The following is a 54,629-nucleotide window of genomic DNA, read 5'->3' as shown; positions in this document are numbered from 1 at the left end:
CATCAACGCCTTCGGCCTCTATACGGCCGCCTCGGCAATGGCGATCCCGCTGATCCTGCTGATTGGCCGACGCGCACGGAAATAGCCGAGCCGGCCGGGCTGGATTCGGTCTTCAAGCCGCTGAATACGCGGCGAACAAACGAAATAACCGAAATAAACGAATCAAATGAAGTGAATGCCGCACCCTCGTGAATCCTGTGTCGGGGCCCCGTTCACGAAATATTATTGCCCAGGGTCGCCTCTGAACGCGCCTTCTGATAGGTCGCCCGCGCGGTTCCGGCGGCCAGGAGCGCCGCTTCTCGCCGCGTCGCCGCGCGGTCATCGAGCACATAGAGCAGGCCCGCGAAAAAGATGAAGGCGCCGCCCAGGATGTAGTAGTGCCAGGCCTCCAGGTAGAGCCGGAAGGTCACGACGACCAGGGGTACGGGAATGAACACCAGGGCGAAGCGGATCCACGAGCCGCGGTTATAGATCCGCACCGCCGCCCTCGCCTGCCTCTGCCGCGTCCACATCTCCCGCCGCAGCCTATCGAGATCGGGTAGCACCTCACCGCCCACGGGATCGTCCTCCCGCGCGAGCCATCTCGCGCGCGACCAGACGGACCGCCGGTCCGCTGCGCGCAGCGGAATCGGGCTTCACGAGATTGCCGATCTCGAAGCGCAGGAGCTGCACCTCGGGATGCAACGCCGCCGCCCGCCGCATCGCCTCGGTACCCTGTACGATCTTGTCGAAGTTCGGCGGCCGGACACCTTTCGTGCGCGGATATTCGAGGTCGACCAGGGCCGCGAGGGACCAGGCCTGCCGGCTGACCTCTGCCGCCCGTGGCAGGTAGGCCGGCGCAACGCCGTCGAGCCTATGCTGGCAGTTTGCCAGCGCGTCGCGCAGCGCGACAGCATGGCCGACGGCGACCGACATGCCCTGCCCGAAGGTCGGATTGAAGCTCGAGATGCAGTCGCCGATCGGCAGCACGCGCGGCGGCAGTACTGCGCCGCGCTCGAAATGCCGCCAGCGTGCCTCGGCGATGCGATAGCCGCGTATGGGCGTCAGCGGCACGGCCTCGCGCAGACGATCGGCGATATCGGGCACCGGCAGCGCATCGGCATAGGCCCGGAACCCGTCGAGATCGTCCGGCACCCTGTCGTCGAAGCGGCTGCACAGCGTGATCAGCCACTCGTCGTTCTCGACCGGGCAGACGAGTCCGTAGCGGTCGTCCGGCGGCAGCGGAATGCAGGCGATGAACCGGCCTTCGCCGCGGAATCGCGTCGGCTTGGCGAAACGGGCAGAGCTGTAGCTCACCTCGATCCCGAGAACCGTCTCCGGTACGTCGATACCCGCCAGCAGCCTGTCCCCCCGTCCCGTCGCGATCACGGTCAGGTCGAAGTTGTCGGGCAGTGCATCGATCGGCGTGCGATCATGGATCACGACATTGCCCAGCTGCAGTACCTGCCGGCGCAGCACCTGCTCGAAAGCCGGCCGGCTCATCATCAATTGGCTGCGACCGAGATCGCGCGTCGCATGCCAGGCATCCCGCTCCCAGATCGAGACGTCTTCGGTCTGACGCACCTCCGTCGCGCCCGCCGCCCGCATGGCCGCACGCATACCAGGCAGCAAGCTCTCGAGGGCGAGTTCGCCGCCCTTCAACAGGGTGTGCACCTGCAAATCCTGCGGAGCACCTTTTCGCGGACGCGGTGTGTCTGGAAGCGCATCCTTGTCCAGGACTTCGATCGCCTCGAAGAACGATGCGAGTGCCGCGGCTGCCGCGAGGCCGGCAATGCCCGCTCCCACGATGACGGCGCGTGCGCCCAGCCTGCTCCCGGTTATCATGCGGCAACAATAGACGTGACGGGAGGTTTCACGAAATGAAGTCGTTCACGCGACGCATGGCGATCTCGGCCCTGCTGGCAGCCCTGCCGGCCGGCCACGTCCTCGCGCAGGCCGCCTATCCCGACAAGCCGATCCGGCTCGTGGTCCCATTCGCGCCTGGCGGCAATGCCGACCTCACGGGACGCCTCTTCTCCGAGGCGCTGGGCAAACAGCTCGGCCAGCAGGTGATCGTCGAGAATCGCGGCGGCGCCGGCGGCGCGATCGGCGCCGAGGCCGTCGCGAAGTCGCTGCCCGACGGCTATTCGCTGGTCCTGGGGTCGACGGGCACGTTCCTCGTGAGCCCCCGCATGACTGGCGGCAAGCCGCCCTACACGCTGGCAAGCTTCGCGCCGGTCGCCCTGCTGAGTACCTCGCCGATGGACATCGTGGTCAACGCCAATGGTCCGTTCCGCGACTGGCCTTCCATGCTCGCCTGGCTGCGCGCCAATCCCGGCAAGCTCTCGATCGGGCATCCGGGCAACGGCAGCACCAACCACCTCGCTCTGCTGCAGATGCAGAAGGCGCTCGACGTGCGCTTCAACATCATCCCCTACAAGAGCAACGGTCTGGCGCTGAACGATCTTCTCGCCGGCCAGATCGATGCGGTGATCGACCAAGTGCCGGCTTCGATCGGCCATGTCCGTGGCGGCCGTCTGCGCGCCATCGTCGTGACGACCGCGCGCCGCGCCGGCCAGCTTCCCGACGTTCCGACCCTGCAGGAAACGGGCCTCAAGGACTTCGCCAGCACCACGCCGATCGTCCTCATGGCGCCGGCCGGCACGCCCCCCGAAATCGTGAAGAAGCTGAACGACGCCGTGGCGAATTCCCTCGCCGAACCTGCCGTGAAGGGGAAGCTGAACGACCTCGGCGCGGAGACCGAATCGCTCACGCCGCAGCAACTGAGCGCCTTCCTGCAAAAGGAAGACGCGGTGATCCAGGAGTTGCAGAAGAGCGGCCTGCTGAAGATGGACTAGGCGCTACTCGCGCCGCAACCATGCTGCCCGCATCGGTCGCAGAACGGCAATACCGAGTAGAGCGGCGACGGCGTTCGCACCGACGGCCAGCGCGAAGACGATCTGCCAGTCGCCGGTCGCCCGGACCAGCGTATCCGACAGCGGCACCAGCATGGCGGCAAAGCCTTTCGCCGTGTGCAGCATGCCGGCATTGGTCGTGGCATAGCCCGATCCGAAATAATCGGTGCACGTCGCGGGAAACAGGCTCGCGACCTCGCCCCAGGCGAAGAAGACCAGGCTGACCAGCAGCACGAACATCACCGGCTCGTCACCCCACCGCGCAAAGGCCAGGATGCTCAGGGCACCCATGGTGAAGGCGAAGAACATCGTGTTCTCGCGGCCGATATAGTCCGAAAGCCAGCCACAGAGCGGCCGCGCGATGCCGTTGGTGACCCGATCGAAGGTCAGCGCGAAGGTCAGGGCCGGCAGGGTCAGGCCCAGCATGCTGACCGGCACGTCAGCCACTCCGAAGCTGCGGGCGATGCCGGCGAGATTGGCCGTAAAGGTCAGTCCCGCCGCCGTCACCAGCAGCGACATCACGAAGAGCACCCAGAAAAGCGGCGACCGCAGCACCTCGCCCGGCCTGTGATCGTGGAGGGCATGCGGCAAGCGCTCCGGAATCGCGAGGGTCGCGGCCTCCGGCTTGCGCAGTGCCAGCGCCGCGAGGCAAACCAGCGCGCCCTGGCCCAGGCCGAACCAGAGGAAGGCCGCCTCGTAGCCGTGATGGTCGATCGTACGATGGATCGGGACGATGGTGAGCGCCGAGCCGATCCCGTAGCCCGCGACCGTCAGGCCGGTCGCCAGCCCGCGGCGGTCGGGGAACCACTTGAGAGCGTTGCCGATGCAGGTCCCATAGACACAACCTGCGCCGATGCCGCCCAGCGCCGCGCCGAGATAGAGCAGCGGCAGCGAATCGGCGACCGAGTTCAGGCTCCAGGCGATGGCGACCAGTGCGCCGCCCGCGAGCGCGACCGGCAGGGGGCCAAACTTGTCGACGAACCAGCCCTCGAAAGGCACCAACCAGGTTTCACTCAGAATGAAGATCGTGAAGGCGATCTGGATGGCGGCGCGTCCCCATTCGTACTTCGCGTTGATCGGATGCACGAACAGCGTCCAGCCATGCTGAAGGCTGGAGATCATCACCATGCAGACGATGCCGGCCGCGAGCTGTGCCCAGCGATTGTGGAGAAAACCCGTCATGTTCGCCGCTGCGCCGATCGATTATCGCGGAATTGGCAGGAAGGGGACATTGGCGCGCTGGTTTTCACTGGAATGACGGAACGACTTGCGGTGCATTGGGAGCCGGCAACCTTCCGGACCGTAAATGAGCCCGCGCCTCGCGTCGATCCTCGGACATTCACTGGCAGCACTTTACGCCGCGACACAACAGGCAGTGGCTCAACCGCCCTCGGTGACCGGCACCTGGACGAACGATCATGGGGCGGCGCTGGTCATCAAAGCAGTCGAACCGAGATAGCACCCCGTCATGACGCAGCAAAAAGTCCCCCTGATCGGCTTGACCCTCCTCCTTGTCACCGCGGGCCACATGCCGGCCCGGGCGGAACCTCCGTCCGGATGGAACATGTACAGCGGCCCCAATGTCACCCAGGTGATCGGATTCGCCGACGACAAGGCCATGGACTCCCGGCAAGCCGCCAAGATCAACATCCAGATCGGAACGGCCCGAATGGGAGCGGCCATCATGGACACCGGCTCCAGCGGTATCGTCGTCGGCTCGAAGCACTTCGATCCAACCGGACTGACGCCGATCGGACCGGGCAGCCAGGCCTACGACAGCAGCGGCGTCGCCCATACCGGCACCTACTACAATGTCTCGGTCGACCTCTACGATGCCGCCGGCAAGACCAAGGTCGCCACGACGCAGGTTCCCGTCCTCTACGTTAGCGATGAGTCCGCGCAGGATGTCCTCTACATGGGCGTCGGCTTCGACCGCACCAATGGCGCTTCAGTCAATCCCGTACAGATGACGCCCAGCCACAATCCATTGCTCAACCTGACCTGGGTTAAGTCAGGCTCGGTCGACCTCGTGCGCAAGGGCTATGTCATCCGAAACGGCGAAGTCGTCCTCGGCATCCCCAACAGTGATTCGACGCCGAACAACCAGTTTGCCTTCGTAAAGCTTGGGAGGAACCCGACCGATACCGATTGGGGAATCACGAGCATGACCGTGAAGGTGACACCCCCGGAGGGCGGGGACGGCAGCAAGGCCACGCCCGGCACGATCCTGCAAGACACCGGTATCGACTACATGTACGTGACGCCCCTGCCCGGCTCGGGAATGAACACCCACAACTGGGCGAGGGCCGGCACCAAGGTCGACATCAGCTTTCCCGGCAACTTCGCATCGTACGGAATCTCCGCCGTGGAACATCCATCGGCGACCTGTCCGACCGATCTGGCTCCGTCGACCACGCCGTGCACCGTACGTCCGGACAATGTCGCCTCCGGCACCTACGTCAACACCGGCCGCGAGTTCTACGCCGGCTTCGACTATCTCTACGATGCCGCCAACGGCTATGTCGGCTACTACTGGACCGGCAACACGACGGGCGGCACCTCGAGCCCGGGCGTCGCACTCGCCGGCCTGGTGGAATTGCCCAACAGTTTTCTCTCCACCATGCGCACTTTCCTGATGGGGCCGACGGTGCTGCAGCAGAGCGGCACCGGCACGTTCTCGGGCGAGATATTCGGCACCGGTGGCCTCACGATCTCGGGCGGACAGGTCAACCTGACCGCGGCGAACAGCTACTATGGTGGGACGACCGTCACCGGCGGCGGTACCCTGGCCATCGATGCAGATAGCCGGCTGGGCAACCCCTCGGGCGGGCTCGCGTTGGCGGGCGGCACGCTGCTGGCGACCGGCTCCTTCACGACACCGCGCGCCGTCACGATGGGTGTGGGTGGCGGCATCGTGGATACTGATGCCTTCAATGTCACTTTCGACACGGCGGTTACCGGACTGGGCGGCCTGACCAAGACGGGCCTGGGGATCCTGACACTGTCGGGCGCCAACAGCTACCCCGGCGGTACCGTCGTCAACGAAGGGACCCTGCGTCTCGCGGCCGGCGCGTCCCTGTCGCCCTTCGGCGCGCTCGTCGTCAATGGCGGCACCTTCGATCTGAACGGCAACGATGTCAGCGTCGGCCTGCTCCAGGGAGCCGGCGGCACGATCTCGCTGGGCGCCGGGACGCTCACCGTCACTGAGTCCGCCGCCACGACGCTCGCGTCCGTCCTCACCGGCAGCGGCGGCCTCTCGATGCAAGGGACGGGCGTGCTGACCCTGACGGGCGTCAACACCTATACCGGCCCGACCACGGTCACGAAGGGCCGGCTCGCGGTCAACGGCAGCATCACCAGCGACGTCACGGTCGGTCTCGGCGGCAGCCTGGGCGGCGCCGGCACGATCTTCGGCAGCGTGACCAACCGCGGCATGCTGGCCCCCGGCAACTCGATCGGCACGCTGTCCGTCACGGGCAACCTCACCCAGGCGACAGGTGCCACCTATCAGGTCGAGCTCAACAACCAGGGCCAGGCCGACCGCGTGAACGTCACCGGCATGGCCGTGCTGGGCGGCACCGTGAACTTCATTGCCGACCCCGGCTCCTACGCCGCGCAGCGGACCTACACGATCCTCAACGCCGCCGGCGGCGTCACCGGTGCCTTTGCCGGCGCCACGGGCAACTACGCCTTCCTGTTCCCCTCGCTGAGCTACGATGCCAGCAACGCCTACCTCACCGTCGCGCGCAGCTTCACCCGCGGCGCCCAGACACCCAACCAGGCGGCCGTCGGTGCCACGCTCGACGCCACTGCAACCAGCGCGACCGGCTCGTTCGGCAGCGCCATCGCCGCCCTCACCACCCTGCCGCCAAGCGCCGGCAGCGCCGCCCTCAATGCGCTAAGCGGCCAGAACTACTCCGCCTTCTCTTCGGTAGGCGTGGCGGGCGCGCAGCTCTTCATGAGCAACTTCGCGGGCCAGGCCGGCGGCGCCACCGGCGGCGGCAACCGCGTGGCCCTGGCCGAGGCTTGCGACGTCGCCTGCGACAGCGTCACGCCCGCCCTGTGGGGCGCCTGGGGCGGGGCGGTCGGTGGCCTCGGCACCATCCTCGGCACGACGAATGCCGGCACCCTCACCTACAATCTCGGCGGCTTCGCCGCCGGCATCGACCGCAAGCTCTCGCCCGACTTCCTGCTCGGCGTCACCCTCGGCTACAGCGGCGGCACCCAGTGGGTCCAGGGCTTCCAGGGCCAGGGCACCACCGGCACCGTGCAGGCTGGACTCTACGGCAGCTACGCGCGCGGCCCCGTATACGTCGACGCGCTCGCCGCCTATGCCTACTCCGACAACCAGATGACCCGTCAGATCGCCCTTCCCGGCATCCCCGCCGCAACCGCCCAGGGCCGCACCGGCGTCAACCAGGTATTCGGCCAGCTGGAGACCGGCTATCGCTTCGATATTGGCGGCCTGGCCCAGGCCGTCGTCACGCCGTTCGCCCGCCTGCAGGCCGCCACGGCTACCCAGAACGCCTTCACCGAAACCGGCGCCGGCGCGCTCGGCCTCAGCGTCGCGGCACAGACCACCAGTTCGCTGCGCACTGTGTTCGGCGCCCAGCTTGGCGGCGCCATGGACCTCGGCTGGCGCGACAAGCTTGCGATGCAGTTCCGACTGGGCTGGGGCCACGAGTTCGCCGATACGGCGCGCCCGGTCACGGCCTCGTTCATCGGCGCCCCCGCCTCGCCCTTCACGACGTTCGGCGCCGCGCCACAACGCGACAGCGTCATACTCGGCATCGCCGCCAACACAGCAATCGCCGACGCGACGTCGGCCTATCTCCGCTACGAAGGCGACGTCTCCAGCCAGACGTCCAGCCACGCGCTCACCGCCGGCATCCGCATGCTGTGGTGACCCTGTTCGTCAGGATTTCCGCAATGTCACCGGGACATCCAAGGTCGTGCCGCGGATGTACCTGCCGCTCAGACCCTCGGCCGTACGGCGCAGGAGGTATCGTCCCCCCAGCGCCGCCTCGATGGTGAGCGTCCCGTCGACGACAGTGCCCTGGTTCGTGCGCTTCACCGAATCGGCTCTATCGGCGAACGTGGAAACGAAGCCCTGGAGGGCGAATTCCATCCGGCCCTCGACGCGACCATTGCCTCCAACGGCGCTGATAATGAGGGTCGCCTCGCCAATCCCGGGAACGTCGCCTTTCCATGTTCCAACGAAGGCCGATGCTGAAGGCTGAGCAAGACCGGCCGGACTGAGCAACGTGAGGAACGCGGCGACGACGACTCTGCGCGATTGCATGAAATGCCTCTCTCCCGGCGGTCAGCCCCAGCTCAAGGTAATCGCCACGTCGCCCGGCATGCCACCCGGATAGTCAACGATGTGATAGCGGATGTGGTAGCCGAGCGGGCGCAGCTGCCGCTTCCAGTACTCGTAGATCTCCTTGGGAATGCCGGTGAGAGTCTTCTCCCATCCATCCTCGACCTGATTGATCGCCCGGCCGCCGTCGGTGCAGATGTGGTTGGGAAAGCGAAGCACCTGGACCGAGGTCAGGCCGTTCGCCATCGCGCGCTCGATGATGATCGAGGCCTTCTCGCTGACCTGCGCATCGGTCAGGCCCGACGGCGCCAGGAGATGATCGATGAAGGCCTTCTTCTCCGCCTCGGCCGCCTCGTGCGCCTTCAGGGCCGCTGAAGCCTTGGCACCTTCCGCCTCGGCCATCTTCACATGTAGTTCCTTGACGCTCATCAGTTTGGACATTCTGCTCTCCTTGAAAGGGGACGAGGCGTTGCGCCTAGAATTTTTCCGCGACGTAGCGTCGACCGGCAATCGAAGACTGGTCGTCATACGCTCGTTTGCTGGAACGCGACGGCAGCTTGACCTTGGCGCGATCCACCTTCTTGTAGGGAATCTGCGACAGGATATGCGCGATCACGTTCAGGCGGGCGCGCTTCTTGTCGTCGGAATGGACGATGTGCCAGGGCGCGTGCTCGGTATCGGTATGCTGGAACATGAGGTCGCGCGCCTTTGAGTAATCGTACCAGCGCGAATAGGACTCGATATCCATCGGACTCAGCTTCCACTGTCGCACGGGATCTTCGATCCGTGCCTTGAAACGGCGGTCCTGCTCCTCCTGCCCGACCTCGAGCCAGATCTTGATGAGACGCAGGCCGCCATCGATCACGAATTTCTCGAAGACCGGACAGATGTCGAGGAAGCGCCGGTGCTGCTCGGGTGTACAGAAGCCCATCACGTACTCGACGCCGGCGCGGTTGTACCAGCTGCGATCGAAGATCACGATCTCGCCGCCCGCCGGGAACCTCTCGACGTAGCGCTGGATGTACATCTGGGTCTTGTCGCGGTCGGATGGTGCCGGCAACGCGACGACCCGGAACACGCGGGGGCTGACACGCTCGGTCAGGGCCTTGATCGCGCCGCCCTTGCCCGCCGCATCGCGGCCTTCCAGCACGATGACCACACGCTCGCCGGAGACCTTGATCCAGTCCTGCAGTCGGCAGAGTTCGACCTGCAGCTCGCGCAGTTCCTTCTCGTAGACCTTGCGCTTGAGCTTTTCGGGACCGGCGCCGTGACCGCTCTTCTTTGGCATGTGCACCTCGGTGAGCATGAACGGCACGCTACCCTCGATCCACCCCCGGGCCTTTGATTTTGGTCAAGCAAGGCCATGGCATGCGGGCACAAAAAAGCCGGACGCTGCATGATCGGCAACGTCCGGCATCACTGGTCCTGTCGCCGGAACCGGCGACTGCCGCCCTAGCGGATGATCTTCACGGCGATCGCCGTCTGGTGCGTCCAGACGGTATTGACGACGTCGCCGGGCTTCAGAGAGGCCAGCGACTGCTTGCCGGCCGCAGTCAGAACCTGCGGCATGGTGATGACCTCGCCGCTGTTGGGAGACGGCTCTTCCGGCTTACCGTTCGACGCATTGATCAGCCAAAGGCCGCCATTTTCCGGGGTCACCTTGGTGACCATGCCGGACATGCTCCACATGCGGATCGGCTCGCGCGCCCCGGGAATACCGGTCAACTGCGCCCCCTTGTCGATCAGGGCCTTGGCCTGGGCGTCCGTCTGCGGCGATTTCTTGGCGATCAACACGTCGATATGGTCGAAATAGTTGCAGTCGACGATCATGCCTTCCCGCAGCGACGGGTAGTTGGTGACCAGGTCGGCCGCCCGCATCTTGATGCGGCCCATGTCCTCCCAGGTGATGTTGAGGATGCGACGATCGGGATGGAGCCCGTCGATCTTGCCGCGCTTGAAGTTCTGGTAGTTGTTGGTGACCACGAATTCCTGCGCCGAGGCCGTCGTGGCAAGCGTTGCGATACCGCCAGCGGCGAGAGCGCCTCCGGCCAGCAGCTTCAAGGCATTGCGGCGGGATGAATACGTCATTGTCGGTCTCCCCCTCGGTTTGAATTACGGCCGCTCCCCAGCCTGCCTGGGCAAGGGATCCACGTACCATGGTAGCAAGCCTCGGCCGCCGAGCCATGCCTGTCATTGATCGATATCAAACCATCGGGGCAGGTCATGAAGCCCCTTCCACGGTACTACCCCGTCACCTTGCCGGCGTCGCGAAGGCGCTCGAAGTCCAGGATCACGACTTCGCCGCTCTCGACCAAGGCGATGATATTGCGGCTCTTCAGCTTGCCGATGGAGCGGCTCACCGTTTCGATCGTCAGGCCGAGATAGTCGGCGATCTCGTTCCGGCCCATATGCAGCGTCAGCGGCTGGGCGAAGGAGACATGCCGCTCGGCATAGAGCGCGCTGATCTCCGCCAGAAAGTGCGCCACCCGTTCCGTCGACCGGAGCTGCCCCAACACCAGAGACAGCATGCCGGATTGCTTCAGCGCGCTCGAGAGTGCCTCGACGAGCGCCGCGGCGAGGTCGGGGTGCTGAGCGACGTAGGCGTCGAATTTTCGGCGATCAAAGGCACACGCTTCCACGTCGGTCAGCGCTTGCCCCTCGAAGGCATAGCGGCCGTCCCTGTCGAGATAGCCGACGCAATCGCCGGGCGCGCGCAGGGCCGTGATCTGCCGGCGGCCGTCATCGAGCGTGTGCGCGACCGCGACGATGCCCTTGCGGATCTTGAAGAAGGCGCCAATGGGATCTCCGGCACGAAAGAGCGTTTCGTGTCTTTTCCAGTGCCGGATACCGCCAAGGGAAAGCAGATGCTGAAGCCGGACGTCGTCGAGCGGCCTGCAAAGATTGAGTGTTCTGCCGATACACGAATCGCAGGGCAGGCTCGATGGCATCTTGAGCGGTTGCAGCGCGCCGAACGCGAGCGGCCTGCCGGGAATTGCACCGTTACGCACCATGCAATCATAACATACCAGCCATGACGAAGCCACCTGCGGCGCCCCGAACATATGGCAATCCGCTTTCAGGAGCCCCTGAGACGACTTGTCAGCGGACGTGCCTGTCCGATGGAACCGCCGGAAGGGTCAGCAGTGTCCGGCGCAGAACGTCGAAGATCACCGCGGTCGACCAGCCGAACATCAGCACCCCGCACATCGCGGTCGTCGGTCCGATCAGGCGCCATTGCTGAACGGGGATCACGTCGCCGTAGCCCAGCGTCGTGTAGTTCACGAAGGCGAAGTAGAGAACATCCGATCCGGGAGGCGCGGCGCCCACCATCGCGTAGGTCACCGCCCAGACAAGGACCTCGAGGCCGTGCGCCATCATCAGGACCGACACCGTCGCGACCATGATCGTGACCAGCACCAATGACGGCCCCAGCCTGGAGGTAGCGGCCGCACCCTGGGCCACGCGCACCAGCACCAGCATGACCAGGGCATGGATGACGATATTGCAGATGGAGGCGACCGCTCCCACGACGAACTGTAGCAGCATGATCCGACTATGCCGGAATCGCGAACACGGTGATTGCCATGACCACATAGACGGCGATGAGCTGCACGCCGATGAACCATGTGGACTTGCCATCCAGGAGCAAGATCGAGGCGACGAAGGTGGCAGCCAGCACCAGGAACACTTCGACGCCGGAGAAAGCCAGGGTGAGCGGCTCGGGGGCCACCACGAGGCTGAGCAGCACCAGAAGAGGTGCGACGAACAGGGCGATCTGCGTGCTGCTGCCGATGGCGATGCCGACCGCCATCTCCATGCGATTGCGCATGGCAACCAGCACCGCGGTACTGTGCTCCGCCGCGTTGCCGACCACCGCAACCACTACGACACCGACGAACAGGTTGGAGAGTCCCAGCGCGGCGGAGGCATGCTCGACCGTGCCGACCAGAATCTCGCTCATCCAGACGATCAGCAGCGTGACGGCGGCCATGACGCCGACCGTGAGCGACAGGGGCCATGGCATTCCGTGATGCTCCCCTTCGACTGCCGGTGCCTCCCCACGGAAGAGATCGGCGTGGGTACGCAGCAGGAACAGGAGGCTGAGCGCATACACGACCAGCAGCACCACCGAGACCACGACGCTGAACCGGACCGAACGGCTTGCCATCTCGCCCGAGCCGATGGCGGCGAAAACCGACGGCACCAGGATCGCGATGGCGGCCAACGCCATCATGCCGATCTGCGTGCGTACACCGATGGTGGCGAAGTTCTGGATCTTGTGCCGCAGCCCGCCCGCCAGGAAGGCGGCGCCCAGCACCAGCAGCAGATTGCCGATGATCGAGCCGGTGAGCGACGCCTTGACGACGTCGAGCATGCCGGCGCGCAGCGCTACCAGGGCGATGATGAGTTCGGCAGCGTTGCCCAGTGTGGCGTTGAGGAAGCCGCCGATCCCCTCGCCGAAGCGCGCCGCCAGCTTCTCCGTCGCCACGCCCAGCAGGCCGGCCAGCGGAACGATGGCGACACAGGCAAGCACGAAGACCAGGAGTGGCGAATCGGGCCGCGCATGATGCATCCAGGCGGCGATCGGCACGGCGAGCAGCAACCAAGACAACGGCGCCTCGGCCAGCACGCGGCGTACCGAGTTCATGAGTTGCTCCGAGATAGCCGTCAGCGCTTCGGAAGCCGGCTCGACTCCACAGCGACCGCCCGATCGATCACCGTGAAGAGGTAGGCGTCGGGGGAAAGCGTGCACCCGCCACGCACTAGGTGCGCGAGCTGAGCGCCCATTTCACCGTCGGGGATCGAAACACCGCGGTGCCGGGCGGCATGTTCCGCCAGGAAGACGGCCAGGGAGACGCGCTGGTCCGGCGGCAGCGTATGGGCTTCCCGACAGGTGACGTAAGCCGCCCTGTCGAAGGTCAGGTTCGCAGTCTGAGCGAGTACAGTCGATGCACCGGCAGTCAGAACGCCGAGTGCGGCCAGTCCGGCAAGCGTCGTGGTTTTCATGCGGCGTCCTCCGGCTTAGTTCTTGTTGCCGATGGCCGTGCCACCGATATAGCCGACAGCCCCGCCGATCAGGCCGGCGCCCACCACCTGCCCGAAGCTTCCGCCGGAGACCATTCCGATACCCGTGCCCAGGGCCGCTCCGGTAACCGCACCCTTCTGGCCCGGCGACATGTTCTCGAACTGGTCGCAGCCGCAGGTCGTGCCTGCCACCGCAACCAACAAAGCGATCGTACGCATCATGATGTTTCCCCTTCAGACAACATTGTGAAGGCATTCGACAGTCATCGAATTGACTAAAATCAAATTGACCCCAGGGTCGCTTGATTAAGGTCAATGACGCAGTGCAGCGTAAGGTGGATCAAGGGCGGACCTTCCGGAACCCGGGGAACGCCGTCATGGCAGACCGAGCCAGTCCCAACATCTTCCAGGAATACTGGATCGACGCCTGGCAGAGGTCGATCCTGAGCCTCGACGTGCTGCGGGAGCGCGGCAATACCTTCGTCACGCGGGCGGCCGAGGATGCGCCGCACGTGCTGGGCTTTGCCTTCGACGTGGTGCTGGACGGACGCACCCTCCCCCGCCCGGTGAACTACGTTCTCGTCAGCGTGACACCTCCCGAGGGCACGGTCATCGATCCGGCCAAACCACCCTACGTTGTCGTCGATCCTCGTGCGGGACACGGCCCCGGCATCGGCGGCATGAAGCACGAGAGCGAGATCGGTGTCGCCCTCGCCGCCGGCCACGCCTGCTACTTCGTGGGCTTCCTGCCCAAGCCCATGCCGGGACAGACGATCGCCGATGTCTGCGTCGCCGAAGCGGCCTTCCTCGAAGCCGTCGCCGCGCGCCATCCCGAAGCGGAGAGCAAGCCGGTGGTGGTCGGCAACTGCCAGGCGGGCTGGCAGATCATGATGACCGCCGCCATCCGTCCCGATCTGTTCGGCCCCATCCTGCTGGCGGGCTCGCCGCTTTCCTACTGGGCGGGAGTCCGGGGTCGCAATCCGATGCGGTATCTCGGCGGCACGCTGGGCGGCACATGGCTCACCGCCCTCGCAGGCGACCTCGGCAACGGCACGTTCGACGGGGCGAACCTCGTCGCCAATTTCGAGTCGCTCAACCCGGCGAACACCTACTGGGAGAAGCCCTACAATCTCTATGCGAAGGCCGACACCGAAGCGGCGCGCTTCCTCGATTTCGAGACCTGGTGGGGAAGTCCCGTCACCCTGAACGCCGGCGAGATGCAATGGATCGCCGACAACCTCTTCGTCGGCAACAAGCTCACCTCGGGGGACATTCTCACGGCCGATGGAACCCGGGTCGACCTGCGCAACATTCGCTCGCCGATCATCGTGCTGTGCTCCTGGGGAGACAATATCACGCCGCCGCAGCAGGCGCTGGGCTGGCTGACTGACCTCTACGATCACGAGGACGAGATCGTCGCCAACGGCCAGACGATCGTCTACACGCTGCATCAGACGATCGGCCATCTCGGCATCTTCGTGTCGAGCAAGGTCGCGACCAAGGAGCATGCCGAGTTCGCTTCCTGCATGGAGATGATCGACCTGTTGCCGCCCGGCCTCTACGAGGCGGTCATCACCGAGATCGACGAGAAGACGGTCAATCCCGGCCTGATCAGCGGCAAGCACCTTTTCCGGCTCGAAGCGCGCACGCTCGACGACATCCGGGCCTTGGGCGCGAACAGCGACGAGGACCAGCGGCGATTCGCCACCGCGGCGCGCGTCTCCGAGATCGGCACCGGCCTGTACCGGACGTTCGTCCAGCCGGCCGTCCGGGCGATGGTCAGCCAGCAGTCGGCCGACCTGTTGCGAGAGACCCATCCGCACCGGATGCGGTTCGCCGCTTTCTCAGATCGCAATCCATTCATGGCGCCGGTCAAGCCGCTGGCCGATTCCATTCGCGCCGACCGCAGACCCGTCTCACCAGACAATCCCCTGCTCACGATGGAGAAGGTCACCGCAAGCTGGATCTCCACGTGCTGGGAGAGCTATCGCCTGGTCCGCGATGCCATGACGGAAGCGATGTTTCTCGGGACCTACGGTTCGCCCGTCCTACAGGCGCTGGTGGGACTCGCAGCCGAAGAGACACCAGCTCCTCGGCATCCGGACCGCGCCCAGGAGGCCATTGCCGTGGCCTGGCGTGCGGAGATGGACAAGAAGTTCGAGGTCGGCGGTCTGGTCGAGGCCGTCCTCCGTTCCATCATGTACGTGCGCCGGCCCCAACGGAGTGCGGACGAGCGCGGCTTCTCGGTGCTGCAGGCCATACGCCGCATGCAGCCCGCCAACCGGCGCCTGAGCTTCGGCGAACTGAAGACACTGTTTCGCGAACAGTACCTGCTGTTGTATCTCGACGAGGAACGAGCGGTCCGGGCCCTTCCGCTCCTGCTGCCCGACGATCCGGAACTGCGGTTGCAGGGATGGCGGGTCGTCGAGGAGGTGCTCGGGGCGTCCGGCGACCTGCCGCCGGAAGGGACCGACCGCATCGACCGCCTGCGCCAGCTTTTCGCGGCGACACGGCATTCGCGCTGACCTGAAGAGAGGATTTGACGTGACAGCACCCACAGCGCGGCCGCATGAAAAATACGACCGGCTGATCACCGTCGCCCGCAACCATCCACCAATGGTCACTGCCGTCGTCCATCCCTGCGATACGGTTTCCCTCGAGAGCGCCGTTCTGGCCGCGAGCAGCGGTCTCCTGAAGCCCATCCTCGTCGGCCCCTCGGCACGCGTCCTCGATGTTGCCTGCCAGGCTTCCCTCGATATCGGCGCCTTCGAGATCGTGGACTCGGAACACAGTCACGATTCGGCAGCCAGGGCGGTCGAGCTCGTGCGCTGCGGGCGCGCCGAGGCGCTCATGAAAGGCAGCCTGCATACCGACGAACTGATGGGCGCCGTCGTCGCCCGGACGGACGGGATCCGGACCGCACGGCGCATCAGCCACTGCTTCGTCATGGATGTACCCGGCCATGACCAGGCGCTCATCATTTCCGACGCCGCCGTGAACATCGCGCCGACGCTGGAAGACAAGGTCGACATCGTCCAGAACGCCATCGACCTCGCCCATGCACTCGACATCGCCCAACCGCGGGTCGCGATCCTGAGCGCAATGGAGACGGTCAACGCCAAGGTCGCCTCGACCATCGATGCCGCGGCCCTGTGCAAGATGGCGGAGCGCGGCCAGATCAAAGGCGGAATTCTCGACGGGCCGCTCGCGCTCGACAATGCGATCAGCGTCGAGGCCGCCGCCATCAAGAACATCGTCTCGCCAGTCGCGGGCCGGGCCGACGTGCTGATCGTGCCGGACCTCGAGGCCGGCAACATGCTGGCCAAGAGCCTCACCTTCCTGGCCGGCGCCGATGCCGCCGGCATCGTCCTCGGCGCTCGCGTGCCGATCATCCTGACGAGCCGGGCCGACTCGGTGACGACGCGCCTGGCGTCCTGCGCCGTGGCCTGCCTCGTCGCGGCGGCGCGGCGCTCGAACGCGGCAACCGCAATCCCCTGAGGAACCATGAACGAACCGACCCGCCCCATCCTCGCCGGCAAGAAGGCTCTGGTCGTCGGCATCGCCAACGACCAGTCCATCGCTTACGGCTGCGCCAGGGCCTTCCGCGAAGCCGGCGCCGAGATTGCCGTCACCTGGCTCAACGAAAAGGCACGCCCCCATGTCGAGCCCCTCGCCCGCGAGCTCGAGGCGCCGATCACGGGCCCGATGAACGTCGCTGAACCCGGGCAACTCGAAGCCGTGTTCGGGGAGATCGAGCGGAAATGGGGCCAGCTCGATATCCTGGTCCATTCGATCGCCTTCGCGCCGATGGCCGACCTGCAGGGCGGTCTGCTCGACTGCTCGGCGGAGGGTTTCGCCAAGGCCATGGACATCTCCTGCCACTCGTTCGTCCGCATGGCGCGCCTGGCCGTTCCGCTCATGAAGGACGGCGGCACGATGTTCGCGATGAGCTACTACGGCGCAAACCGGGTCGTGCCGAACTACAACGTCATGGGGCCGGTGAAGGCCGCCCTCGAAGCATCCTGCCGCTACCTCGCCTACGAGCTCGGCCCGCAGCGCATCCGCGTCCATGCGATCTCGCCCGGCCCCCTGAAGACCCGCGCCGCGTCCGGCCTCAAGGATTTCGAGCTGCTGCTCAACGAAGCGGCCCGGAAGGCGCCGCTGGGCGAACTCGTGGACATCATGGACGTGGGCTACACCTGCGCCTATCTGGCCACGCCCTACGCGCACCGCGTGACCGGCGGCACCGTCTATGTCGACGGCGGCACGAACATCGTCGCCTGAGAAAGAGACGGGACATGGACAAGACCGGCTGCATTGCCGTCCTCAACGCGGGCTCCTCGAGCATCAAGTTCGCGATCTACGATGCTCACGAAGATGGCACGGAACTCTTCCACGGCCAGGTCGAAGGGCTCGGCACCCGCCCGCGCCTGAGGATGCACACTGCGGACGGCACCGTCGTCGCCACACGGGACTGGCCGGACAACGGGCTCGATCATCGCGCGGCCACCGCCGAGATCATGTCGCTGGGACGCGAGCTGCTGGCGGGGCGCCCCGTGCTGGCGTTCGGCCATCGTGTCGTGCACGGGGGCACCGCCTATGCCGCGCCGATCCGGGTCGACGCGTCCGTCATGACCGAACTCGCGAAGCTCGTTCCGCTCGCACCCCTGCACCAGCCGCACAATCTCGCACCCATCGCCGCGATCCTGGAAGCCGCGCCGCACCTGCCCCAGATCGCCTGCTTCGACACGGCCTTCCATCGCAGCCAGCCAGCCCTCGCCCAGCAATTCGCCCTGCCGCATGCGCTGACCGCCGAGGGCGTGAAGCGTTACGGATTCCACGGCCTGTCCTACGACTATGTCGTGGGCCGCCTGCGGGAGACGGAGCCCGCACTGGCCGGATCCCGGCTGATCATCGGCCACCTCGGCAACGGCGCCAGCCTGTGCGCCGTCCGCGACGGACAGAGCGTCACCAGCACGATGGGCTTCACGGCGGTCGACGGGCTGATGATGGGGACCCGCACGGGCGCTCTTGACCCGGGCGTCCTGTTGTACCTGCTGGAGGAGCGCGGCTACGACGCGAAGGCCATCGAGGACCTGCTCTACCGCAAGTCCGGCCTGCTGGGCGTCTCGGGCATCTCGTCCGACATGCGCACCCTGCGCGCCTCACCCGCGCCCGAAGCGCGCGAGGCCATCGACCTGTTCGTCTACCGCATCGTCCGCGAAATCGGATCCCTGGCGGCTGCACTGGGCGGCGTAGACGGCATCGTCTTCACGGCCGGCATCGGCGAGCACGATCCTGCAACGCGCGCCGAGATCGCTGCCGGCTGCGCCTGGCTGGGATTGAAGCTCGATCCCGTCCTCAATGTCGGCGGCAACGGCCGCATCAGTGCCGAAGGATCGGCCATGTCGGCCTGGGTCGTGCCGACGGACGAACAACGCATGATCGCCCGCTACACGAGAGCCGCCTTGCGCGGCTGAAGTTCGGAGTGGCGTTCCCTACGGGAGCGGACGAAGCGACCTCCTAAACGCGCAATAGTGGCGCCGTTATTGCGCTCTTGGCAGCTATCGGGTACTACAAAAACCTACTCCAAATCGTCCCGCAGTCGTGGCCGCCAAGTCTATCCGCTTCCCCCGCTACGTCGTAAAGCAGCACAATCGATTTTGGGCTCGCTTCGGCGTGCCTGAAGACGTCCGGCCGGCTTTCAATGACAAGCCCGAGTACTGGGTAACCCGCCAATGTGTCTCGCAGCCCCCAGCGCGCCCGCTGTAGTCCAGCAGTCGACCCCGCTCCCACCGCCCCCGCCGAACCAGACCCCGAAGGCCCCCAATCTCGATCCGCAGGTACAGAACCAGCGGGAGAATGCGTCTACCCAGCGCAAGGGCACCTCGATCTTCCGCAACGACCTGACGATCCCCACAGGCGGCGGCGCGACTGGTAGCGGCGTCAACATCCCCAAGTAGGCCGCACGGCCCTTCCTACTCACCACCATCGCGCCCTCAGGCTTCCCGCTTGGGGGCGCTTTCATTTGGAGCACCTATGCAGAAACTTCCCGAGAAGGCCGACGACCTGATCGACGAACTCGACAGAGCTTTCGCCCTTCGCAACCTGCCTCCCGACATGCCGTACCACGAGATGCAGCGCGAGCTTGGTAAGCGCGACGTGATCGACTTCCTCCGCGCCCTACAGACCGAGCGGGCCGAGCAGGTAGCCAAAGAGTTTGGCGGCAAGGGCAGCGCCGAGGAAATCGGGCAGTGGTCGACGCGATGAACACGACAGAAGCGCCTAAGCCGTCTTTCCGAGCCCGGATCGACCGCAACACCCGCAAGCTCGTCCTGCCTGTCCCCGTCTCCGGTCTCGCCCGGTTCGCCATTAAGGGCATCTGGCGCGACTTCGCCACCGAGGGGCCTGACCCTACCGTGGTCATCCTAAAGGCCCGCGCGAAGATCGCGAAGAGGACCACCGAGCATCGCCTTACCGACGATGCCTCCTTCCAGCTTCCGGAGACCGTCCAGCATGTCGAGCTAGAGGTGCTGTATCCAAGCGACCACGCGCACCTCGAAGTCTCGATCACGCCCATAGAGCCGGGACCAACGGCGCGCCAGCGCAAGCTTGAGAAGTTCCTTGAGCGCCGCGCGGCGTAGGAAGGGGAAGCCGAAGAAGCCTCTGGGGCCACGCAAGGCCCTGGAGGCGAAGGCCTTACGTTTGGGCGCCAAGATCATGGCCAAGCAGCGCAAGAAAGCTGGGGAGCACTCGGGGCCCGCCGTGGCCTTTGATGATGCTACTGGATGGGCTGACGTGCCGCGTTACACGTCGCCTAAGCTTGAGAGCAAGAGGCGGTTCGTTTGACGCTAAGGCGCCTACGGCGAGTGGCCCTCGTCCTGACCGGACTGCGTGGGCATTCCTTCTAGTAGCTTCATATAAGTTGGCTCGATATCCTTGAAGGTCAGCACCTCAAAGATTTGATTCTTGATCGAGTCAGCCGTGTCTTTCAGATGGCTTCCTGTTATCCCGTTTTCAGTTAGCCAATTCTTGAGAACCTTCAGCCTGTCGGCTCCATCAGGAAGATGAGCTTCGGTAAACGTTGGCAGAGACAGGCCATTCACGACAGCGTTAGCCGTTCCAGCTTCAGGCTCCTAATGAGCGTTTCTCTCCTGTCATCCAGCAGAGGCGAAACAACGGCCCTGAATTCCTCGCCAGACAGCTTCCATGCCTTGTTGATCAATTCATCCGACGCCACTAGCACCGCGCCCCATACGTAGTAGTCGTGCAGTAGGCTCTCAACGGCGCGGTAGGCGTTTTCAAGCAACTGGTAAAACGGCTCGTCGCTATCGGCTGACGCATCCGCGTGCGCCGCGTTCAGATGCGCGCTAATCAGGGCTGCCGCTCTGGTCGAATCGTGCGCCCAGCTACAGTGCCCCCTTCCGTCCACCAGCGCTTCGGGCCGGTCGGTGATTTTCCTCTGAGCTACTTCCCCGGCTATCGAGATCAATAGGTCCTCTCGCCACTTCTCTGCAGGAAAGGCGTCTTCTAGGTCCATCCCGCCATTGCGAGTCTGGGGATTGACGCGGATTTCTGACACCTTGGCGCCAAATATGTGAGCGACAACGGCGTGCCCAACCTCGTGCGCGGCCAGTTCAAAGCCTTCTGCGGGAAGCATTACGGACCTACTCCAAAAACCTACTCCAAATCGGGCTAAGCAACAGCATCGCCAAAGGTCACTGAAACGCCTGAGCAGCAATGTTTTATGGATATTATCGACAAGTCCAGCAGGCGCTGGCGTTCCCTACGGGATTCGAACCCGTGTCGCCGCCGTGAAAGGGCAGTGTCCTAGGCCTCTAGACGAAGGGAACGAAGCCGAAGAGCGGCTGAGATACCGGCTTGAACGCCGGAAATCAAGCGAGCACAGAGCCGGCAGTGGTGGCGGCGTCGTCGATCTGCAGGCGAACCGTTTCGCGGCCACCAAAACGGTCGATTTTGAGCGATCCGGCGACATGCAGCACGGGCCGCGCGGAATCCATCAGAGCAGGCCCCAGGGCGCTCTCGTTGGCCCGGAATGCGATGGCGTCGACCCGGCCGCGCTCTGCCCCCACCAGGGTGCAGCGGACATGCCCCTCGCCCACTGGCTGGGCATAGCTGACGCGGACGCCGGTGAGAGCGAAGCGCGGCTGCGCATTGCCCGCGCCGAACGGCCCGGCGCGCTCGATCATCGACACCAGTTCCGCGGTGGCGGCCGCTGGCGCCAGGGCGGCGTCGATCCCGAGTTCGCGGACCGGCGGCGCGGCGCCGAGTTGCGGGGCGATCCGTTCGTCGAGGAAGCGGGTCAACTCGGGCAGTGAATCGCGCCCCACGGTGAGGCCGGCCGCCATGGCGTGGCCGCCGCCGTTGACCAGCAACCCCGCCTGGCGTGCCGCGATCACGACGGCGCCGAGGTCGACGCCACGAACCGAGCGGCCCGAGCCCTTGCCCAGCGCCCCGTCCATGCCGACTACGAAGGCCGGCCTCCCGTAACGCTCGACCAGGCGACTGGCCACGATGCCGATCACGCCGACATGCCACCCCTCGCTCTCGACCAGCAGTGCCGACGGCAGGCTGTTGCGATTCGGCCCGTACATGGCCTCGATCCGGGTGATCGCCTGGTCGAGAACATCCCGTTCGATGGCGCGGCGCTCGGCGTTGAACTCGTCGAGCCGGACGGCGAGCGCACCGACCTCGTGCGGATCGTCGCTGGAGAGCAGGCGCGCCCCGAGATCGGCCTGGCCGACGCGGCCGCCGGCGTTGACCCGCGGCCCCAGCAGGAACCCCAGGTGATAGGCCTCCGGAGCCTCCTTGAGACGCGCCACGTCGGCGAGCGCCGTGAGCCCGGCATTGCGGCGCTGTGCCATCACCTGGAGACCGGCTTTCACCAGGGCACGGTTGACGCCGAGCAAGGGCACGACATCGCAGACCGTGCCCAGCGCCACGAGGTCTAGCCATTGCCGCAGATCAGGCTCCGGCCGCGCCGTACCGTACCAACCGGCCTCACGCAGCGCGCGGTTGACGCCGACGGCCAGGAGAAAGGCGACGCCAACGGCGGCCAGATGCTTGTGCGGGCTTTCGTCGTCCAGCCGGTTGGGATCGACCACGGCCACCGCCTCGGGCAACGCGATCTCGGCCATGTGGTGGTCGATCACGATCAGGTCGAGGCCGGCGCGTTTGGCTTCGGCCAGCGGCTCGAAGGCGGTGATGCCGCAGTCGACCGTGACGACGACCGAGGCGCCCTCCTCCCTGATCTTGAGCAGCGCCGGCGCATTGGGGCCGTAGCCTTCCTTGCGCCGGTCCGGGATGTAGACGCCGATATTGCCGCCGACGGCGCGGAAGAAGCGCAGCAGCAGCGCCGACGAGGTGGCGCCGTCGACATCGTAATCGCCGAACACGACGATACGCTCGCCCGTCCGCACGGCACGCACCAGGCGGTCGACCGCGGCGTCCATGTCCTTGAGGTGCGACGGGTCGGGCAGGAACTTGCGGAGCGTCGGCTCGAGGAAATCCCCGACCGAGTCGAGGCCGACGTCGCGCGCCGCCAGTAGCCGGCTGATTGCGTCGGGCAGGCCGTGGCGCTGCGCGATCGCCAGCGCCTGGCGCTCGTCGCCGAGCCGCGTGGCCCAGCGCTTTCCCGTCAGCGAGCGCTCGACGCCCAGAAAGGCCGGGCGCTCGGTTCTTGAAACGTCGGACATGCGGCCACCCTAGCCCACGGCGCGGTGGATACGCGCCGGGAGTCGGCCGACGATGCCGGGCTTACGCCCAGCTCGGCAGGCCGGTTTTGATCGAGAAATTGTGGTGGGCAGACACCCAGCGCACGGTGCCGGTCTTGGACCTCATCACGATGGAATGCGTCTCGGCGCCGTTGTGGAAGCGGCGCACGCCCTTCAGCATCGAACCCGAGGTGACGCCAGTGGCCGCGAACATAACGTCGCCCTTGGCCATGTCGGTCATCGAGTACTTGCGGTTGAGGTCCGTGATGCCCCACTTCTTGGCACGGGCCTTCTCGTCGTCGTTGCGGAACAACAGCCGGCCCTGGATCTGCCCGCCGATGGCGCGCAACGCCGCCGCCGCCAGCACGCCTTCCGGCGCGCCGCCTGACCCCATGTAGATGTCGATGCCGGAATCGCCGGTCGAGGTGGCGATCACGCCTGACACGTCTCCGTCGCCGATCAGCATGATGCGCGCACCGGCCTCGCGGACCTTGGCGATCAGCTCGGAATGACGCGGCCGGTCGAGGATGCAGACCACGAGGTCGTTAACGTCGACCTTCTTCGCCTTGGCAAGGTCGCCGAGATTCTGCGCCACGCTCTTGTCGAGATCGACGATGCCATCGGGAAGGCCGCCGCCGACGGCGATCTTGTCCATGTAGACGTCGGGCGCGTTGAGGAACCCGCCGTGCTCGGCCATCGCCATGACGGCCAGCGAATTGGGCAAGCCCTTGGCGGTGATGGTCGTGCCTTCCAGCGGGTCGAGCGCAATGTCGATCTTCGGTCCGCCGCCCATGCCGACCTTCTCGCCGATATAGAGCATCGGCGCCTCATCGCGCTCGCCCTCGCCGATCACGACGGTGCCTTCGATGTTCAGCGAATTGAGCGAGGTGCGCATGGCGTCGACAGCGGCCTGATCGGCCGCCTTCTCATCACCGCGGCCCATCAACTTGGAGGCGGCAAGGGCAGCCGCCTCGGTCACCCGCACCGCTTCCAGCGCGAGGTTGCGGTCCATCTTGCCGGTCTCTTCTCTCATCTCGGCCATCGTCTCCTCCGCGGCGTCTCTTTTCGCCCTCTAGAAAGCCTCTATCCTGATCATGCACGGCTCCTCGGCGACAGCGCCGAGCTTGGCGATGCGCGACAGGGCGCGCTGCATCGCAGCCTCTTCGGTTTCATGGGTGGTCAGCACCACCGGTACTTCTCCCGACTCGGAGCGGCCGCGCTGCAGCATCGATTCGAGCGAGATGCGTTCCTTCGCAAGCGCGCCCGACACGGCGGCGATCACGCCCGGCCGGTCCTGCACCATCAGGCGCATGTAGTAGGCCCCGACATGGCGGTCGATCGGCGACGCCTTCTTGGTCGCAAGCTTGTCGGCCGGGACGACGAAGGCCGGCATGTGCCGTCCGCGCGCCACATCCACCAGGTCGGCGACGACGGCCGAGGCGGTCGGCCCCTGCCCGGCGCCGCGACCCTGGAACATCGTCGTGCCGACGTAGTCGCCTTCGACGACAACGGCGTTGAACACGCCCTCGATGTGGGCAATCGGCGTGTCGAGCGGCACCATGCAGGGATGCACGCGCTGCTCGATGCCGTAGCGTGTCTCGCGCGCCAGGCCCAGCAGCTTGATACGGTAACCGAGCTCCTCCGCGAACTCGATGTCCATCGAGGTGATGCGGCGGATGCCTTCGACATGGACGCCCGCGAAGTCGACCTTGGCCCCGAACGCCGCACCGGTCAGCACCGCGAGCTTGTGGGCGGCATCGATACCGTCGACGTCGAAGGTCGGATCAGCCTCGGCGTAGCCCGCCGCCTGTGCCTCGGCCAGCACGACGCCGAAGTCGCGGCCGGTCTCGCGCATGGTCGTCAGGATGTAATTGCAGGTTCCGTTGAGAATGCCATAGAGCCGCTTCACGCGGTTGCCGACCAGGCCCTCGCGCAGCGCCTTTATGATCGGAATGCCGCCCGCAACCGCCGCCTCGAAGGCGAGGATGCGCTGCTTCTTCTCCGCCGCCGCGGCGAGTTCCGCGCCGTGCAGCGCGAGCAGCGCCTTGTTTGCAGTGACGACATGCTTGCCCGAGGCCAGCGCCTTCTGCACCAGACGGCGCGCCACGCCACCGGAGCCGCCGATCAGTTCGACGACGACGTCGATGTCCGGCGCGGTCGCCAGCGCCATCGGGTCCTTCTCCCAGCGCAGGCCGGTGAGGTCGATGTCGCGCTTCTTGGACTTGCTGCGGGCACTGACGGCGACGACCTTGAGAGGCCGTCCGCCACGCAACGCGAGAAGCCGGCCATGTTCGGCCAGCAGCTTCACCACGCCTGCACCCACGGTGCCGAGCCCGGCGATGCCGATCCTGAGAGGAGAATTCATGGGCGCCTGATACGACAGGATGGGGTCAGGCGCGAGCCTTGATCGGTGTGATGTTGTCCCCAACACCGCGCAGGTACAGGTCGATGGAGCGGCCCGGGTCGGCCAGCACCTGCCGGATGTTGCGGACGGCCTGGCGGATACGGTGCTTGTTCTCCACCAGCGCGATGCGGACATGCGCGTCGCCATGCTCGCCGAACCCGATGCCGGGCGACAGTGCGACGTTGGCCTGGGTCAGCAGCAGCTTGGAAAAGGCCAGCGATCCCAGCTCGGCGAAGTCCTTGGGCAGCGGCGCCCAGGCGAACATGCTGGCCGACGGTGACGGCAGGTCCCAGCCCGCGCCCTTCAGCCCTTCGATGAGGACGTCGCGCCGTTCCTTGTAGGTGTTGCGGGCCTCCTCGATACAGTCCTGCGGCCCATTCAGTGCGGCCGTCGCCGCCACCTGGATCGGCGTGAACGCGCCGTAGTCGAGATAGGACTTGATGCGGGTGAGCGCCTGAATGAGCGTCTTGTTGCCGGCCGCGAAGCCCATGCGCCAGCCGGCCATCGAGTAGGTCTTGCTCATCGAGGTGAATTCGATCGCGATGTCTCGCGCACCGGGTACCTGCAGCACCGACGGCGGCGGCACGCCGTCGAAATAGATCTCGGCATAGGCCAGGTCGGACAGGATCCAGATGCCCTGGCGCTTGCAGAAATCGACGATGGCCGCATAGAAATCGAGATCGACGACCTGGGCCGTCGGGTTGGACGGATAGTTCAGCACCAGCGCCAGCGGCTTCGGCACGGCATGGCGCACCGCCCGCTCGAGGGCCGGCAGGAATTCCTCGATCGAGGTCGAGCCCGGCACCGGAATGTGGCGCACGGAACCGCCGGCAATGATGAAGCCGTAGGGATGGATCGGGTAGCTGGGATTGGGCACCAGGACCGTATCACCCGGCGAGGTGATCGCCTGCGCGAGGTTGGCGAGACCTTCCTTCGAGCCGAGCGTGACGATGATCTCGCTCTCGGGATCGAGTTCGACGCCGAAGCGACGCGCATAGTAGGCGGCCTGCGCCTTGCGCAGACCGGGAATCCCGCGCGAGGCGGAGTAGCCGTGGGCGCGCGGATTCGCAGCGGCCTCGGCGAGCTTGGCCACGATGTGCGGGGCCGTCGGCAAGTCGGGGTTGCCCATGCCGAGGTCGATCACGTCCTGGCCGGCGGCGCGGGCGCGCGCCTTCATGGCGTTCACTTCCGCGAAAACGTAGGGCGGAAGGCGCTTCAGGCGGTGGAATTCCGAGTCGTCCATGTCTTTCTTCCTTCGGTGCCTAGAAGTCGATGAAGACTTCGACGCGCCGGTTGGCGGCGAGCCCGCGGGCGGTACTGGTCTGGTAGATCGGCTCCTCGTCGGATGCCGCTTCAGCGACCATCTGGCTGGTCGGCACGCCCAGCCGACGGAGTTCCTGGGCGATCGCCAACGCGCGACGGCGCGACACATCGAGATTGTCGCGGTCCTGCGCGGCGTGCGCCACAATTCGGACGATCCCGCCATTCTCGCGTTGGATCTTGGCCACGCGCGCCAGCACCGTGGAGTCCACGCCGTCCAGCCCTGCTGAAGAGGGTCCGAACTGGATCACGGCGACCTGCAGGGAGCCGTCAAACGGCGGCGACGTCAGCGCGCTGAACGGCACCTCGCCCGACTGGGCCATCGCGATGTTGCCCTTGACCGGCATCGGCTCCGCACACGCATCGCCGACAGGCTCCGTGAACGCGACCTTCAACGGCGCAAGCGTCATGACCGAGCCGACGTCGAAGCCCGGCGGCAGCCATCCCGGCTGCGGCGCGAAGGCCTTGTTCGGATCCGTCGGCGCCGCCGGAGCGGCCGGCGTGGGCTCGGGCGCTGCGGCCGGCGGCGCACCGGTCGTCACCGAGCCAGGCTCAGCGCCAGGCGGAGTCCAGCCGGGCGGCGGGCTGAAGGCCCCGTTTGGATTGCCCGAAGGCGCCGGTGCGGGTGCAGGAATGGGCGCAGGCGTTGCGGCGGGATCGGGCGCTGCGGTCGGCGGCGCCATCGGTGCGCTCGTCACTGGGACCGGCGGCGGTACAGGGGCTGAGACCGGTGCCTGATCGGACGTGATCGTTCCCGCGCCCACCGGCGGCGCACCGACAGGGGCTGCCGAAGGAGCTGGCGCGCCCTCCTGCTTCTCTTTCGCCTTCTCTTCCTTGTCGGCGGCCTCCCGCTCCAGGCGCGCTTCACGGTCCTTCCGGTCGCGCTCCGCCTGCTCCTTCTCGATGGCGTCGCGCTGGGCCTTCTGGCCGCCCTTGTCGGCGATGATCGAACCGATCGGAGGGGCCCGCTCGTCGCTGCCCACGACACCAACGTCATATTGCGGGTTGGCGGGAGCCGGCGGAATGCTGGCGGATGGCTGCACGCCCTTTTCGGCCCCGGGACGCGGCGGTGGACCAATCGGCGTCGATCCGCCGATCCAATCGCAGCCACTCAGGAGGGCGAGCGCCGACACGCCGAGCAGGCCGAGCCAGCGGCCGCTGCCGTTCGTGTCCTGGTGTCGCTGCATCGTCATCACCCGCTGTGTACGCTTGAAAGCCGATTTTCCGCCTGTTTAGCGGAGACCGGGAGGAAATTTGACCCGTCAGTTGTCGCAGCCTACCTATGAAAGGCAAGTGGCGGCCCGGGTCGGCACTAGTTATGGTACCGGGGCGTTGAATTTACCGCAAGAAACGCCACAAAGGCAATGATTCGGAAGGGGAAACGCATGTCCGATAGTCCCGCCCCCGCAGCCCTCGGCGGCCTGTCCCCGGAGGAGTCCGAGAAGCTCCAGGAGGCCTTCAAGGACATCGCCACGCGCAGCCAGAAACTGCTGCAGGACTTTTCCCAACGCTATCAGGCCGACGGCCAGCAGCCGGCCGACCCGCTCCATCTCACCCAGACCTTCATGGATTTCACGGCCAAATTGCTGGCCGACCCGAACCGGCTGGTCCAGGCGCAGGTCGAGCTGTGGCAGCAATACATGAAGCTCTGGCAGGTCACGGCCCAACGCATGATGGGCCAGACGGTCGAGCCGGTGGCCGAGCCGGCCCGCGGCGACAAGCGCTTCAACGATCCGGCCTGGAAGGACGAGGTCGTCTTCGACTATCTGAAGCAGTCCTATCTGCTGACGGCGCGGTGGCTGCAGGGCACCATCAAGGAGGTCGAGGGCGTCGACGACAAGACCGCCCGCAAGGTCGATTTCTATACACGCCAGTTCATCGACGCGATGTCGCCGTCGAATTTCGCCCTGACCAACCCGCAGGTCGTGAAGGCCACCGTCGAGACCAAGGGCGAGAACCTGCTCAAGGGCCTTCAGAACCTGCTCGGCGACCTCGAGCGCGGCAAGGGCCGGCTCGAGATCCGACAGACCGACATGGACGCCTTCAAGGTCGGCGGCAACGTCGCCACTTCGCCCGGCAAGGTCGTCTATCAGAACGATATCATCCAGCTCATCCAGTACGCGCCGACCACCGAGGAGGTCTACGAGATCCCGCTGCTGATCGTGCCGCCGTGGATCAACAAGTTCTACATCCTCGACCTCAAGCCCGAGAATTCGTTCATCAAGTGGGCTACCGAGCAGGGCTACACGGTGTTCGTCATCTCCTGGGTCAACCCAGATGAGCGCCTCGCGAAGATGTCGTTCGAGGACTACATGAACCAAGGCCCGCTCGCCGCGCTCGACGCCATCGAGAAGGCGACGGGACAACGCAAGGCCTCAGCGATCGGCTATTGCATCGGCGGCACGCTGATGGCCGCGACGCTGGCCTATATGGCCGCCCGCAACGACGACCGGATCGTGGCCTGCACCTTCTTCACCGCGCAGGTCGACTTCAGCGAACCGGGTGAACTCGGCGTCTTCATCGACGAGAACCAGCTCGCGAGCGTCGAGGAGATGATGGGCAAGAAGGGCTATCTCGAAGGCAGCGAGATGGCCACGACCTTCAACATGTTGCGGGCCAACGATCTCATCTGGTCGTTCGTCGTGAACAACTACTTGATGGGCAAGGACCCCTTCCCGTTCGATCTTCTGTACTGGAACGCCGATGCCACCCGCATGCCGGCGGCGATGCACAGCTACTACCTGCGCAACATGTACCAGAAGAACCTGCTCAGCCAGCCGGGCGGCATCGTTCTCGACAACGTCCCGATCGACCTGCGCAAGATCCGGATTCCGGTCTACATCCAGGCCGGCAAGGAAGACCACATCGCGCCGGTCCGTTCGGTCTACAAGGCGACCCAGTTGTTCAGCGGACCGGTGCGTTTCATGCTGGCGGGCTCCGGCCACATCGCCGGCGTCGTCAACCCGCCGCGAAACAAGAAATACCAGCACTGGCTGAACGAGACGACGAAGAACCCGCCGACGCTCGCCGAATGGCAGGCCGGCGCGCAGGAATTCCCGGGCTCGTGGTGGCACGACTGGGACAAGTGGCTGTCGGCCCTCTCCGGCCCGAAGGTCCCTGCCCGCGTGCCCGGCACCGCCGGCCTCCCCGCGATCGAGGATGCACCCGGCAGCTACGTGAAGGTGCGGTCCGGCGTCTAGCGGCCCCAATCGGGATCTGGGACGCCCATTCGCTTTTCGCGAAGAACGGCTTCCATTGCCGCGATCCCCTCCAGATAGTGGCCCTTGTCGCAATCGATGCGTGCCCCGATGCGGGTCATGTTGCGCGCTCCATCGGTGACACCTTCGCCCCGACTCTGGCCATAGTAGTCGAAGTATTTGATCAACTGCTCGCAACGCGCTTTGCTCGGAGGAACCTGCGCAAAGGCGATGGGCGCGGCGATTGCCGCGGCGATGAGCAGGAGGAAGACCGAGGGGACCAGGATTGAGTGCATGCGCGACGAACGCGCTGCAGCGTATCGGGTTCCGGAATGCGCGCCCGTGCCGCGCCCTACTCTGCCGCCTTGGGACGCTCGTTCCTATAGGCCTGTCCAAGCCGGACGTACGCGGCCGCAGACCTTCGGAAGGACTCGATATCCTTCTCGGTGATGTCCCTCATCTTCACAGCAGGATTGCCGGCCCACAACTCGCCCTTGCGCACGATCTTGCGCGGCGTAACCACGGCACCCGCCGCGACCATCGCGCCCGTCTCGACCACGGCCTCGTCGAGCACCGTGGAGTGCATGCCGATGAAGGCGTCGTCCTGCACCTCGCACGCGTGCAGCAACGCCAGGTGACCCACCGTGACGTTGCGGCCGACCACCGTGCCGACGCCGCGCGCGGCGATATGAATCACCGTCCCGTCCTGGATGTTGGAGTTCTCGCCGATCCTGATGCCCGGACCGTCGCCGCGCAGGACCGCGCCGAACCAGATGCTGCAGTTCGCGGCGATCTCGACCTCGCCAATCAAGGTCGCATTGGGCGCAATGAAGGCCGTGCTGTGGACCTGGGGCACGAAGCCGTTGAACGGCACGATGAAACCGGACATGGAAACGACACTCCACAAAAACGAAGGGCGCCCTGAGGCGCCCTTCGAAGATATCGGAAACGCGGGTTTAGCGCTTCGAGAACTGGAAGCGGCGACGCGCACCGGCGCGGCCGTACTTCTTGCGCTCTACGACGCGGCTGTCGCGGGTCAGGAAGCCGTTGGTCTTCATCGCACCGCGCAGACCGGGCTCGAACTTCGAGAGCGCCTGGGCGATGCCGTGACGGACCGCGCCGGCCTGGCCCGACAGACCGCCGCCGGAAACGGTGGCGACCACGTCGAACTGGCCGTTGCGCTGCGACACGTCGAACGGCTGCTGGATCATCATGCGCTGCGTCGGACGAGCGAAGTAGATCGTCTGGTCGCGGCCGTTGACGATGATCTTTCCGGTGCCGGGCTTGACCCAGACGCGGGCGACGGCGTTCTTGCGGCGGCCGGTGGCGTAGGCACGACCCTGCGCGTCGATTTCCTTTTCGCGCGGCGCACCGACATTCTGGGCGGCGGCCGTGGGGGCCTTCTTCAGTTCGGCAAACGACGAAAGTTCGGTAGCCATGTTAGCCGATCCTCGAATTCTTGCGGTTCATAGCGGCGATGTCGAGCTTCTCGGGCTGCTGCGCCTCCTGCTCGTGCTTCGGCCCGGCATAGACGCGCAGGTTCTTCATCTGCGCACGGCCGAGCGGGCCACGGGTGATCATGCGCTCGACGGCCTTGATCAGGACGCGCTCCGGGAAGCGGCCCTCGAGGCGCTTGCCCAGGGTCTCGCCCTTGATGCCGCCGGGATGGCCGGTGTGCCAATAGAAGACTTCGCGCTCGGCCTTGCGGCCCGTGAGGCGCACCTTCTCCGCGTTGATGACGACGATATTGTCACCGCAATCGATGTGCGGCGTGAACGTCGGCTTGTGCTTGCCGCGCAGGCGCATGGCGATGATCGTGGCGAGCCGGCCGAGCACGAGGCCGTCGGCGTCGATCAGAAACCACTTCTTCTGCACTTCGGCAGTCTTGATACTGGCAGTCTGGTGGGTGAGGGCTTGCATGGGTCTTTCTTCCAATGAGCGCGCGCTTATGGAGAGAGACGCTGGGCTTGTCAAATCGCTAAAATAATCCAAATGAAATCAATAACTTACAAGCGCGGTATCATATTACCTCCCATTTAAGCCTTGGGCGGTATGGCATATGTCACGGTCGCGTGCGCCACCGGATCGGGCTTGCCGGCGCTCCAGATCGTGAAGTCCCCGACCGCCAGGGTCTTGCCGAGCTTCAGCAATCGTCCCTCTCCAATCAGGTCCACCGGCTCTGGCTTGCGCATGAAGTTGATGTTCAGATTGGTCGTGACCGCCAGCGCCACCGGCCCGAGCTGGCCCAGGATCAGCAGGTAAAAGCCGCAATCGACCAGCCACATGAGCGTTGGGCCCGAGATCGTCCCGCCGGGGCGCAGATGCCGCTCGTGCGTCGGCAGGCGCAGACGGATGGTCTTGTCGTCGAGATGCTCGATGGCGAGGCCGAGATGCGCAGCCTGCGGAAAGTGCTCGCCGAGAAAGGCCATCAACTCGGCTGGCGACATCACCGGCATGACGCCCCTTCCCTCTTCCCATAGACTGCCGCCATGACCGCCGCCTCCAACGAATCCGTCCTGCTCCGCCGCGACGAAGGCCGCGTCGCCTTCCTCACGCTCAACCGTCCGCACGCCATGAACGCTCTCTCCGGAGATCTTATAGACGCGCTGCAGGCGGAACTCGACAGGCTGGCCGGCGACACCAATATCCGCTGCGTCGTCCTCGAGGCCAGTGGTGAGCGCGCCTTCTCGACCGGCCACGACCTGCGCGAGGTCGCCTCGACCCGCGACTATGCGGCCCACCACGATCTCATGAAGCGCTGCTCGGCGATGATGATGTCGATCGGACTCCTGCCCCAGCCGGTGATCGCAAAGGTGAAGGCGGTTGCCACCGCCGCCGGCTGCCAACTCGTCGCCGCCTGCGATCTCGCCGTCGCCTCGAGCACCGCCACGTTCGCGACGTCGGGCATCAACAACGGCCTGTTCTGCGGCACTCCTTCGGTGGCGGTTGGCCGCTCCATCGGCCCCAAGCGCGCGCTGGACATGCTGCTCACCGGCCAGTTCGTCGACGCCGACACGGCGCTGCGCGACGGCCTCGTGAGCCGCGTCGTGGCGCCTGCCGATCTCGACCGCGAGACCAAGGCGCTGGCTGACCATATCGCCGCCCAGCCACCGCAGCAGATCGCTTCGGGCAAGGCAATGTTCCGCAAGCACATGGAGATGACCGTCGAGCAGGCCTACACCTACGCGACCGACTTCATGGCCGGCGCCCTGCAGCGCGAAGATCCGCAGGCCGGCATCGACGCGTTCGTGAACAAGAAGCCGAAGCCGGAGTGGAAGGGCCGATAGCGGCCGGCGAAGTTGGCAAGCGGGCGCACAAGAATGCCCGCAGAGCATGAAATGGAAGGGAGGACACGTATGCGGGTATCGGAACTGTCCCGCCGTGCAGCCGTCGCGGCGGCCATGGCGAGTATTGGAGCGGCTGCTGTTCCGGCGGGCGCGCAGGATTTTCAGCCGGGCAAGCCCATCGTCATCGTCGCGCCGTTCGGCCCAGGCACGACCAACGACATCATCGCCCGCCTGCTCGCCCAGGACATGACGGCGACCCTGGGACAGAGCGTCATCGTCGAGAACAGGCCCGGCGCCACCGGCAACATCGGCGCCGACTTCACGGCCAAGGCCCGGCCCGACGGGCATACGGTGGTGATCGCGTCGTTGAGCAACATCATCAACCAGGCCACCGGCAACAACACGGTCAATCTGCTGAATGACCTGACACCGGTCAGCTTCACCGGCGGCGTGTACTACTCGATGTTCGTGCCCAACGAGCTGCCGGCAAAGAGCGTCGCCGAACTGGTCGAACTCGCCCGCAAGCAACCCGGCAAGATCAACTTCTCGGGCTTTGCCGGCGGCGTACCGCAGTTTCTGGGCGAGATGCTCAATCGCGCGGCGAAGATCGACATGGTGATGGTTCCCTACAAGAGCACGACCGACGCGCTGAACGACCTGCTGACCAATCGCATCCAGGTCTGGTTCACGCCGGTTGCCTCCGGCATCCCGGTCCACAACGCCAGGCAAGCCCGCCTGCTCGCCGTGACCGGCGAGAAGCGCGCCGCTGCCCTTCCCGACACCCCGACCTTCAAGGAACTCGGCTATCCCGACATCGTGGCCGACGTATCGTTCTACATGATGGCGCCCAAGGGTACGCCGCAGCCGATCGTCGACAGGCTTTATCGTGCAGCCGACAAGGCGATGGAGAACCCGAAGGTCAAGGAGGCCTTCCGGCTACAGGGCATCGAGGACCGGCGTGGCGGGCCGGCGGAACTGGGCGCCTATATCGTCGCAGAACTCCAGCGCTGGACTGAGATCGTGAAGCTCTCGGTGCCGCCGAAGTAGCGCCCACTCCTCCCGCCGGAATCAGAAGAGCGCGCCTCGCGGCGCGCTCTTTTTGTGTGCACGTCGACCAGCAGCTGGCGGGTTATTGCCGCCAGTCGGTGCCCTTGCCCTCGATCTGGCGCAGCGCCGCCTTCCAGTAGGTCATGCCGTATTCCGGGTTGGCGCGCTGCTGCTTGGCGCGCTCGCCGTACTGGCGGATGACGTCTTCCTCGATTGGCGCCGGCTCCTCGTCGAGGCTGCGGGCAATGACCTCGACCTCGCAGGCGCGCTCCAGCATGTACATGCGCCGCAGCGCGCCCTGGACCGTCGAGCCGACCGTCAGCAGGCCGTGGTTTCGTAGAACGACCGAGTTGCCACCCTGGCAGGAGACGCCCAGCGCATCGCACTCTTCCTGCGACGTCGGCATGCCGTACTCGTGATAGACGAGGTCGTCATAGACGGAGAGTGCGTCCTGGCTGATCGGGCGGATGCCCTTCTTCAGGACAGAGACGCCCGTGCCGGCCCGGGTGTGCGTGTGCATCACGCAGTTTGCATCCGGCCGCGCCTTGTAGACGCCGGAGTGGATGGTGAAGCCGGCGGCGTTGAACTTGCCGTCCTTGGCGTAGACGTTGCCGTCGATATCCATCTTCACGAGGCTCGAGGCGGTGATCTCGTCGAACAGGTCGCCATAGTTGTTGATGAGGAAGCACTTGGGCTCGCCGGGGATGCGCACCGTCATGTGCGTGTCGATCGTGTCAGTCCAGCCGAAATGATCGGTAATCCGGTAGAGCGCCGCCAGGTCGCAACGCGCCTGCCATTCGGCTTCGGTCATATCGAGCTTGTCGGATTGCACCACCGTATCCATCTCGCGCTCCTGCTTGTGTGTCTGTCGACGCCGCAACCCTCATCGTAACGCAACTTGCGCGAGGGGGCGATCCGCTCTCGCCCCTGCGACACGCAGAGCCGCCCTGCGAACCCCCGGCACAGTATTTGCGTCTCTTCTGCCGGACAGGCGGTATCGGAGGGCGTTCGTGGCGACCAACCCGTTTCATCTCGCGTGGTTCTTGCAAGGCTCCAGCGTGCAGGCCTGGGGCGAGCCCTGGACAGGACACATCGGGACGACATGGGAGCAGCCGGAGCTGTTCCTCGATATGGCGCGCAGCCTGGAGCGAGCCTGCTTCGACTACATCCTCCTCGAGGACTCATCCTATGTGGGAGAAAGTTTCGGCGGCTCGACCGAGATCTACCTGAAGAAGGCCATCGCCGTGCCGCGGCAGGACCCGTCGGTGGTCGCCGCGCTGATGACCCAGGTGACCTCGCGCATCGGCATCGTGCCGACCTTCGGCACCTTCGCCTATCATCCCTATCTTCTGGCCCGCCTCGTGGCGACGCTCGACCAGGTGTCGGCGGGTCGCGCCGGTTGGAACGCGGTCACCGGCAGTTCCGACTTCGCGGCGATGAACTTCGGCATGCCCGGCATGCCCGAGCACGACCTGCGCTACGACATGGCCGACGAATACATGGAGGTGGTGCGCGGCCTCTGGGGCTCCTGGGAGCCCGGCGCGATGATCGCCGACCGCAAGAGCGGCAACCTGATCGACCACACCAAAGTCCACGGCGTGAACTACAACGGCAAGTACTTCAAGACGCGCGGACCACTGAATTCCGGCCCGAGCCCACAGGGCCGGCCGGTGATCGCCCAGGCCGGCGGCTCGCCGCGCGGCCGGCGCTTTGCCGCCGCCCATGCCGACACGATCGTGGTCAACGCCAAGGGCATCGACGCCATGCGCGCCTACCGCGACGACGTCCACAAGCACATGATCGCGCAGGGCCGCAAACCGAGCGACTGCAAGGTGCTCTACCTGATCAACCCGATCCTCGGCGAGACCATGGAAGAGGCACTGGAGCGCAAGAAGAAGCGCGAGTGCATGGCGCAGGCCAACATCCAGGAGCGCCTCGCCCACTTCGGCAAGGTCACCAACATCGACTTCGGCAGGTTCGACCTCGATAAACCTTTGCCCGACGACGTGACCACCAACGGTCACCAGCTCAATCTCGAGCAGTTCCGCACCTTGGCCGCCGGCCGCTCGATCCGCCAGACCATGGCCTCGTTCAACGCCGTCGACCTGTCGATCGACCTGTGCGGCACCTGCGATTCGGTCGCCGCGCGCATGGGCGAGGTCATGCAGGAGGTCGGCGGCGACGGCTTCCTCTTCTCCATGCCCAACGTCAACCGCCGCACCCTGGCCGAGATCGAGGATGGGCTGGTCCCCGCCCTCCAGGATCGCGGCCTGGTGCGCAAAGCCTACGAGCACAAGCAGTTCAGGGAAAATCTCCTCGCTTACTGATCCAGCCGAACGGGAAGGAAGGCATCCATGAGCAAGAAGACAATCGGCAGGCGCTCCACTCTGGGTCTCATCGGCGCGGGCCTCGTCGCCGCCCCGTTCATCCGCCCCAGCTATGGTCAGGCCGCATGGCCCGAGCAGACGACGGTGCCCGATATCCTGAAGGGCAGCGGCGAGATTCGCATCGCCACCTTCGGTGGCACCATGCAGGAGACGCAGCAGAAGGCCTATTTCGAACCGTTCGAGAAGATCACCGGAATCAAGGTACGCGCCTTCCCCGGCTCCGACCCCACTAAGATCAAGGCGATGGTCGACACCGGCAATGTCGAATGGGACTTGGCCCAGCTCAGCCGGGGCTCGATCATGAACCTCCAGAAGCGCGGCGACTACTTCGAGAAGATCGACTACGACATCGTCGATCCCGGCGTCGAGAAGCAGTTTCGCTTCGAGTACGGGCTGGAGATGCTGGTCTGGGCGCAGGTCCTCGCCTACCGCACCGACGCCTTCAAGGGCGCCGTTCCGTCGGGCTGGGCCGATTTCTGGGACACCAGGAAGTTCCCGGGCGATCGCGCTTTGTATGGCACCAACAGCGGCGGCTGGCCCGAGATGGAGTTCGCCCTGATGGCGGCCGGCGTCCCGCCGGACAAACTCTATCCGCTCGACGTCGACAAGGCGTTGGCGAGCTACGGCAAGATCAAGAAGGACGTCTTCAAGTGGTGGGACACCGGCGCGGTGCCGATCCAGCTCCTGACCGATCGCGAAGTCACCATGACGTCGGTCTGGAATGGCCGCATGGCCGCGCTGCAGGCGGCCGGTGTTCCCGCGGCGATCAGCTGGAACCAGGGCCTGTCGAAGCGGGACGCCTGGGGAATTCCCAAGGGCGCCAAGAACAAGGTCAACGCCATGAAGTTCGTCGCCTACTCGACGATGGCAATCCCACAGGCGCGCGTCTGCCTCGGCATTCCCTATGGCTCCGTGAACGCAAGATCGAACGAGTACATTCCGTCCGAACGGCTGGCCATCCTGCCGAGCGCCCCGGACATCGCCAAGCAGCTCGTGCCCTACAACTACGATTGGTGGATCGACAATCGCGAGACCGTCATTCCAAAGTTCAACAAGTGGCTGTTGAGCTGACGCCGTGGCTGGCGCTGGCACGAACGAAGTTGGCTCACGTCCCATCGGCAGCGGCGCGTCGGTAGCGCTCTCCAATCTGGAGAAGACCTACGATCGGGCCAGCGCCGCCAAAGCCGTCGACGGCGTGTCGCTCGACATCCGTTCAGGCGAGTTCCTGACGATGTTGGGGCCCAGCGGTTCGGGCAAGACCACGACGCTGATGATGATCGCCGGTTTCGAGACGCCAACCACCGGCGACATCGCGATCGACGGCAAATCAGTCGTCGCCATGCCGCCCTACCGGCGCAACATCGGCATGGTGTTCCAGAACTACGCGCTGTTCCCTCACCTCACCGTCGAGGAAAATATCGGCTTCCCGCTGAAACAGCGCGGCGTTCCGAAGGCGGAGCGAACGAAGCTGGTGGCCGAGGCGCTGGAGTTGGTGCACTTGCCGGGTTATGGCGCCCGCTATCCGCGCCAGCTCTCGGGCGGCCAGCAGCAGAGGGTCGCTGTTGCGCGGGCCGTCGTGTTCAAACCGCGCCTGCTGCTGATGGACGAGCCGCTGGGGGCGCTCGACAAGCAGCTGCGCGAGAATCTCCAACTCGAGATGCGTCGTCTCCATGCAGATCTCGGAATCACCTTCATCTACGTGACGCACGACCAGGAGGAGGCACTCACCATGTCTGACCGGATCGCCGTCATGAACGACGGCAAGGTCGCGCAGGTCGGAAGCCCGGAGGATCTCTACGACCGGCCGGGCAACCGCTTCGTCGCAGGCTTCATCGGCGAGTCGAACTTCCTGCCGGCGGTGGTGCGCGGGGTGGACGACAACATCGTCGTCGCCGAGTGCGAAGGCACGCTGATCCGTGCCCAATGCCCCAGCCGCCCCGCAAGCGGCGAGAAGGTGACGCTGTCCACGCGGCCGGAACGTCTGCGCTTCGCCGATGGCGCGTGGGCCGGAACGACGCCGCAGAATCGCCTCAGCGTCACCGTCACCGAGGCCGTCTTCGCGGGCGAGCGCTGCCGCTACATGCTGCAGGCCGGTAACGGCACGTCGATCGTGCTCAAAGAGCCGTCCAGCGCCACCATCCGCCGCCGCGCCGTCGGCGAGCGCGCGGAGATCGCCTGGTCGGTCGCGGATACGATTCTTGTCTGAGGTCATCCAGCCCGCGTCCCTCGCCCTCGCGGTCAGCCGGCCGAAGACGACACCATTCGACTGGCGCCGCGCCGTACCGTTGCTGCTGGCGGCACCGCTGCTAATCTACATGCTGGTCTTCTATGCGCTGCCGGTCGTGGCGATGCTGTTGCGCAGCGTGAACGATCCGAGCTGGACACTGTCGCATTACGCGACCCTGTTGGATGACGTCGTCTTCCAGAAGACCTTCTGGATCACGATCAACACCTCCGTGACAGTCACCTTGGGATGCCTGATTCTGGGCTATCCGGTCGCCATGGGACTGGTGCGCGCCAAATCGATGGCGCCCTTCATTCTGGTGGTCATCCTGCTGCCCTTCTGGACCAGTGTCCTGGTCCGCAGCTACGCCTGGATGGTGCTGCTCGGCCGGCACGGCCTGGTCAACGAGGCGCTGATCGCGCTCGGCATGATCGATCGGCCGATCCGCATCCTGAACACGCCGCTCGCGACGCAGATCGCGATGATCCATATCCTCCTGCCCTACATGATCCTGCCCATCGCCAATGCGCTGCGGCAGATCGATCCCTCGTTGATCCGGGCCGCCTCCGGCCTCGGCGCGACGCCTTTCATGACCTTCCGCCAGGTCATCCTGCCGCTGTCCATGTCGGGTGTGGCGGCGGGCACTCTTCTCACCTTCGTGCTCGCGCTCGGCTTCTACATCACGCCGGCCATGGTCGGCGGGCCACGCGACATCACCTTGTCGATGCTGATCGCGCAGCAGGTCGACCAGCTCAACTGGGCCTATGCCGCGGCGCTCTCGGCCGTGCTGCTGGCGACGGCGCTGGCCATCCTGGCCGTGGCACGCAAGCTGCCGGGCGTGGGCAATGCTTTCAGGACGAGCATGCGATGAGGCTGGCGCGCATTCTTCCGGCCAGCATCGTCGGTCTGATCCTGTTCTTTCTCGCCTTCCCGATCGTCGTGGTGGCGATCGTCTCCTTCTCGTCGGCCACCTACCTCACCTTTCCACCACCCGCCTTCGGCTTGCGCTGGTACGAGGCCTATTTCAGCAATCCCGACTGGCTGAAGCCGACCTGGGTCAGCATCTGGGTGGCCTGCGCCGTCGTCATTCTGGCGACGTTCCTGGGCACTCTGGCGGCGTTGGGCATAGCGCGGCTGCCCAAAGGGCTGCGCATCGTCGCAGCCGGTCTGATCCTGTCGCCGCTGATCGTGCCTGGCATCGTCGTGGCAATCGGCATCTACTACGCCTATTCGCGCTACGGCCTGGTGGGCACGCCGATTGCGATGGTGCTGGCGCATACCTGCCTCGCCGTGCCTTTCGTCGTTACCAGTGTGACGGCGAGCCTTTCCGGCATCGACCCACGGCTGGAACAGGCGTCCCTGAGCCTGGGCGCAACGCCCGGCGCCACCTTCTTCCAGGTCACCCTGCCGCTCATCCGCCCCGGCGTGCTGGTCGGCGCACTCTTCGCCTTCATCACTTCGTTCGACGAACTGATCGTGGCGCTGTTCATCTCGGGGACCGGCGCCGTCACCCTGCCGCGCCGCATGTGGGACGATCTGCGGTTCCAGATCGATCCGACCATCGCCGCCGTCTCGACCCTCACGATCGTGCTGACGGCCGCCCTGATGGCCACCGCGCATCTCCTGCGCAAGCGCGCAGAGCGCAATCGGACGTCTATTTCTTCTGCAGCTGCCTGACCGCCGCCATCGTGTTCTCGACATGCTTGTCGGGATTGCGGTCGGAGAAGGCATAGACGATCTTTCCGTCCGGCGCGATGACGTAGGAGATTCGGTCGGCGATGCCGACGCTGCCGACCCGGATCAGCGCCGAATCATAGGCTTTGATGACCTTGAGATCGGGATCGGCGGCGACCGGGAACTTGCCCGAGCAGGCCTGTGTCGAGAACTTGTGCAGGGTGCCGATATCGTCGGCGGACATGCCGATCAGGGTTGCGCCCATCGCCTTGAACTGCTCCGCCGCCTCGGCGAACTCGTGCGCCTCGGCGGTGCAGCCGGTCGTGAAGGCCTTGGGAAAAAAGTAGAGCACCACAGGCCCGCTCTTCAGGGCCTCGGCCAGCGAGAACGTATAGTCCTTGCCGTCCAGGGCCGCCTGCGCCGTGAACACCGGCGCCGTGTCGCCGGGCTTCAGGGCGGCCCAGACAGGCGTCGCCAGGACACAGGCGAGAGCGATGGCCGTGGCTGCAATCCGCTTCATGATCATCTCCGCCAGCATTCGAGGCATGCAGACCATAACGCACGATGCGGTGCGATGGTGTCACGTCGGAGTGAGGCGTCGCTTCACTCGGCGTTCAATCCCTTCATGTACGTCGATGGGATGACGGACTTCACCGACTGTGCGCGCTTGGCCAACCAGTAGGCCTGCGCCGGCGGCACCGAGGCGAATTTCGGGTCCACGCCCAGCTTCTGCGCGGCATCCATCGGCCAGTTTGGATTGTAGAGAAGCTCGCGCGCCAGTGCGATCAGGTCGGCGCGGCCTTCCTGCAGGATCTTCTCGGCCTGGTCGGCATGCACGATCAGCCCGACCGCCATGCTGAGAATGCCGGCATCGTTCTTCAGCCGGTCCGCATACGGGACCTGGTAGCCGTAGGTCACGGGACCCGCGCTCACGACCGGCGAGCCACGCATGCCGCCCGAGCTGCAATCGATCACGTCGACGCCCTTGGGCTTCAGGATCTTCGCCAGCGCGACGCTCTGGTCGGGGCCCCAACCGGAATCGTCCTCGACCGAGAGGCGCACGAACAGCGGCTTCGAGGCCGGCCAGTGCGCGCGCACGCTTTCCACCACCTCGATGGCGAAGCGCATGCGGTTCAGCTCGCTCCCGCCATACTGGTCGTTGCGCACGTTTGAGAACGGCGAGAGGAACTGGTGGATCAGATACCCGTGCGCCATGTGGATATCGAGCACGTCGAAACCCGCTTCGTGTGCCCGTCGCGCCGCCTGCCCCCAACGCTCGACCGCCTCCGGGATCTCCGCCAGGGTCAGCGCGCGCGGCGTCGGATCGGTATCGGGCGAATTGATGCCGCTCGACGAGACGAGCTCCCATTCCTCCCAGTCGTCGATCTCGGGTGACGGCTTCAACGGTGCGCCGCCTTCCCACGGACGGAAGCGCCGCGCTTTGCGGCCCGAATGTCCGAGCTGGATGCCCGGCACGGAATTGTGCAGCCGGATGAAGTCGACGCAGCGCTTCAGGCCGGGAACGAACTTGTCGTCCCAAAGGCCGAGGTCGCCGACGGTGCCGCAGCCGCGCCGCTCGACCTTGGTGGATTCCATGATGACGAGACCGGCCCCGCCGGCGGCATAGCGCCCTGCATTCACGAGATGCCAGTCGGTCGCGAAACCCTTCTCCGCCGCATATTGGTGCATCGGCGCCACGACCACCCGGTTCTTCAGGGTGACGTCGCGAATGGAAATCGGCTCGAACAGCATCGGACCGGCCATGTATAATCCCCCCCCATGCAAGCCGCCTTCAGCGACCGTTATGACGATCAATATCTGCGCAAGATCCTGCGCGACACCCGGACCATCGCCATGGTCGGCGCCTCGGCCAACTGGAATCGTCCCAGCTATTTCGCCATGAAGTATCTGCTGGACCGCGGCTACAAGGTCATTCCGGTCAATCCGGCCGCCAAGGGCCAGGAAATCCTGGGCCAGAAGGTCTACGGCTCGATCGACGAGCTGCCGGACAAAGTCGACATGGTCGACATCTTCCGCAATTCCGAGGCCGCCGGCCCGATCACCGACGAGGCCATCAAACACGGCGCCAAGGTCGTCTGGATGCAGCTCGGCGTGGTCAACATGGAGGCCGCGGCACGTGCCGAGAAGGCCGGGCTCAAGGTGGTGATGAACCGCTGTCCCAAGATCGAGCATTCCCGCCTCGCCGGCACCATCGAATGGCACGGCATCGCCAGCGGCGTCATTTCCTCGAAAAAGAGAGCTCTTTAGAGGATGCACCTCACGAGCGCGCTCCTTGCAAAGCTCCACTCGGCCTGGTCCACCGAGACCGGTAGCAAGTGGCGCTCCGACAACCCCGCCTGCGGCCAGTGCAGCGTTACCGCCCTCGTCGCTCAAGATTTGCTGGGCGGTGACATCCTGAAGACGATCGTCGAGGGCCAATGGCACTTCTATAATCGCGTCGGCGGACGACGGCTCGACTTGACGGAGAGCCAGTTCAGCCAGCCGCTCGACTACCAGGACCTGCCGTGCAACCGGAGCGAGGCCCTCGAAGACACATCCCTCGTGCAATACCGAATACTGAAATCCCGCGTCGCGCCCTAAACGCAGCGATGCCGGCTCGAAGGCCGGCACCTGGAAGGTTTGGAGGTCCGCAGCACCGCCACACCAGGCTGCGGACCTCCGCTCCCCCTCATGATCGCGCCTTCCCGGTCTTCGCCGGGAATGACACGGCCCCCCTGAGAGACATCGTCAGGTGAAGAAAACCGGCGGTGGTGGGGCCACCGCCGGCTCCTCACTGAGGTTCTGCTCGGCCACCCGGGGAGAGATAGCGGCTTCGCTTCGACCTCGAAGACTGAAAGCAATGCTTGCGACGCCAGGCTCGAAGGCTGCGGCCGGAACCCGAAGGCTCCGGCCGATCGAGAGGTTTGCTAGGCCGCCCGGGGAGAGATAGCGACAAAGCGCGTCATCCCCTCTCGAAACACCTTCATGAGCACCGGCTTGCCGGTGGTCTTCGCTTCCTTGAGCTTCTCGGCAGCCATCTTCGGGCTGTCGACGGCGTCCTTGCCGACCTGCTGCAGGACGTCGCCGGCCTTGAGGCCCTGGTCGTCGGCCGGGCTACCCGGCTCGACCGTGGCAACGACCACACCCTTCACATCACCGCCGAGGCCGAGCTGCTTGCGCGCCTCCGGAGAGAGGGGTGCCAGCGAGACACCGTAGGACAGCGGCGCGGGCTTCGCGGCTCCGTCCTTGCCGTCGGCGCTTGCCTTGACGATCGCGTCGTCCTTCTGGCCGCCGACCTTGGCGGTGAGCGTCGTCTCCTTGCCGTCGCGCCACACACCCAGCTTGACCGAGGTGCCCGGCTTGACCGCAGAGATGGTGCGGGTCAGCTCCTTGATGCCGTCGACCTTCTTGCCGTCGACACTGACGATCACGTCACCCGACTGGACACCGGCGGCGAGCGCCGCGCTGTCCGGCTGGACCACCGCCACCAGGGCACCCTTCTCGCTCTTCAGCGACAGGCTCTCGGCGATCTCCTTCGAGACCGGCTGGATCTGAACACCGAGCAGGCCACGCTCGACCCGGCCGTTGTCCTTCAGTTCGGCCACCACCGGCTGCGCCAGCGACGACGGGATGGCGAAGCCCAGCCCGATGCTGCCGCCGGTCGGCGAGTAGATGGCCGTGTTGATGCCGATCACGTTGCCGTCCATGTCGAACAGCGGGCCACCCGAGTTGCCGCGGTTGATGGCCGCGTCGGTCTGGATGTAGTCGTCGAACGGACCGGAGTGAATGTCACGGCCGCGAGCCGACACGATGCCCGTGGTCACGGTGCCACCGAGGCCGAACGGGTTGCCGACCGCCATCACCGGCTGGCCAACGCGCACCTTGCTGGCGTCGCCGAACGAGACGTAGGGCAACGGCTTGTCGCTCTCGACCTTGAGCACGGCCAGGTCGGTCTTCTCGTCGCCGCCCAGCATCTTGGCCGGCAGCTTGGTGCCGTCCGCCATGGTGATCGTGATCGAGTCGGCCTTGCCGACGACGTGGTAGTTGGTGACGATCACGCCCTTGGCGTCGACGATGAAGCCAGTGCCGACGGCCTGGGCCTTCTCCTTCGACTGCGGGCGAGCCTGCTTGCCGTCCGGACGACCCGGCTGCATCGGCTGGCCGAAGCGCTCCGAAAAGCGCTTCATGAACTCTTCCATCTGCTGCTGCTGCGAGTCCGACATGCGGGTCTCGTCGCCGTCGTCGGCGCCGGCCTTCATGGTCACGGCGACATTGACGACCGCAGGGGTTACCTTGGCAGCCAGGTCCGAGAAGTCCTGAACGGGCATGGTCTGGCCGGCGATAGCCGCGGGCGCGGCGAACATCGGGGCGATCAGTGCAGGCGCCGTCAGGGCGGTGGTGAGCGCCAGGGCGGTCAGGATACGGGACTTGGTCTTGGTCATGATCTACAGCCTCCTCCTTTGGGGGGTGCACGGAATATGGGGGAGGACCTGTAGCGCCCGGATGGCCGCAGGATTGAATGTTTGTATAGTTGGGGAACGTTGCGCCGGGGGCCGGCGCCGGGATAGACGGGCGCTGTGAAAATCCTCCTCGTTGAAGACGACAAACAGACCGCCGACTACATCGCCAAGGGCCTGCGCGAGCACGGCCATGTGGTCGACCATGCCGACAATGGGCGCGACGGCCTGTATCTCGCCACGGGCGAGAAATACGACGTGCTGGTCGTCGACCGCATGCTGCCGCAGATGGACGGGCTGTCGCTCGTAAAGGCTGCTCGCGCCACGGGCATGAAGGCGCCGGTCCTGTTCCTCACCACCATGGGCGGCGTCGACGACAGGGTCGCGGGCCTCGAGGCCGGCGCTGACGACTACCTCACCAAGCCCTTCGCCTTCGCGGAACTCAGGGCGCGCATCGGCGCCCTCTCCCGTCGCCCGCCGATCGTGGCCGCGACGTCCCTGGTTGCCGGCGATCTCGAGATGGATCTGCTGGCTCGCACCGTGACGCGTGCCGGCAAACGCATCGACCTGCTGGCCCAGGAATTCAAGGTCCTGGAATACCTGCTGCGCCATGCCGGCGAGGTAGTGACGCGAACAATGCTGCTCGAGAAGGTCTGGGATTTCCATTTCGATCCCAAGACCAACATCGTCGAGACGCATATCAGCAGGCTCCGCTCCAAGATCGACAAGGGATTCGACAAGCCGCTGCTCCACACGATCAGGGGGGCGGGCTATGTCATTCGCGCGCCTGACTAGGATCCTGCGCTCGGCGAGCTTCCGCCTGCCGCTGATCTACGCCGTCCTGTTCATCGTCTCCGCTGGCGTCCTGTTCGCCAGCGTCTATTGGACCGCGACTGCGGCGATGCAGAACGACATGGCGGCCGTCCTTCGCTCCGAGGCCTACCAGCTTGCGGAGGTTCATCGCCGCAGCGGACTCGCGGGCCTGGCCGAGCAGATCACGCGGCGCATCAACTTCCGCACCAGGGGTCCGATCTTCTACCTGCTGCAGGCGCCCAATCGCCGCGTTGTCGTCGGAAACCTGCCGGGTATGCCGCCGGTCAACGGCGCCATCGACTTCGAGCCCGACCAGCCGCAGCCGGAGCTTGACCCCGATCGTCCCGGCGAACGGCCCAAGCTCACGGGCTTTGGCCTCACCCTGCCCGACGGCTCGTTCCTTCTGGTGGCCCAGGACGCCAACCGCCTGGTCGACATGCAGCGCGCCATCATACGCGCCTTTGCCTGGTCGGGCGGCCTCACGCTCCTGCTGGCCATCGCCGGCGGTGTCCTGCTCGGCAGCAATTTTCTGCGCCGCATCGACACGATCACGCGCACGAGCCGCGCCATCATGGAAGGCGACCTCTCCGCGCGCATTCCGGTCCGTGGCACGCACGATGAGATCGACCAGCTGGTGGCTAGCCTCAATGCCATGCTGGCCCGCATCCAGCAGCTCATGGACGGCCTGCGGCAGGTGTCGAGCGACATCGCCCATGACCTGCGCACGCCGCTCGGCCGCCTGCGCCAGCGGCTGGAGGACGCGCGCGAACGGGCCACCACGACTGCCGACTACAGCGCCGCCACCGACGCCGCCATCGACGAAGCGGATGCGCTGCTGGAGACCTTCTCGGCCCTGCTGCGCATCGCCCAGGTCGAGGCCGGTGCGCAGAGGAGTGCCTTCGACACCTTCGACGTCTCCGCCCTGCTGAAGAGCCTGGGCGAAACCTACCAGCCCGTCGCCGAGGATTCAGACCGCGCCCTCGATGTGCAGATCGAGCCCGGCGCGATGCTGACGGGTGACCGGCAGCTCATCGCCCAGCTCATCTCGAACCTCCTCGAAAACGCGCTGCGCCACACGCCCGAAGGCACGAAAGTGCGCCTGGGCCTGAGGCGGCAGGGCGACGGCTTCGAGATCGAGGTGGCCGATAACGGACCGGGCATCCCCGCATCCGAGCATGACAAGGTCTTCGACCGCTTCTACCGGCTCGACCGCAGCCGCTCGACCTCGGGCAGCGGCCTCGGCCTCGCCATGGTCAAGGCGATCGCGGGCCTGCACGGGCTCACGATCCGGCTCGAGGATGCGAAGCCCGGGCTCCGGGTCGTGCTTCACACCGCCAGGTAGCGCTTTTTTACGTCATCGTTGGCGCGCAGCTCGTCGATCGAACCGCGATAGACGATATGCCCCTTGTCGATCACCGCCACGTGGCTCGCGATGTCGAGGCAGAAATGCATGTTCTGCTCGGCCACGATCAGCGTGGTGCCCATGTCGCGCAGCCGCTGAATCAGCTCGCCGATCTTCTCGACGATGATCGGCGCCAGCCCTTCGCTGGGCTCGTCGAGCAGCACGACGTCCGGATTCCCCATGAGTGTGCGCGCGATGGTGAGCATCTGCTGCTCGCCGCCGGACAGCCTTCCGCCCATGCGGCCGCGCATCGAGGCCAGGATCGGGAAGACGTCGTAGATCTTCTCCAGGGTCCAGTCGATGCGGCCGCCGACTCCGGGCTTGATCGCGATCTTCAGGTTGTCGTCGACCGAGTGCTCGGGAAAGATCTGCCGGTCCTCGGGCACGAAGCCCACGCCTTCGCGGGCAATGCGGTCCGGCGAGAACCTCTGCACCGGTGTCCCATGCACGGAGACCGTGCCGCGTTTGGCCGGCGCGATGCCGATGATGGCCTTCATGGTCGTGCTCTTGCCCGCGCCGTTGCGGCCGAGCAGCGCCAGCGACTGGCCCTTCTCGACGCCGAACGAGACGCCGAACAGGATCTGGCTGGCGCCGTAGAACACGTCGATATTCTCGACGTTCAGGATCTCGGCAGTGCTCATGCCGCCGCTCCCTGCCCGGAAGTTCCATGGGCGGACTTGCCGAGATAGGCCTCGATCACCTTGGGATTGGTCCGCACCTGGTCGGGCGTTCCCTCGGCGAGAACTGAACCATAGGACAGGACGCGCACCGTCTGGGCGACCTTGAAGACGATGTCCATGTCGTGCTCGATGAAGATCAAGGTCATGCCGCGCGCACGCCACAGCCGCTGCACCGTCTCGATCATGCGCCAGCGCTCCTCCGGTCCCATGCCGGCGGTCGGCTCGTCGAGCAGCAGCACCTTGGGTTCCAGCGCCAGCGCCAGGCCAATATCGAGCAGCTTCTGGTCGCCGTGGCTCAGGTTGCGGCTCAGGATGCCCGCCACTCGTGTGAGCCCCAGCAGTTCCATGATCTCGTCGCGCTGCCGCATCGTCGTGGCCAGGGGAAACGGCGAGCGCAGCACCGCCTCTCGATGTTGATGCGCCTGTGCCGCCGCTGCCAGCGCTTCCGACACGGTGAGCGTCGGGAACAGGCTCGCCACCTGGAATGCGCGCCCGATGCCCAGGCGTACGATCCTTCGCTGCGAGAGGCCGGCAATGTCCTTGCCGGCCAGCACGATGCGGCCGGTATCAGGTGGGAAGCGCCCCGTGATCAGGTTGAACAGCGTCGTCTTGCCGGCGCCGTTGGGTCCGATGATGGCGCTGAGCGAGCCATCGGCGAAGTCCAGCGTAACATCGCGGGTCGCCGAGACACCGCCAAAGGACTTCTTGAGGTTTTCGAGCTTCAGCATCAGCTGTCGCCCTTCCCTGCGTCCTTGTCCGCAGCATCCCGGATCGCCTGCGCCGCCGCCTGGCGCCGGTTCTCCCAGCGCTCGGCCAGCAGGTCGAGAGGGCCTTTGCGCAGGCCGAGCACCAGTACGAGGATCACGACGCCCAGCACCAGCTCGGTGTGGCTGGTGTAGGTGACCGTAACGTCGTTCAGCAGGCGCAGGATCACCGTGCCGACCAGCGGCCCCAGGAAGACATTGGACCCGCCCAGCAGGATCATGAAGATCGCCTCGCCCGAGGTCGTCCAGAAACCGAAGTTGGGATAGGCGCCCGACACGAACAGGGTCAGCAGGATGCCGCCCACGGCGGCAATGCAGGCCGACATCACGAAGCAGGCCAGCTTGACCATCGTCACGTTGATGCCGAGGAAGGCCGCGCGCTCCTGGTTGTCACGGATCATGCGCAGCGTGTAGCCGAACGGCGACGTCACGATCTGGCGCAGCAGCGCGATGCAGACGACGAACGCCACCGAACAGAAGACGTAGAGCTGCGTCCGGTCCGCGAGATCGATGCCCAGGAACTTCGGCCGCGGGATGCCGCCCATCAGCCCCTGGTCTCCGCCCGTGAAAGATACCCAGCCCAGAATGATATTGTAGAATAGCATCTGGAACGCGAGCGTCAGGAAGGCGAAATAGATCTCGTTCAGCCGCACGCAGATGGCCCCCACGATCAGGGCCATGAGCGCCGTGAAGCCGATCGCCAGAACGAAGGCGCCGGGAATTGAGAACTTGCCGGACTGCATTGCGAGGCCGAACGCATAGGCGCCGGCGGCGAAGAACATGGCATGGCCGAACGAGACCAGCCCAGTGTAGCCGATCAGCAGATTGAGCGACATGGCCAGCAGGCCGTAGGCCATGCCGAACATGATGAAATCGCGGATTGCAGGGGGCGCGCCGAACACCGGGACCAGCAGCAACAGGACCAGCCCCAGCCCGGCAAGGCCCAGATCTCTCCAACGTGAGGTCATGGCCGCCTACCGGTGCGCTCGGCCGAAGAGGCCGCTGGGCTTGAAGATCAGGACCAGTGCCATGATCAGGAACATCACCCCGTCGACAAACAGCGGGAAGCCGATGCTGCCGAAGGAGCGAGTGAGGCCGATGATGATCGAGGCGGCGAAGGCCCCCACGATCGAGCCCATGCCGCCAATCACCGTCACGATGAAGGACTCGATGAGGATCGAGAAGCCCATGCCCGGTGTCAGCGACCGAACGGGCGCCGCGAGCGCTCCTGCCGCGCCCGCCAGCGCGCTGCCGATCCCGAATACGGCGGCATAGTAGAGGTTCACGCGGATGCCCAACGCCGACACCATCGGCCCATTGATGGCCGCGGCCCGCACGATGCTGCCGAAGCGCGTGCGGCCGATGACCAGCCACAGCAGCAGACCGATCGCCATCGCGGCGAGGATCATGAAAATGTAGAACGGCGGAATGACCCCGCCCATGAAGCGGACAGGCGGCAACCGGAACTCCGGCGGCATGCCCATCGACAGCGGTACCGGTCCCCACAGGATCTTGATGAGATCGTCCGAGATCAGCACCACGGCGTAGCAGACGAGCAGCTGCATCAGCACGTTGGAACCGTAGACCTTGCTCATCAGCGCGCGCTCGAACAGCACGCCCAGCCCCCCGACCGCCACGGCCGCGCCCAGGGCGGAAACGAAGTAGCTGCCGGTGAGCTGGTAGAAGGTCCACGCCGCATATGCCCCGATCATGTAGAGCGAGCCGTGGGCGAAATTGATGACGTTCAGAACGCCGAAGATCAGCGTCACGCCGGACGCGATCAGGAAAAGCAGCATGCCGATGATCATGCCGCTGGTGAGCTGCGTCACGACGCACGACGTCGTGCCGACGCAGCGCAACAACGCGTCGAGGTCCACGGGGATGTCCTATCCGAAGGTGAAGACGTTCAGGTCGCGTAGCCCTGCTTCTTCTTCCACTGCTTCTCGAGTTCCAGGATCGGTTCCCAGGGCGACATCTTGAAGTCAGAAATGTATGGCTCCTTCGACAGCGAGAGCCCATAGCCGATAATGTAGTTGATGGTCGTGTTGTCCTCGGCCCGCATGGTGATGGACCCGCCGTCACCGAAAGGCGTCTTGATCGTGGCGCCCTTGATCGCCTCTGCGAGCTTCTTGCCGTTGGTGTCGCCGTTCGTCTTCTTCAGCGCCTCGATCAGGAACTGTGCGCCGACCGCATTCTCCCAAGACCAGTTGGTAGGCTTGCTCTTCTGCGTCTTCACGTATTCCTGGTACCAGGCTTCGTTCTCCGGAGTCGGCGGAACGGTCCGGTTGTAACGGCCGCCCGAATAGACACCCTGCGGAAACTGCTTCACCTGGTCGACGACACCATAGTCGCCGAGATTGACCATGAAGGACGCCTGCTTTTCGAATAGGGCATAGAGATTCGCCTGATCGATGAAGGCTACCAGATCGCCGCCCCAAAGGGCGGAGTACATGGCGTCGGCCTTGGCATTGAGCAGCTTGGTCACGACCTCGGTGTAATCCGGCTGGAAGAGCTTCGGCCAGGTCTCCTCGACGACCGTGATGTTGCCGTCGAAGTGCTTGGCATACTCCATGAACTCGGCCGTATTCGACCGGCCATAGGCATAGTCCGGCGAGCAGGTCGCCCACTTCTTGAGGCCCTTCGCCTTGGCGACCTTGGCGGCATAGTCGCCGCCGCCGATTGCATCGTGGATGCCCTGGCGGGCCGTCCGGAAGGCCGTGGGCACGTGGAGCTTGGGATCGGCCGTGAGCGAGGAGGTCTCCGAGTTCGTATGGATGCAGAGTACGCCGACCTCGCGGATGACCTCCTGCACCGCAAAGGCCGCGCTCGACGCTTCAGCGTCGATAATGATCTGGCAGCCATCGTTGTTGATGAGGTCGCGCGTGACCTTGGCTGCCTCCTGCGGCGCGCCCTTGGAGTCGCGCACGACCATCTCGATCTTGCGGCCGTTGATGCCCCCCTCGGCATTGACCTTGTCAAAGGACATCTTGAGCGCGCCGACGCTGCTCTGCCCGAGAATCGCGACGCGACCCGAGAGGATCGTCGGCACACCGATCTTGATGGCGCCGCTCTGCGCCCTGCCGATCGCCGGGGCGCCGACAAGCCCAGCCGTGGCCAAGGCTCCCGCGCCCTTCAAAACTTGACGACGGCTCGCGCGCCGCGACTCGATGGACGTCATGGTACTCACTCCCGGAATAGTTCTTGCGGCCTTCGACCGATTGCCGCGATTCTATGAGTAATTGTTCGACATGGTCAAACGACAACCGCCGCATGGACGGGGGAAATGATCTCCTCGTCATGGCTATGGATACCGCTCACGATCTTTGCTGCGGCGGCGCAGACCGTTCGAAACACGGCGCAGCGGCATCTGACGGCCGAACTTGGAACGCTCGGCGCCACGCTGGTCCGCTTCCTCTACGGCATGCCCGTTCTCGGCGTGTGGCTTTGTCTGGTGCTTCTCCTCGGTGGATCCCCTCAACCGGTACTCACCTGGGCCTTCGGCGGATGGGTCGTCGTGGCGGCATTGAGCCAGATGGCAGGCACGGCGCTGCTGCTGCGCGCGATGGAAGAACGCAGCTTCGCAATCGGTCTGGTCTATTCCAAGAGCGAGGTCATCCAGGTTGCCCTCTTCTCGATACTGTTCCTTGGCGAGACGCTCTCGGGAGTAGCCGTTGGCGCCATCGTGATCGCCACGCTGGGCGTGGTATTGCTGACACCTCGTCCTCCATCCCCCCAGGGTGCCAGACGAAGCTGGGCCGACCCGGCGGCCCTTTACGGACTCGCTTCGGGCTCGGCCTTTGCCATCTCGGTCGTGGGCTATCGCGGTGCGAACCTGACGCTCCAGTGTGGTTCGGCGTTCCTTGCCGCGGCAGAAACGCTCTTCTGGAGCCAGCTCCTACAGGCGATCCTGCTCTGTACGTGGCTGCTGGCGCGCAATCCTGCCATCGTTCTGGGCGCCCTGCGGCAATGGCGTGTCTCGATTTTCGCCGGAGTTGCCGGCGCTTCGGCGTCACTGGCCAACGTGACGGCGCTGGCACTCGCCCCGGCGTCCCAGGTGCGGACGCTGATCCTGATAGAGGTCGTGTTCAGCTACTTCGTTTCGCGTCGCGTCTTCCACGAGGCAATGAACCGGAGAGAATTCGTCGGCATCGTCTTCATCATGGCGGGCGTCGTTCTGATCCTGTCGACGGCCCATTGACCGCGTTTTGCCCCGACATGGACAATGAACAGATGAAAGCAAATCCAACCTTCGCCTATGTCGGCAGCTACACCTCACCGGAGCGCAACGGCCACGGCAATGGCATCAATGTCTATCGCGTCGACCCTCGCAATGGCGCTTTCCGGCACGTCCAGCATCTCGGCGGGCTGGAGAATCCGTCATTCCTGGCCCTCAATGCCACCGGGGACCGCCTCTATTCGGTGCACGGCGATCGCAGCGAAGCGACTTCCTACACGGTCGACCGCGAGACCGGTCGTTTGGCCGTCCTGAACCGACAGGCGAGCGGCGGTTATAACCCCATCCATCTCGCCTTCGATGCGAAGCAGGCATTTCTCGTCGTTAGCAACTACGGCTCGGATTCGCTGGTGGCGCTGCCGATCGCGAAGGACGGCTCCCTCGGCCCCTATTCCACTCTCACGACAGTCGCGGCGCCGCTCGGACCTCATCGCACTGAGCAGAAGAACGTGAGGCCGCATCACAATCCGCTCGATCGCGGCGGCAGGACCTTCTACCTGCCCTGCAAGGGCTCGGACTGTGTGATCGGCTACCGCCTCGATGCCAGGCGCGGCGTGCTCGTCGAAGCCAACCGGATCGCTTCCCGTCCGGGCGCCGGCCCGCGCCATATCGACTTCCATCCACGCAAGCCGTTCGCCTACGTAATCAATGAACTCGATTCGACGATCACGACCTATCGCCAGGATGTGTCGAGCGGTGCGCTGACACCGTTGCAGACCGTGCCGTCGACGCCGCCGGACTTCACCGGCTACAGCACCGGCGCGGAGATCTGGGTCGATGGCGCCGGGCGCAACGTCTATGTCTCGAACCGCGGCCACGACAGTATCGGCGTCTTCGGGATCGATGCCAGGAGCACGCTGACGCCGCGCCAATGGGTGCCGACCAAAGGGAGCGTGCCGCGCTTCTTCGCCTTCGATCCGGCGGAGCGTTTCCTGTATGTCGCCAACCAGGGTGGCGATTCGATCATCGCCTACACGGTGGGCCGAAATGGGCTCCTGGCCCCCACCAGGCTGCGGACCAAAGTCGGCAGCCCGGCGTGTATCGTGTTCTCCCGCTGAAGGGTCAGCCTTCCTCCTGGAAGGCCTCCTCGCGGGCTTTCTTGATACTCGGCAGCGCCATCAGGGCCAGCAGCGCCGCCGTCGCGATCAGCAGGCCGAGGCTGATCGGGCGTTCGATGAACACCATGGCGTCGCCGCGCGAGAGCAGCATGGCGCGCCGGAAGTATTCCTCCATCTGCGGCCCCAGCACGAGGCCGAGAAGGAACGGTGCGCCTTCGCAGCCCAGCTTGACGAAGATGTAGCCAAGCACGCCGAAGATCGCGACCTGCATGACGTGGAAGGTGCTGTTCTGCAGGCTGTAGGCGCCGATGCAGCAGAACAGCAGGATGGCCGGTGCCAGGAAGCGGTACGGCACGGTCAGCAGCTTCACCCACATGCCGATCATCGGCAGGTTGATGATAACCAGCATGGCGTTGCCGATCCACATCGACACGATCATGCCCCAGAAGAGATCCGGCTTCTTGGTCATGACCTCGGGGCCGGGCTGGATGCCCTGGATGATCATGGCACCGACCATCAGCGCCATGACGGCGTTGGACGGAATGCCCAGGGTCAGCATCGGTATGAACGAGGTCTGGGCGGCGGCGTTGTTGGCCGCCTCCGGCGCCGCGACACCCTCGACCGCGCCCTTGCCGAACTGGCCGGGGTTCTTCGAGATCTTCTTCTCGAGCGTATAGGACGAGAAGGCGCCGAGGGTCGGACCGCCGC

58 protein-coding genes and 1 tRNA gene (1 of these 59 running past the window's edge) are annotated in these 54,629 nt (G+C 65.4%); 24 read left to right on the top strand and 35 right to left on the bottom strand.

Annotated features, from left to right (window positions below; translation table 11 throughout):
- A protein-coding gene (locus Q0Q48_RS14725; protein WP_295138982.1) for a DHA2 family efflux MFS transporter permease subunit crosses the window boundary here: on the top strand, positions 1–85 show its 3' end. Its footprint begins 1,457 nt before the window's first position; 85 of the gene's 1,542 nt are visible here — the last part of the coding sequence; the start codon falls outside the window, past its left edge; its stop codon occupies positions 83–85.
- Between the two features lie 127 nt (positions 86–212).
- On the opposite strand, the gene Q0Q48_RS14720 is transcribed toward Q0Q48_RS14725, so the two are convergent.
- Complete coding sequence (locus Q0Q48_RS14720) at positions 213–557, bottom strand: hypothetical protein (RefSeq protein WP_295138979.1); 345 nt, start codon at positions 555–557, stop codon at positions 213–215.
- Positions 547–1,824, bottom strand: a complete 1,278-nt coding sequence (locus Q0Q48_RS14715; RefSeq protein ID WP_295138976.1) for a hypothetical protein — start codon at positions 1,822–1,824, stop codon at positions 547–549. The genes Q0Q48_RS14720 and Q0Q48_RS14715 overlap by 11 nt, the downstream gene beginning before the upstream one ends.
- Before the next feature lie 35 nt (positions 1,825–1,859).
- Between Q0Q48_RS14715 and Q0Q48_RS14710 the strand changes: the two genes are divergently transcribed.
- Positions 1,860–2,837, top strand: coding sequence for a tripartite tricarboxylate transporter substrate binding protein (locus Q0Q48_RS14710; protein WP_295138973.1), 978 nt, complete (start codon positions 1,860–1,862; stop codon positions 2,835–2,837).
- 3 nt (positions 2,838–2,840) lie between these two features.
- On the opposite strand, the gene oxlT is transcribed toward Q0Q48_RS14710, so the two are convergent.
- Entirely contained in the window at positions 2,841–4,076 is a 1,236-nt protein-coding gene (gene oxlT / locus Q0Q48_RS14705) for an oxalate/formate MFS antiporter (protein WP_295138971.1), read from the bottom strand.
- A 286-nt stretch (positions 4,077–4,362) separates the two neighbouring features.
- Between oxlT and Q0Q48_RS14700 the strand changes: the two genes are divergently transcribed.
- Complete coding sequence (locus Q0Q48_RS14700) at positions 4,363–7,800, top strand: autotransporter domain-containing protein (RefSeq protein ID WP_295138968.1); 3,438 nt, start codon at positions 4,363–4,365, stop codon at positions 7,798–7,800.
- A 9-nt stretch (positions 7,801–7,809) separates the two neighbouring features.
- On the opposite strand, the gene Q0Q48_RS14695 is transcribed toward Q0Q48_RS14700, so the two are convergent.
- The 9 genes from Q0Q48_RS14695 to Q0Q48_RS14655 form a co-directional block, all read right to left on the bottom strand.
- Positions 7,810–8,022, bottom strand: a complete 213-nt coding sequence (locus Q0Q48_RS14695; RefSeq protein ID WP_295138965.1) for a hypothetical protein — start codon at positions 8,020–8,022, stop codon at positions 7,810–7,812.
- 195 nt (positions 8,023–8,217) lie between these two features.
- Positions 8,218–8,655, bottom strand: a complete 438-nt coding sequence (locus tag Q0Q48_RS14690; protein ID WP_295138963.1) for a hypothetical protein — start codon at positions 8,653–8,655, stop codon at positions 8,218–8,220.
- 34 nt (positions 8,656–8,689) lie between these two features.
- A complete protein-coding gene (gene ppk2 / locus Q0Q48_RS14685; RefSeq protein ID WP_295138960.1) occupies positions 8,690–9,520 on the bottom strand; it encodes a polyphosphate kinase 2 in 831 nt (276 codons plus the stop codon).
- A 146-nt stretch (positions 9,521–9,666) separates the two neighbouring features.
- Entirely contained in the window at positions 9,667–10,302 is a 636-nt protein-coding gene (locus Q0Q48_RS14680) for a hypothetical protein (protein ID WP_295138957.1), read from the bottom strand.
- Positions 10,303–10,457: 155 nt separating this feature from the next.
- A complete protein-coding gene (locus tag Q0Q48_RS14675) occupies positions 10,458–11,276 on the bottom strand; it encodes a Crp/Fnr family transcriptional regulator (RefSeq protein WP_295138955.1) in 819 nt (272 codons plus the stop codon).
- 37 nt (positions 11,277–11,313) lie between these two features.
- Positions 11,314–11,760, bottom strand: coding sequence for a potassium channel family protein (locus Q0Q48_RS14670; RefSeq protein ID WP_295138953.1), 447 nt, complete (start codon positions 11,758–11,760; stop codon positions 11,314–11,316).
- Between the two features lie 7 nt (positions 11,761–11,767).
- Entirely contained in the window at positions 11,768–12,862 is a 1,095-nt protein-coding gene (cax, locus tag Q0Q48_RS14665) for a calcium/proton exchanger (protein ID WP_295138951.1), read from the bottom strand.
- A gap of 20 nt (positions 12,863–12,882) precedes the next feature.
- The gene (locus Q0Q48_RS14660) at positions 12,883–13,221 is read right to left on the bottom strand and encodes a hypothetical protein (RefSeq protein ID WP_295138949.1); all 339 of its coding nucleotides are present in this window, start codon (positions 13,219–13,221) and stop codon (positions 12,883–12,885) included.
- 15 nt (positions 13,222–13,236) lie between these two features.
- Positions 13,237–13,461 carry a hypothetical protein gene (locus Q0Q48_RS14655; protein ID WP_295138948.1) on the bottom strand — a complete coding sequence of 75 codons (225 nt, stop codon included), beginning with the start codon at positions 13,459–13,461 and terminating at the stop codon, positions 13,237–13,239.
- Positions 13,462–13,616: 155 nt separating this feature from the next.
- Between Q0Q48_RS14655 and Q0Q48_RS14650 the strand changes: the two genes are divergently transcribed.
- From Q0Q48_RS14650 to Q0Q48_RS14620, 7 genes are all read left to right on the top strand, one after another.
- Positions 13,617–15,764, top strand: a complete 2,148-nt coding sequence (locus Q0Q48_RS14650) for a DUF3141 domain-containing protein (RefSeq protein WP_295138947.1) — start codon at positions 13,617–13,619, stop codon at positions 15,762–15,764.
- Between the two features lie 19 nt (positions 15,765–15,783).
- Positions 15,784–16,737, top strand: coding sequence for a phosphate acetyltransferase (locus tag Q0Q48_RS14645; protein ID WP_295138945.1), 954 nt, complete (start codon positions 15,784–15,786; stop codon positions 16,735–16,737).
- Between the two features lie 6 nt (positions 16,738–16,743).
- Entirely contained in the window at positions 16,744–17,523 is a 780-nt protein-coding gene (gene fabI, locus Q0Q48_RS14640; protein WP_295138943.1) for an enoyl-ACP reductase FabI, read from the top strand.
- A 14-nt stretch (positions 17,524–17,537) separates the two neighbouring features.
- Positions 17,538–18,719 (top strand): acetate/propionate family kinase, encoded by a 1,182-nt coding sequence (locus tag Q0Q48_RS14635; protein ID WP_295138942.1) that lies wholly within the window; start codon positions 17,538–17,540, stop codon positions 18,717–18,719.
- A 258-nt stretch (positions 18,720–18,977) separates the two neighbouring features.
- Positions 18,978–19,202 carry a hypothetical protein gene (locus Q0Q48_RS14630; protein WP_295138941.1) on the top strand — a complete coding sequence of 75 codons (225 nt, stop codon included), beginning with the start codon at positions 18,978–18,980 and terminating at the stop codon, positions 19,200–19,202.
- Between the two features lie 76 nt (positions 19,203–19,278).
- Positions 19,279–19,509 (top strand): hypothetical protein, encoded by a 231-nt coding sequence (locus Q0Q48_RS14625; protein WP_295138940.1) that lies wholly within the window; start codon positions 19,279–19,281, stop codon positions 19,507–19,509.
- Positions 19,494–19,883, top strand: coding sequence for a hypothetical protein (locus tag Q0Q48_RS14620; protein ID WP_295138938.1), 390 nt, complete (start codon positions 19,494–19,496; stop codon positions 19,881–19,883). The genes Q0Q48_RS14625 and Q0Q48_RS14620 overlap by 16 nt, the downstream gene beginning before the upstream one ends.
- Before the next feature lie 216 nt (positions 19,884–20,099).
- Here Q0Q48_RS14620 and Q0Q48_RS14615 read toward each other — a convergent pair whose 3' ends face one another.
- The 8 genes from Q0Q48_RS14615 to Q0Q48_RS14580 form a co-directional block, all read right to left on the bottom strand.
- Positions 20,100–20,345 (bottom strand): hypothetical protein, encoded by a 246-nt coding sequence (locus tag Q0Q48_RS14615; RefSeq protein ID WP_295138936.1) that lies wholly within the window; start codon positions 20,343–20,345, stop codon positions 20,100–20,102.
- Positions 20,342–20,980, bottom strand: coding sequence for a M50 family metallopeptidase (locus Q0Q48_RS14610; protein ID WP_295138934.1), 639 nt, complete (start codon positions 20,978–20,980; stop codon positions 20,342–20,344). Before Q0Q48_RS14610 ends, Q0Q48_RS14615 begins: the two co-directional genes overlap by 4 nt.
- A 36-nt stretch (positions 20,981–21,016) precedes the next feature.
- Positions 21,017–21,092: transfer RNA gene (locus tag Q0Q48_RS14605), tRNA-Glu, on the bottom strand.
- A gap of 42 nt (positions 21,093–21,134) precedes the next feature.
- Positions 21,135–22,955, bottom strand: a complete 1,821-nt coding sequence (gene recJ / locus Q0Q48_RS14600) for a single-stranded-DNA-specific exonuclease RecJ (RefSeq protein ID WP_295138932.1) — start codon at positions 22,953–22,955, stop codon at positions 21,135–21,137.
- Positions 22,956–23,016: 61 nt separating this feature from the next.
- Entirely contained in the window at positions 23,017–24,015 is a 999-nt protein-coding gene (gene glpX, locus Q0Q48_RS14595; protein ID WP_295138930.1) for a class II fructose-bisphosphatase, read from the bottom strand.
- Positions 24,016–24,045: 30 nt separating this feature from the next.
- Positions 24,046–25,338, bottom strand: a complete 1,293-nt coding sequence (locus tag Q0Q48_RS14590; protein WP_295138928.1) for a homoserine dehydrogenase — start codon at positions 25,336–25,338, stop codon at positions 24,046–24,048.
- A gap of 25 nt (positions 25,339–25,363) precedes the next feature.
- Positions 25,364–26,620 carry an LL-diaminopimelate aminotransferase gene (locus tag Q0Q48_RS14585; protein WP_295138925.1) on the bottom strand — a complete coding sequence of 419 codons (1,257 nt, stop codon included), beginning with the start codon at positions 26,618–26,620 and terminating at the stop codon, positions 25,364–25,366.
- Positions 26,621–26,639: 19 nt separating this feature from the next.
- On the bottom strand, positions 26,640–27,890 hold the full coding sequence (locus Q0Q48_RS14580; protein WP_295138923.1) for an OmpA family protein: 1,251 nt from the start codon (positions 27,888–27,890) through the stop codon (positions 26,640–26,642).
- Positions 27,891–28,082: 192 nt separating this feature from the next.
- Between Q0Q48_RS14580 and phaC the strand changes: the two genes are divergently transcribed.
- Positions 28,083–29,897 (top strand): class I poly(R)-hydroxyalkanoic acid synthase, encoded by a 1,815-nt coding sequence (gene phaC / locus Q0Q48_RS14575; RefSeq protein WP_295138921.1) that lies wholly within the window; start codon positions 28,083–28,085, stop codon positions 29,895–29,897.
- Here phaC and Q0Q48_RS14570 read toward each other — a convergent pair.
- The 5 genes from Q0Q48_RS14570 to Q0Q48_RS14550 all read right to left on the bottom strand — a co-directional run bounded on the left by Q0Q48_RS14570 (position 29,894) and on the right by Q0Q48_RS14550 (position 32,350).
- Positions 29,894–30,190 carry a hypothetical protein gene (locus tag Q0Q48_RS14570; RefSeq protein ID WP_295138919.1) on the bottom strand — a complete coding sequence of 99 codons (297 nt, stop codon included), beginning with the start codon at positions 30,188–30,190 and terminating at the stop codon, positions 29,894–29,896. The two genes, phaC and Q0Q48_RS14570, sit on opposite strands and share 4 nt — an antisense overlap.
- A gap of 56 nt (positions 30,191–30,246) precedes the next feature.
- Positions 30,247–30,783 (bottom strand): gamma carbonic anhydrase family protein, encoded by a 537-nt coding sequence (locus Q0Q48_RS14565; protein ID WP_295138915.1) that lies wholly within the window; start codon positions 30,781–30,783, stop codon positions 30,247–30,249.
- A 67-nt stretch (positions 30,784–30,850) separates the two neighbouring features.
- Positions 30,851–31,333: a 30S ribosomal protein S9 gene (gene rpsI / locus Q0Q48_RS14560; protein ID WP_295138913.1), complete on the bottom strand. Its 483-nt coding sequence runs from the start codon at positions 31,331–31,333 to the stop codon at positions 30,851–30,853.
- 1 nt (position 31,334) lies between these two features.
- Positions 31,335–31,814, bottom strand: a complete 480-nt coding sequence (rplM, locus tag Q0Q48_RS14555; protein WP_295138911.1) for a 50S ribosomal protein L13 — start codon at positions 31,812–31,814, stop codon at positions 31,335–31,337.
- A gap of 116 nt (positions 31,815–31,930) precedes the next feature.
- A complete protein-coding gene (locus Q0Q48_RS14550) occupies positions 31,931–32,350 on the bottom strand; it encodes a PaaI family thioesterase (RefSeq protein ID WP_295138908.1) in 420 nt (139 codons plus the stop codon).
- Between the two features lie 33 nt (positions 32,351–32,383).
- Here Q0Q48_RS14550 and Q0Q48_RS14545 point away from each other — a divergent pair, with 33 nt between their 5' ends.
- Together Q0Q48_RS14545 and Q0Q48_RS14540 are read left to right on the top strand one after the other, a co-directional pair.
- Complete coding sequence (locus Q0Q48_RS14545; RefSeq protein ID WP_295138905.1) at positions 32,384–33,181, top strand: enoyl-CoA hydratase; 798 nt, start codon at positions 32,384–32,386, stop codon at positions 33,179–33,181.
- Positions 33,182–33,250: 69 nt separating this feature from the next.
- Positions 33,251–34,228: a tripartite tricarboxylate transporter substrate binding protein gene (locus Q0Q48_RS14540; RefSeq protein WP_295138902.1), complete on the top strand. Its 978-nt coding sequence runs from the start codon at positions 33,251–33,253 to the stop codon at positions 34,226–34,228.
- An 82-nt stretch (positions 34,229–34,310) separates the two neighbouring features.
- Here Q0Q48_RS14540 and Q0Q48_RS14535 read toward each other — a convergent pair whose 3' ends face one another.
- Complete coding sequence (locus Q0Q48_RS14535; protein ID WP_295138899.1) at positions 34,311–35,072, bottom strand: class II aldolase/adducin family protein; 762 nt, start codon at positions 35,070–35,072, stop codon at positions 34,311–34,313.
- 166 nt (positions 35,073–35,238) lie between these two features.
- Between Q0Q48_RS14535 and Q0Q48_RS14530 the strand changes: the two genes are divergently transcribed.
- Genes Q0Q48_RS14530 through Q0Q48_RS14510 form a run of 5 tightly spaced genes read left to right on the top strand, consistent with a single transcriptional unit; the run spans position 35,239 to position 40,516 of the window.
- Entirely contained in the window at positions 35,239–36,555 is a 1,317-nt protein-coding gene (locus tag Q0Q48_RS14530) for an NtaA/DmoA family FMN-dependent monooxygenase (protein ID WP_295138895.1), read from the top strand.
- 27 nt (positions 36,556–36,582) lie between these two features.
- On the top strand, positions 36,583–37,686 hold the full coding sequence (locus Q0Q48_RS14525) for an ABC transporter substrate-binding protein (RefSeq protein WP_295138892.1): 1,104 nt from the start codon (positions 36,583–36,585) through the stop codon (positions 37,684–37,686).
- Between the two features lie 4 nt (positions 37,687–37,690).
- On the top strand, positions 37,691–38,821 hold the full coding sequence (locus Q0Q48_RS14520) for an ABC transporter ATP-binding protein (protein WP_295138890.1): 1,131 nt from the start codon (positions 37,691–37,693) through the stop codon (positions 38,819–38,821).
- A complete protein-coding gene (locus tag Q0Q48_RS14515) occupies positions 38,814–39,710 on the top strand; it encodes an ABC transporter permease (RefSeq protein WP_295138887.1) in 897 nt (298 codons plus the stop codon). The genes Q0Q48_RS14520 and Q0Q48_RS14515 overlap by 8 nt, the downstream gene beginning before the upstream one ends.
- Positions 39,707–40,516 (top strand): ABC transporter permease, encoded by an 810-nt coding sequence (locus tag Q0Q48_RS14510; protein WP_295138885.1) that lies wholly within the window; start codon positions 39,707–39,709, stop codon positions 40,514–40,516. The genes Q0Q48_RS14515 and Q0Q48_RS14510 overlap by 4 nt, the downstream gene beginning before the upstream one ends.
- Here Q0Q48_RS14510 and Q0Q48_RS14505 read toward each other — a convergent pair.
- Both Q0Q48_RS14505 and Q0Q48_RS14500 read right to left on the bottom strand, forming a co-directional pair.
- Positions 40,494–41,033 carry a redoxin domain-containing protein gene (locus Q0Q48_RS14505; RefSeq protein WP_295138882.1) on the bottom strand — a complete coding sequence of 180 codons (540 nt, stop codon included), beginning with the start codon at positions 41,031–41,033 and terminating at the stop codon, positions 40,494–40,496. The genes Q0Q48_RS14510 and Q0Q48_RS14505 overlap by 23 nt on opposite strands.
- An 83-nt stretch (positions 41,034–41,116) precedes the next feature.
- On the bottom strand, positions 41,117–42,277 hold the full coding sequence (locus tag Q0Q48_RS14500; protein ID WP_295138879.1) for an NADH:flavin oxidoreductase/NADH oxidase: 1,161 nt from the start codon (positions 42,275–42,277) through the stop codon (positions 41,117–41,119).
- Positions 42,278–42,292: 15 nt separating this feature from the next.
- On the opposite strand from Q0Q48_RS14500, the gene Q0Q48_RS14495 reads away from it, so the two are divergent.
- Together Q0Q48_RS14495 and Q0Q48_RS14490 are read left to right on the top strand one after the other, a co-directional pair.
- Positions 42,293–42,781 carry a CoA-binding protein gene (locus tag Q0Q48_RS14495; RefSeq protein ID WP_295138876.1) on the top strand — a complete coding sequence of 163 codons (489 nt, stop codon included), beginning with the start codon at positions 42,293–42,295 and terminating at the stop codon, positions 42,779–42,781.
- Positions 42,782–42,784: 3 nt separating this feature from the next.
- A complete protein-coding gene (locus Q0Q48_RS14490; protein ID WP_295138873.1) occupies positions 42,785–43,114 on the top strand; it encodes a hypothetical protein in 330 nt (109 codons plus the stop codon).
- Positions 43,115–43,440: 326 nt separating this feature from the next.
- Here the strand turns inward: Q0Q48_RS14490 and Q0Q48_RS14485 are convergent, their stop codons facing one another.
- Entirely contained in the window at positions 43,441–44,955 is a 1,515-nt protein-coding gene (locus tag Q0Q48_RS14485) for a DegQ family serine endoprotease (protein ID WP_295138870.1), read from the bottom strand.
- Between the two features lie 135 nt (positions 44,956–45,090).
- On the opposite strand from Q0Q48_RS14485, the gene Q0Q48_RS14480 reads away from it, so the two are divergent.
- Both Q0Q48_RS14480 and Q0Q48_RS14475 read left to right on the top strand, forming a co-directional pair.
- Positions 45,091–45,765 carry a response regulator transcription factor gene (locus Q0Q48_RS14480; RefSeq protein WP_295138868.1) on the top strand — a complete coding sequence of 225 codons (675 nt, stop codon included), beginning with the start codon at positions 45,091–45,093 and terminating at the stop codon, positions 45,763–45,765.
- Positions 45,743–47,125, top strand: coding sequence for an ATP-binding protein (locus Q0Q48_RS14475; protein ID WP_295138865.1), 1,383 nt, complete (start codon positions 45,743–45,745; stop codon positions 47,123–47,125). The genes Q0Q48_RS14480 and Q0Q48_RS14475 overlap by 23 nt, the downstream gene beginning before the upstream one ends.
- On the opposite strand, the gene Q0Q48_RS14470 is transcribed toward Q0Q48_RS14475, so the two are convergent.
- Genes Q0Q48_RS14470 through Q0Q48_RS14450 form a run of 5 tightly spaced genes read right to left on the bottom strand, consistent with a single transcriptional unit; the run spans position 47,110 to position 51,747 of the window.
- Positions 47,110–47,826, bottom strand: a complete 717-nt coding sequence (locus Q0Q48_RS14470) for an ABC transporter ATP-binding protein (protein ID WP_295138862.1) — start codon at positions 47,824–47,826, stop codon at positions 47,110–47,112. The two genes, Q0Q48_RS14475 and Q0Q48_RS14470, sit on opposite strands and share 16 nt — an antisense overlap.
- A complete protein-coding gene (locus Q0Q48_RS14465; RefSeq protein ID WP_295138859.1) occupies positions 47,823–48,593 on the bottom strand; it encodes an ABC transporter ATP-binding protein in 771 nt (256 codons plus the stop codon). The genes Q0Q48_RS14470 and Q0Q48_RS14465 overlap by 4 nt, the downstream gene beginning before the upstream one ends.
- Positions 48,593–49,597, bottom strand: a complete 1,005-nt coding sequence (locus tag Q0Q48_RS14460; protein WP_295138856.1) for a branched-chain amino acid ABC transporter permease — start codon at positions 49,595–49,597, stop codon at positions 48,593–48,595. Before Q0Q48_RS14460 ends, Q0Q48_RS14465 begins: the two co-directional genes overlap by 1 nt.
- 6 nt (positions 49,598–49,603) lie before the next feature.
- Positions 49,604–50,506 (bottom strand): branched-chain amino acid ABC transporter permease, encoded by a 903-nt coding sequence (locus tag Q0Q48_RS14455; RefSeq protein ID WP_295138853.1) that lies wholly within the window; start codon positions 50,504–50,506, stop codon positions 49,604–49,606.
- Positions 50,507–50,535: 29 nt separating this feature from the next.
- Positions 50,536–51,747 carry an ABC transporter substrate-binding protein gene (locus Q0Q48_RS14450; RefSeq protein ID WP_295138851.1) on the bottom strand — a complete coding sequence of 404 codons (1,212 nt, stop codon included), beginning with the start codon at positions 51,745–51,747 and terminating at the stop codon, positions 50,536–50,538.
- 165 nt (positions 51,748–51,912) lie between these two features.
- Between Q0Q48_RS14450 and Q0Q48_RS14445 the strand changes: the two genes are divergently transcribed.
- Together Q0Q48_RS14445 and Q0Q48_RS14440 are read left to right on the top strand one after the other, a co-directional pair.
- Positions 51,913–52,827 (top strand): EamA family transporter, encoded by a 915-nt coding sequence (locus tag Q0Q48_RS14445; protein ID WP_295138849.1) that lies wholly within the window; start codon positions 51,913–51,915, stop codon positions 52,825–52,827.
- 32 nt (positions 52,828–52,859) lie between these two features.
- Positions 52,860–53,921, top strand: coding sequence for a lactonase family protein (locus tag Q0Q48_RS14440; protein ID WP_295138846.1), 1,062 nt, complete (start codon positions 52,860–52,862; stop codon positions 53,919–53,921).
- Between the two features lie 4 nt (positions 53,922–53,925).
- Here Q0Q48_RS14440 and Q0Q48_RS14435 read toward each other — a convergent pair.
- On the bottom strand, positions 53,926–54,629 hold a 704-nt coding region (locus Q0Q48_RS14435; protein WP_295138843.1), incomplete at its 5' end, for a tripartite tricarboxylate transporter permease.

Source organism: uncultured Reyranella sp. (genome assembly GCF_945957355.1).
Classification (GTDB): domain Bacteria; phylum Pseudomonadota; class Alphaproteobacteria; order Reyranellales; family Reyranellaceae; genus Reyranella.
The sequence above is the reverse complement of the archived record's forward strand: the minus strand, read 5'-3'. Positions and strand labels throughout refer to the sequence as shown.

What these genes read in the sequence shown, in the direction of transcription:
- Q0Q48_RS14460 (WP_295138856.1), bottom strand. Translation starts at nt 49,597, where the DNA reads ATGACCTCACGTTGGAGAGATCTGGGCCTTGCCGGGCTGGGGCTGGTC.
- Q0Q48_RS14525 (WP_295138892.1), top strand. Translation starts at nt 36,583, where the DNA reads ATGAGCAAGAAGACAATCGGCAGGCGCTCCACTCTGGGTCTCATCGGC.
- Q0Q48_RS14490 (WP_295138873.1), top strand. Translation starts at nt 42,785, where the DNA reads ATGCACCTCACGAGCGCGCTCCTTGCAAAGCTCCACTCGGCCTGGTCC.
- Q0Q48_RS14655 (WP_295138948.1), bottom strand. Translation starts at nt 13,461, where the DNA reads ATGATGCGTACGATCGCTTTGTTGGTTGCGGTGGCAGGCACGACCTGC.
- Q0Q48_RS14445 (WP_295138849.1), top strand. Translation starts at nt 51,913, where the DNA reads ATGATCTCCTCGTCATGGCTATGGATACCGCTCACGATCTTTGCTGCG.
- Q0Q48_RS14495 (WP_295138876.1), top strand. Translation starts at nt 42,293, where the DNA reads ATGCAAGCCGCCTTCAGCGACCGTTATGACGATCAATATCTGCGCAAG.
- Q0Q48_RS14660 (WP_295138949.1), bottom strand. Translation starts at nt 13,221, where the DNA reads ATGAAAACCACGACGCTTGCCGGACTGGCCGCACTCGGCGTTCTGACT.
- Q0Q48_RS14580 (WP_295138923.1), bottom strand. Translation starts at nt 27,890, where the DNA reads ATGACGATGCAGCGACACCAGGACACGAACGGCAGCGGCCGCTGGCTC.
- Q0Q48_RS14670 (WP_295138953.1), bottom strand. Translation starts at nt 11,760, where the DNA reads ATGCTGCTACAGTTCGTCGTGGGAGCGGTCGCCTCCATCTGCAATATC.
- Q0Q48_RS14505 (WP_295138882.1), bottom strand. Translation starts at nt 41,033, where the DNA reads ATGAAGCGGATTGCAGCCACGGCCATCGCTCTCGCCTGTGTCCTGGCG.
- Q0Q48_RS14710 (WP_295138973.1), top strand. Translation starts at nt 1,860, where the DNA reads ATGAAGTCGTTCACGCGACGCATGGCGATCTCGGCCCTGCTGGCAGCC.
- Q0Q48_RS14465 (WP_295138859.1), bottom strand. Translation starts at nt 48,593, where the DNA reads ATGCTGAAGCTCGAAAACCTCAAGAAGTCCTTTGGCGGTGTCTCGGCG.
- Q0Q48_RS14695 (WP_295138965.1), bottom strand. Translation starts at nt 8,022, where the DNA reads ATGGAATTCGCCCTCCAGGGCTTCGTTTCCACGTTCGCCGATAGAGCC.
- Q0Q48_RS14680 (WP_295138957.1), bottom strand. Translation starts at nt 10,302, where the DNA reads ATGACGTATTCATCCCGCCGCAATGCCTTGAAGCTGCTGGCCGGAGGC.
- Q0Q48_RS14470 (WP_295138862.1), bottom strand. Translation starts at nt 47,826, where the DNA reads ATGAGCACTGCCGAGATCCTGAACGTCGAGAATATCGACGTGTTCTAC.
- Q0Q48_RS14535 (WP_295138899.1), bottom strand. Translation starts at nt 35,072, where the DNA reads ATGGATACGGTGGTGCAATCCGACAAGCTCGATATGACCGAAGCCGAA.
- Q0Q48_RS14485 (WP_295138870.1), bottom strand. Translation starts at nt 44,955, where the DNA reads ATGACCAAGACCAAGTCCCGTATCCTGACCGCCCTGGCGCTCACCACC.
- phaC (WP_295138921.1), top strand. Translation starts at nt 28,083, where the DNA reads ATGTCCGATAGTCCCGCCCCCGCAGCCCTCGGCGGCCTGTCCCCGGAG.
- Q0Q48_RS14675 (WP_295138955.1), bottom strand. Translation starts at nt 11,276, where the DNA reads ATGTTCGGGGCGCCGCAGGTGGCTTCGTCATGGCTGGTATGTTATGAT.
- Q0Q48_RS14690 (WP_295138963.1), bottom strand. Translation starts at nt 8,655, where the DNA reads ATGTCCAAACTGATGAGCGTCAAGGAACTACATGTGAAGATGGCCGAG.
- Q0Q48_RS14475 (WP_295138865.1), top strand. Translation starts at nt 45,743, where the DNA reads ATGTCATTCGCGCGCCTGACTAGGATCCTGCGCTCGGCGAGCTTCCGC.
- Q0Q48_RS14550 (WP_295138908.1), bottom strand. Translation starts at nt 32,350, where the DNA reads ATGCCGGTGATGTCGCCAGCCGAGTTGATGGCCTTTCTCGGCGAGCAC.
- fabI (WP_295138943.1), top strand. Translation starts at nt 16,744, where the DNA reads ATGAACGAACCGACCCGCCCCATCCTCGCCGGCAAGAAGGCTCTGGTC.
- Q0Q48_RS14630 (WP_295138941.1), top strand. Translation starts at nt 18,978, where the DNA reads ATGTGTCTCGCAGCCCCCAGCGCGCCCGCTGTAGTCCAGCAGTCGACC.
- Q0Q48_RS14590 (WP_295138928.1), bottom strand. Translation starts at nt 25,338, where the DNA reads ATGAATTCTCCTCTCAGGATCGGCATCGCCGGGCTCGGCACCGTGGGT.
- Q0Q48_RS14570 (WP_295138919.1), bottom strand. Translation starts at nt 30,190, where the DNA reads ATGCACTCAATCCTGGTCCCCTCGGTCTTCCTCCTGCTCATCGCCGCG.
- oxlT (WP_295138971.1), bottom strand. Translation starts at nt 4,076, where the DNA reads ATGACGGGTTTTCTCCACAATCGCTGGGCACAGCTCGCGGCCGGCATC.
- Q0Q48_RS14625 (WP_295138940.1), top strand. Translation starts at nt 19,279, where the DNA reads ATGCAGAAACTTCCCGAGAAGGCCGACGACCTGATCGACGAACTCGAC.
- Q0Q48_RS14700 (WP_295138968.1), top strand. Translation starts at nt 4,363, where the DNA reads ATGACGCAGCAAAAAGTCCCCCTGATCGGCTTGACCCTCCTCCTTGTC.
- rpsI (WP_295138913.1), bottom strand. Translation starts at nt 31,333, where the DNA reads ATGGCTACCGAACTTTCGTCGTTTGCCGAACTGAAGAAGGCCCCCACG.
- Q0Q48_RS14540 (WP_295138902.1), top strand. Translation starts at nt 33,251, where the DNA reads ATGCGGGTATCGGAACTGTCCCGCCGTGCAGCCGTCGCGGCGGCCATG.
- Q0Q48_RS14715 (WP_295138976.1), bottom strand. Translation starts at nt 1,824, where the DNA reads ATGATAACCGGGAGCAGGCTGGGCGCACGCGCCGTCATCGTGGGAGCG.
- Q0Q48_RS14565 (WP_295138915.1), bottom strand. Translation starts at nt 30,783, where the DNA reads ATGTCCGGTTTCATCGTGCCGTTCAACGGCTTCGTGCCCCAGGTCCAC.
- recJ (WP_295138932.1), bottom strand. Translation starts at nt 22,955, where the DNA reads ATGTCCGACGTTTCAAGAACCGAGCGCCCGGCCTTTCTGGGCGTCGAG.
- Q0Q48_RS14635 (WP_295138942.1), top strand. Translation starts at nt 17,538, where the DNA reads ATGGACAAGACCGGCTGCATTGCCGTCCTCAACGCGGGCTCCTCGAGC.
- cax (WP_295138951.1), bottom strand. Translation starts at nt 12,862, where the DNA reads ATGAACTCGGTACGCCGCGTGCTGGCCGAGGCGCCGTTGTCTTGGTTG.
- glpX (WP_295138930.1), bottom strand. Translation starts at nt 24,015, where the DNA reads ATGGCCGAGATGAGAGAAGAGACCGGCAAGATGGACCGCAACCTCGCG.
- rplM (WP_295138911.1), bottom strand. Translation starts at nt 31,814, where the DNA reads ATGCAAGCCCTCACCCACCAGACTGCCAGTATCAAGACTGCCGAAGTG.
- Q0Q48_RS14500 (WP_295138879.1), bottom strand. Translation starts at nt 42,277, where the DNA reads ATGGCCGGTCCGATGCTGTTCGAGCCGATTTCCATTCGCGACGTCACC.
- ppk2 (WP_295138960.1), bottom strand. Translation starts at nt 9,520, where the DNA reads ATGCTCACCGAGGTGCACATGCCAAAGAAGAGCGGTCACGGCGCCGGT.
- Q0Q48_RS14440 (WP_295138846.1), top strand. Translation starts at nt 52,860, where the DNA reads ATGAAAGCAAATCCAACCTTCGCCTATGTCGGCAGCTACACCTCACCG.
- Q0Q48_RS14585 (WP_295138925.1), bottom strand. Translation starts at nt 26,620, where the DNA reads ATGGACGACTCGGAATTCCACCGCCTGAAGCGCCTTCCGCCCTACGTT.
- Q0Q48_RS14545 (WP_295138905.1), top strand. Translation starts at nt 32,384, where the DNA reads ATGACCGCCGCCTCCAACGAATCCGTCCTGCTCCGCCGCGACGAAGGC.
- Q0Q48_RS14510 (WP_295138885.1), top strand. Translation starts at nt 39,707, where the DNA reads ATGAGGCTGGCGCGCATTCTTCCGGCCAGCATCGTCGGTCTGATCCTG.
- Q0Q48_RS14650 (WP_295138947.1), top strand. Translation starts at nt 13,617, where the DNA reads ATGGCAGACCGAGCCAGTCCCAACATCTTCCAGGAATACTGGATCGAC.